54 protein-coding genes (2 of these 54 cut by a window edge) are annotated in these 55,473 nt (G+C 67.8%); 34 read left to right on the forward strand and 20 right to left on the reverse strand.

Going from position 1 to position 55,473, the window contains the following annotated elements; all coding sequences use genetic code 11:
• The 4 genes in view from flhB to ABD104_RS03780 are tightly spaced (at most 42 nt apart) and all read left to right on the forward strand, a layout consistent with a single transcriptional unit that may run on beyond the window.
• On the forward strand, window positions 1–381 hold the 3' portion of the coding sequence (gene flhB / locus ABD104_RS03765) for a flagellar biosynthesis protein FlhB (protein WP_165963217.1). It extends 789 nt beyond the left edge of the window; only the last 381 of its 1,170 coding nucleotides appear in the window; the start codon falls outside the window, past its left edge; the stop codon is at window positions 379–381.
• Window positions 378–2,465 (forward strand): flagellar biosynthesis protein FlhA, encoded by a 2,088-nt coding sequence (flhA, locus tag ABD104_RS03770; RefSeq protein WP_279817378.1) that lies wholly within the window; start codon window positions 378–380, stop codon window positions 2,463–2,465. The genes flhB and flhA overlap by 4 nt, the downstream gene beginning before the upstream one ends.
• A 37-nt stretch (window positions 2,466–2,502) precedes the next feature.
• Window positions 2,503–4,137, forward strand: a complete 1,635-nt coding sequence (gene flhF, locus ABD104_RS03775) for a flagellar biosynthesis GTPase FlhF (RefSeq protein WP_343927180.1) — start codon at window positions 2,503–2,505, stop codon at window positions 4,135–4,137.
• Window positions 4,138–4,179: 42 nt separating this feature from the next.
• Window positions 4,180–4,902, forward strand: coding sequence for an RNA polymerase sigma factor FliA (locus ABD104_RS03780; RefSeq protein ID WP_087841482.1), 723 nt, complete (start codon window positions 4,180–4,182; stop codon window positions 4,900–4,902).
• Window positions 4,903–4,911: 9 nt separating this feature from the next.
• Here ABD104_RS03780 and ABD104_RS03785 read toward each other — a convergent pair whose 3' ends face one another.
• From ABD104_RS03785 to flgA, 3 genes are all read right to left on the reverse strand, one after another.
• Window positions 4,912–5,268: a hypothetical protein gene (locus ABD104_RS03785; RefSeq protein WP_087841481.1), complete on the reverse strand. Its 357-nt coding sequence runs from the start codon at window positions 5,266–5,268 to the stop codon at window positions 4,912–4,914.
• Between the two features lie 2 nt (window positions 5,269–5,270).
• Window positions 5,271–5,555 carry a flagellar biosynthesis anti-sigma factor FlgM gene (gene flgM / locus ABD104_RS03790; protein WP_165963218.1) on the reverse strand — a complete coding sequence of 95 codons (285 nt, stop codon included), beginning with the start codon at window positions 5,553–5,555 and terminating at the stop codon, window positions 5,271–5,273.
• A gap of 178 nt (window positions 5,556–5,733) precedes the next feature.
• Window positions 5,734–6,453 (reverse strand): flagellar basal body P-ring formation chaperone FlgA, encoded by a 720-nt coding sequence (gene flgA, locus ABD104_RS03795; RefSeq protein WP_087841479.1) that lies wholly within the window; start codon window positions 6,451–6,453, stop codon window positions 5,734–5,736.
• 177 nt (window positions 6,454–6,630) lie between these two features.
• On the opposite strand from flgA, the gene flgB reads away from it, so the two are divergent.
• From flgB to ABD104_RS03855, 12 genes are all read left to right on the forward strand, one after another.
• Window positions 6,631–7,050, forward strand: a complete 420-nt coding sequence (gene flgB, locus ABD104_RS03800; protein ID WP_087841478.1) for a flagellar basal body rod protein FlgB — start codon at window positions 6,631–6,633, stop codon at window positions 7,048–7,050.
• Window positions 7,051–7,066: 16 nt separating this feature from the next.
• On the forward strand, window positions 7,067–7,477 hold the full coding sequence (flgC, locus tag ABD104_RS03805) for a flagellar basal body rod protein FlgC (protein ID WP_087841477.1): 411 nt from the start codon (window positions 7,067–7,069) through the stop codon (window positions 7,475–7,477).
• 52 nt (window positions 7,478–7,529) lie between these two features.
• Complete coding sequence (locus ABD104_RS03810) at window positions 7,530–8,189, forward strand: flagellar hook assembly protein FlgD (RefSeq protein ID WP_343927181.1); 660 nt, start codon at window positions 7,530–7,532, stop codon at window positions 8,187–8,189.
• 57 nt (window positions 8,190–8,246) lie between these two features.
• A complete protein-coding gene (flgE, locus tag ABD104_RS03815) occupies window positions 8,247–9,506 on the forward strand; it encodes a flagellar hook protein FlgE (protein ID WP_087841475.1) in 1,260 nt (419 codons plus the stop codon).
• Window positions 9,506–10,249 (forward strand): flagellar basal-body rod protein FlgF, encoded by a 744-nt coding sequence (flgF, locus tag ABD104_RS03820; RefSeq protein WP_087841474.1) that lies wholly within the window; start codon window positions 9,506–9,508, stop codon window positions 10,247–10,249. Before flgE ends, flgF begins: the two co-directional genes overlap by 1 nt.
• Before the next feature lie 71 nt (window positions 10,250–10,320).
• The gene (flgG, locus tag ABD104_RS03825; RefSeq protein WP_087841473.1) at window positions 10,321–11,103 is read left to right on the forward strand and encodes a flagellar basal-body rod protein FlgG; all 783 of its coding nucleotides are present in this window, start codon (window positions 10,321–10,323) and stop codon (window positions 11,101–11,103) included.
• Window positions 11,104–11,113: 10 nt separating this feature from the next.
• On the forward strand, window positions 11,114–11,821 hold the full coding sequence (locus tag ABD104_RS03830) for a flagellar basal body L-ring protein FlgH (protein ID WP_087841472.1): 708 nt from the start codon (window positions 11,114–11,116) through the stop codon (window positions 11,819–11,821).
• Window positions 11,822–11,832: 11 nt separating this feature from the next.
• Window positions 11,833–12,954, forward strand: a complete 1,122-nt coding sequence (locus tag ABD104_RS03835; RefSeq protein WP_087841471.1) for a flagellar basal body P-ring protein FlgI — start codon at window positions 11,833–11,835, stop codon at window positions 12,952–12,954.
• Window positions 12,954–14,036: a flagellar assembly peptidoglycan hydrolase FlgJ gene (flgJ, locus tag ABD104_RS03840; RefSeq protein ID WP_343927182.1), complete on the forward strand. Its 1,083-nt coding sequence runs from the start codon at window positions 12,954–12,956 to the stop codon at window positions 14,034–14,036. Before ABD104_RS03835 ends, flgJ begins: the two co-directional genes overlap by 1 nt.
• Window positions 14,037–14,162: 126 nt before the next feature.
• Complete coding sequence (flgK, locus tag ABD104_RS03845) at window positions 14,163–16,064, forward strand: flagellar hook-associated protein FlgK (protein WP_343927183.1); 1,902 nt, start codon at window positions 14,163–14,165, stop codon at window positions 16,062–16,064.
• 20 nt (window positions 16,065–16,084) lie between these two features.
• Entirely contained in the window at window positions 16,085–17,299 is a 1,215-nt protein-coding gene (gene flgL / locus ABD104_RS03850; RefSeq protein WP_338615699.1) for a flagellar hook-associated protein FlgL, read from the forward strand.
• A 72-nt stretch (window positions 17,300–17,371) separates the two neighbouring features.
• Window positions 17,372–18,271 carry a response regulator gene (locus tag ABD104_RS03855; protein WP_087841532.1) on the forward strand — a complete coding sequence of 300 codons (900 nt, stop codon included), beginning with the start codon at window positions 17,372–17,374 and terminating at the stop codon, window positions 18,269–18,271.
• Between the two features lie 236 nt (window positions 18,272–18,507).
• Here ABD104_RS03855 and ABD104_RS03860 read toward each other — a convergent pair whose 3' ends face one another.
• Together ABD104_RS03860 and ABD104_RS03865 are read right to left on the reverse strand one after the other, a co-directional pair.
• Window positions 18,508–19,140, reverse strand: a complete 633-nt coding sequence (locus tag ABD104_RS03860) for a response regulator (protein ID WP_087841467.1) — start codon at window positions 19,138–19,140, stop codon at window positions 18,508–18,510.
• Window positions 19,137–20,759 (reverse strand): hybrid sensor histidine kinase/response regulator, encoded by a 1,623-nt coding sequence (locus ABD104_RS03865; RefSeq protein WP_087841466.1) that lies wholly within the window; start codon window positions 20,757–20,759, stop codon window positions 19,137–19,139. Before ABD104_RS03865 ends, ABD104_RS03860 begins: the two co-directional genes overlap by 4 nt.
• A gap of 74 nt (window positions 20,760–20,833) precedes the next feature.
• Here ABD104_RS03865 and ABD104_RS03870 point away from each other — a divergent pair, with 74 nt between their 5' ends.
• On the forward strand, window positions 20,834–21,712 hold the full coding sequence (locus ABD104_RS03870; RefSeq protein ID WP_243724575.1) for a CheR family methyltransferase: 879 nt from the start codon (window positions 20,834–20,836) through the stop codon (window positions 21,710–21,712).
• An 8-nt stretch (window positions 21,713–21,720) separates the two neighbouring features.
• Window positions 21,721–22,377 (forward strand): CheB methylesterase domain-containing protein, encoded by a 657-nt coding sequence (locus tag ABD104_RS03875; RefSeq protein ID WP_425543309.1) that lies wholly within the window; start codon window positions 21,721–21,723, stop codon window positions 22,375–22,377.
• A gap of 185 nt (window positions 22,378–22,562) precedes the next feature.
• On the opposite strand, the gene dapB is transcribed toward ABD104_RS03875, so the two are convergent.
• Both dapB and ABD104_RS03885 read right to left on the reverse strand, forming a co-directional pair.
• Window positions 22,563–23,372, reverse strand: a complete 810-nt coding sequence (gene dapB / locus ABD104_RS03880) for a 4-hydroxy-tetrahydrodipicolinate reductase (RefSeq protein WP_279818706.1) — start codon at window positions 23,370–23,372, stop codon at window positions 22,563–22,565.
• A gap of 5 nt (window positions 23,373–23,377) precedes the next feature.
• Window positions 23,378–23,989, reverse strand: coding sequence for an outer membrane protein assembly factor BamE (locus tag ABD104_RS03885; RefSeq protein WP_425543310.1), 612 nt, complete (start codon window positions 23,987–23,989; stop codon window positions 23,378–23,380).
• A 285-nt stretch (window positions 23,990–24,274) separates the two neighbouring features.
• Between ABD104_RS03885 and fur the strand changes: the two genes are divergently transcribed.
• The gene (gene fur / locus ABD104_RS03890) at window positions 24,275–24,694 is read left to right on the forward strand and encodes a ferric iron uptake transcriptional regulator (RefSeq protein ID WP_087841463.1); all 420 of its coding nucleotides are present in this window, start codon (window positions 24,275–24,277) and stop codon (window positions 24,692–24,694) included.
• A gap of 30 nt (window positions 24,695–24,724) precedes the next feature.
• Here fur and recN read toward each other — a convergent pair whose 3' ends face one another.
• Window positions 24,725–26,368, reverse strand: coding sequence for a DNA repair protein RecN (recN, locus tag ABD104_RS03895; RefSeq protein ID WP_087841462.1), 1,644 nt, complete (start codon window positions 26,366–26,368; stop codon window positions 24,725–24,727).
• Between the two features lie 32 nt (window positions 26,369–26,400).
• Complete coding sequence (locus tag ABD104_RS03900) at window positions 26,401–27,297, reverse strand: NAD kinase (protein WP_087841461.1); 897 nt, start codon at window positions 27,295–27,297, stop codon at window positions 26,401–26,403.
• Window positions 27,298–27,527: 230 nt separating this feature from the next.
• Between ABD104_RS03900 and hrcA the strand changes: the two genes are divergently transcribed.
• The 6 genes from hrcA to dnaJ all read left to right on the forward strand — a co-directional run bounded on the left by hrcA (window position 27,528) and on the right by dnaJ (window position 34,389).
• On the forward strand, window positions 27,528–28,532 hold the full coding sequence (hrcA, locus tag ABD104_RS03905; protein ID WP_087841460.1) for a heat-inducible transcriptional repressor HrcA: 1,005 nt from the start codon (window positions 27,528–27,530) through the stop codon (window positions 28,530–28,532).
• Between the two features lie 83 nt (window positions 28,533–28,615).
• A complete protein-coding gene (hemH, locus tag ABD104_RS03910) occupies window positions 28,616–29,725 on the forward strand; it encodes a ferrochelatase (protein ID WP_087841459.1) in 1,110 nt (369 codons plus the stop codon).
• Between the two features lie 4 nt (window positions 29,726–29,729).
• On the forward strand, window positions 29,730–30,110 hold the full coding sequence (locus tag ABD104_RS03915; RefSeq protein ID WP_087841458.1) for an RNA-binding S4 domain-containing protein: 381 nt from the start codon (window positions 29,730–29,732) through the stop codon (window positions 30,108–30,110).
• Between the two features lie 339 nt (window positions 30,111–30,449).
• Window positions 30,450–31,016: a nucleotide exchange factor GrpE gene (gene grpE / locus ABD104_RS03920; RefSeq protein ID WP_087841457.1), complete on the forward strand. Its 567-nt coding sequence runs from the start codon at window positions 30,450–30,452 to the stop codon at window positions 31,014–31,016.
• Between the two features lie 105 nt (window positions 31,017–31,121).
• Window positions 31,122–33,062, forward strand: a complete 1,941-nt coding sequence (gene dnaK / locus ABD104_RS03925) for a molecular chaperone DnaK (RefSeq protein ID WP_087841456.1) — start codon at window positions 31,122–31,124, stop codon at window positions 33,060–33,062.
• A 205-nt stretch (window positions 33,063–33,267) separates the two neighbouring features.
• Entirely contained in the window at window positions 33,268–34,389 is a 1,122-nt protein-coding gene (gene dnaJ, locus ABD104_RS03930) for a molecular chaperone DnaJ (protein WP_279818674.1), read from the forward strand.
• 23 nt (window positions 34,390–34,412) lie between these two features.
• Here the strand turns inward: dnaJ and ABD104_RS03935 are convergent, their stop codons facing one another.
• The 3 genes from ABD104_RS03935 to ABD104_RS03945 form a co-directional block, all read right to left on the reverse strand.
• Complete coding sequence (locus ABD104_RS03935; RefSeq protein WP_338615690.1) at window positions 34,413–35,378, reverse strand: D-2-hydroxyacid dehydrogenase; 966 nt, start codon at window positions 35,376–35,378, stop codon at window positions 34,413–34,415.
• Between the two features lie 4 nt (window positions 35,379–35,382).
• On the reverse strand, window positions 35,383–36,354 hold the full coding sequence (locus ABD104_RS03940) for a Bug family tripartite tricarboxylate transporter substrate binding protein (protein WP_343927184.1): 972 nt from the start codon (window positions 36,352–36,354) through the stop codon (window positions 35,383–35,385).
• Window positions 36,355–36,444: 90 nt separating this feature from the next.
• Complete coding sequence (locus ABD104_RS03945) at window positions 36,445–37,236, reverse strand: class II aldolase/adducin family protein (protein WP_343927185.1); 792 nt, start codon at window positions 37,234–37,236, stop codon at window positions 36,445–36,447.
• A 121-nt stretch (window positions 37,237–37,357) separates the two neighbouring features.
• On the opposite strand from ABD104_RS03945, the gene ABD104_RS03950 reads away from it, so the two are divergent.
• Window positions 37,358–38,278, forward strand: coding sequence for a LysR family transcriptional regulator (locus tag ABD104_RS03950; protein ID WP_087841451.1), 921 nt, complete (start codon window positions 37,358–37,360; stop codon window positions 38,276–38,278).
• 35 nt (window positions 38,279–38,313) lie between these two features.
• Here ABD104_RS03950 and ABD104_RS03955 read toward each other — a convergent pair whose 3' ends face one another.
• On the reverse strand, window positions 38,314–39,192 hold the full coding sequence (locus ABD104_RS03955; RefSeq protein ID WP_087841450.1) for a LysR substrate-binding domain-containing protein: 879 nt from the start codon (window positions 39,190–39,192) through the stop codon (window positions 38,314–38,316).
• Between the two features lie 164 nt (window positions 39,193–39,356).
• On the opposite strand from ABD104_RS03955, the gene ABD104_RS03960 reads away from it, so the two are divergent.
• The 5 genes from ABD104_RS03960 to ABD104_RS03980 all read left to right on the forward strand — a co-directional run bounded on the left by ABD104_RS03960 (window position 39,357) and on the right by ABD104_RS03980 (window position 44,684).
• Window positions 39,357–40,940, forward strand: a complete 1,584-nt coding sequence (locus ABD104_RS03960; RefSeq protein ID WP_132980052.1) for a rhodanese-like domain-containing protein — start codon at window positions 39,357–39,359, stop codon at window positions 40,938–40,940.
• A 17-nt stretch (window positions 40,941–40,957) separates the two neighbouring features.
• Window positions 40,958–41,962, forward strand: a complete 1,005-nt coding sequence (locus tag ABD104_RS03965) for a Bug family tripartite tricarboxylate transporter substrate binding protein (protein WP_087841448.1) — start codon at window positions 40,958–40,960, stop codon at window positions 41,960–41,962.
• Between the two features lie 57 nt (window positions 41,963–42,019).
• Window positions 42,020–42,478: a tripartite tricarboxylate transporter TctB family protein gene (locus ABD104_RS03970; RefSeq protein ID WP_279818661.1), complete on the forward strand. Its 459-nt coding sequence runs from the start codon at window positions 42,020–42,022 to the stop codon at window positions 42,476–42,478.
• 10 nt (window positions 42,479–42,488) lie between these two features.
• Window positions 42,489–44,000 (forward strand): tripartite tricarboxylate transporter permease, encoded by a 1,512-nt coding sequence (locus tag ABD104_RS03975; RefSeq protein WP_087841446.1) that lies wholly within the window; start codon window positions 42,489–42,491, stop codon window positions 43,998–44,000.
• 90 nt (window positions 44,001–44,090) lie between these two features.
• Window positions 44,091–44,684, forward strand: coding sequence for a DUF2889 domain-containing protein (locus ABD104_RS03980; RefSeq protein WP_087841445.1), 594 nt, complete (start codon window positions 44,091–44,093; stop codon window positions 44,682–44,684).
• On the opposite strand, the gene ABD104_RS03985 is transcribed toward ABD104_RS03980, so the two are convergent.
• The 3 genes from ABD104_RS03985 to ABD104_RS03995 all read right to left on the reverse strand — a co-directional run bounded on the left by ABD104_RS03985 (window position 44,674) and on the right by ABD104_RS03995 (window position 49,768).
• Window positions 44,674–47,457, reverse strand: coding sequence for a M16 family metallopeptidase (locus tag ABD104_RS03985; protein WP_087841444.1), 2,784 nt, complete (start codon window positions 47,455–47,457; stop codon window positions 44,674–44,676). The two genes, ABD104_RS03980 and ABD104_RS03985, sit on opposite strands and share 11 nt — an antisense overlap.
• 76 nt (window positions 47,458–47,533) lie before the next feature.
• Window positions 47,534–48,706 (reverse strand): vWA domain-containing protein, encoded by a 1,173-nt coding sequence (locus ABD104_RS03990; RefSeq protein ID WP_087841443.1) that lies wholly within the window; start codon window positions 48,704–48,706, stop codon window positions 47,534–47,536.
• A gap of 186 nt (window positions 48,707–48,892) precedes the next feature.
• A complete protein-coding gene (locus tag ABD104_RS03995; protein ID WP_087841442.1) occupies window positions 48,893–49,768 on the reverse strand; it encodes an AAA family ATPase in 876 nt (291 codons plus the stop codon).
• Window positions 49,769–50,056: 288 nt separating this feature from the next.
• On the opposite strand from ABD104_RS03995, the gene ABD104_RS04000 reads away from it, so the two are divergent.
• Both ABD104_RS04000 and ABD104_RS04005 read left to right on the forward strand, forming a co-directional pair.
• On the forward strand, window positions 50,057–50,416 hold the full coding sequence (locus ABD104_RS04000; RefSeq protein WP_087841441.1) for a c-type cytochrome: 360 nt from the start codon (window positions 50,057–50,059) through the stop codon (window positions 50,414–50,416).
• 20 nt (window positions 50,417–50,436) lie between these two features.
• Window positions 50,437–50,796, forward strand: a complete 360-nt coding sequence (locus ABD104_RS04005) for a c-type cytochrome (protein WP_371695904.1) — start codon at window positions 50,437–50,439, stop codon at window positions 50,794–50,796.
• Window positions 50,797–50,984: 188 nt separating this feature from the next.
• Here the strand turns inward: ABD104_RS04005 and ABD104_RS04010 are convergent, their stop codons facing one another.
• The 4 genes from ABD104_RS04010 to ABD104_RS04025 all read right to left on the reverse strand — a co-directional run bounded on the left by ABD104_RS04010 (window position 50,985) and on the right by ABD104_RS04025 (window position 55,020).
• The gene (locus ABD104_RS04010) at window positions 50,985–51,965 is read right to left on the reverse strand and encodes a Bug family tripartite tricarboxylate transporter substrate binding protein (RefSeq protein ID WP_087841439.1); all 981 of its coding nucleotides are present in this window, start codon (window positions 51,963–51,965) and stop codon (window positions 50,985–50,987) included.
• A gap of 27 nt (window positions 51,966–51,992) precedes the next feature.
• Window positions 51,993–53,549 carry a sulfatase family protein gene (locus ABD104_RS04015; RefSeq protein WP_087841438.1) on the reverse strand — a complete coding sequence of 519 codons (1,557 nt, stop codon included), beginning with the start codon at window positions 53,547–53,549 and terminating at the stop codon, window positions 51,993–51,995.
• Window positions 53,550–53,660: 111 nt separating this feature from the next.
• Complete coding sequence (locus ABD104_RS04020) at window positions 53,661–54,548, reverse strand: LysR family transcriptional regulator (RefSeq protein WP_087841437.1); 888 nt, start codon at window positions 54,546–54,548, stop codon at window positions 53,661–53,663.
• Between the two features lie 46 nt (window positions 54,549–54,594).
• On the reverse strand, window positions 54,595–55,020 hold the full coding sequence (locus ABD104_RS04025) for a DUF1841 family protein (protein ID WP_087841529.1): 426 nt from the start codon (window positions 55,018–55,020) through the stop codon (window positions 54,595–54,597).
• A gap of 137 nt (window positions 55,021–55,157) precedes the next feature.
• Here ABD104_RS04025 and icd point away from each other — a divergent pair, with 137 nt between their 5' ends.
• Window positions 55,158–55,473, forward strand: partial view of an NADP-dependent isocitrate dehydrogenase gene (gene icd / locus ABD104_RS04030; protein WP_087841436.1) — the start only. The gene runs 944 nt beyond the window's last position; 316 of the gene's 1,260 nt are visible here — the first part of the coding sequence; it begins with the start codon at window positions 55,158–55,160; its stop codon lies beyond the right edge, outside the window.

Consider the following 55,473-nt stretch of genomic DNA (forward strand, 5'->3'; position numbering starts at 1 on the left):
GCGGTGCTCACGGCCGACGTGGTGGTGACCAATCCGACCCACTATGCGGTCGCGCTCAAGTACGACGACAAGCGAATGGGGGCGCCGCGCGTGGTGGCCAAGGGGACGGACGGCGTCGCCGCGCGCATCCGCGAGCTGGCCGGGCAGCACAAGGTGGCGGTGCTGGAGAGCCCCAGGCTGGCCCGTGCCCTGTATCGCCACGCCGACATCGACCAGGAAGTCCCGGTGGCGCTGTACCGCGCGGTCGCGCAGGTGCTGGCGCACGTCTACCAATTGCGGGACTACGTGTCCGGACCGCCGCCCGAGCTGCAGCCGGTCGAGATCCCCGCGGGTTGGGATCCGCTGGATGACGCGCCGCTGCGTCGCGGAGGGCGGGCATGAGCGGCCGCAGCCTCAAGCTGGGCGGGTTGGAGTTCAATTCGGCGCAGCTGCGCGAACTGGGCATGCCGGCCTTCATCCTGCTGGTGCTGGGGATGATGCTGCTGCCCCTGCCGCCGCTGATGCTGGACCTGCTGTTCACCTTCAACATCGCGATCTCGCTGCTGGTGCTGATGGTGGCCACCTATACGAAGCGGCCGCTGGATTTCGCGGTATTCCCCAGCGTGATCCTGGTCACCACGCTGCTGCGCCTGTCGCTGAACGTGGCGTCCACGCGCGTGGTGCTGCTGCACGGCCACAGCGGCCCCGATGCCGCGGGCAAGGTGATCGAGGCCTTCGGACAGTTCCTGGTAGGCGGCAACTTCGCCGTGGGCGTGGTCGTGTTCCTGGTGCTGGTCATCATCAACTTCGTCGTGATCACCAAGGGCGCGGGCCGGATCGCCGAGGTGTCGGCGCGGTTCACGCTGGACGCCATGCCGGGCAAGCAGATGGCGATCGACGCCGACCTGAATGCCGGGCTGATCGACGAAGCCACCGCCCGCAAGCGCCGTAGCGACGTGGCCCAGGAAGCCGACTTCTACGGCGCGATGGACGGCGCGTCCAAGTTCGTGCGCGGGGACGCCATCGCCGGCATCCTGATCCTGTTCGTGAACATCATCGGCGGCCTCCTGATCGGCGTGGGCCAGCACGGCCTGAGCTTCGCGGAGGCCGGACGTGCCTACGTGCTGCTGTCCATCGGCGACGGCCTGGTCGCGCAGGTGCCGGCGCTGCTGGTGTCCATTGCCGCCGGCCTGATCGTGTCCCGCGTGGGCGAGGGCGAGGACATCGGCACCGAGGTGGGCAAGCAGTTGCTGGGCACGCCGCAGGCGATCGCCCTGTCGGCCGCGATCATCGGCATGCTGGGCCTGGTGCCGGGCATGCCCAACCTGGCATTCCTGACGCTGGCGGCGGGCCTGGGCGGGCTGTCCTGGCGCATGGCGCGGCTGCGCAGGCGCCAGGCCGAGACGGCGGCCGCGCCGCCCGTGGTCGACGAGCCGGCGGAGGCGCAGGAGGCCAGCTGGGACGACGTCACCCAGGTCGATACGGTGGGGCTGGAGGTCGGCTACCGGTTGATCCCGCTGGTGGACAAGACCGGCGACGGCGACCTGTTGAAACGCATCAAGGCCCTGCGCAAGAAATTCGCCCAGGACGTCGGCTTCCTGCCAGCGGCCGTGCACATCCGCGACAATCTCGAATTGCGCCCTGGCGGCTATCGCATCACGCTCAAGGGCGTGGCGATCGGCGAGGGCGAGGTGCAGACCGGCGGCTTCCTGGCCATCAACCCGGGCCGTGTGACCCGCGAGATCCCGGGTTCTCCCACGCGGGATCCGGCGTTCGGGCTGCCGGCGCTGTGGATCGAGGCCACCGCGCGGGAGGCGGCGCAGGCCGCCGGCTATACCGTGGTCGACATCGGCACCGTCATCGCGACCCACCTGTCCCATCTGCTGCACAACCACGCCGCCGACCTGCTGGGCCGCGCCGAGCTGCAGGCGTTGTGCGACCACTTCACGCGCGGCACGCCCAAGCTGCTGGAAGACCTGGTGCCCAAGCTGATCTCGATGGCTACGCTGCAACGGGTCCTGCAATCGCTGCTGGACGAGGGGGTCCACATCCGCGACTTCGGCACCATCGTCGAGACGCTGTCCGAGCACGCGGTCCATACCCAGGATCCGGTCGAACTGGTCGGGGCGGTGCGAGTCGCGCTGGGGCGGGCCATCACCCAGGGGATTTTCGGCGCCAACGGCGAAGTCGACGTGCTGGCGCTGGACCCCGAGCTGGAGCGCATACTCCAGACCATCAGTTCCAAGGCCGGCGAGATCGGCGCCATCGAGCCCGGCCTGGCCGAACGCCTGTTGAGCGAAGCCGCCGCCGCGGTCGAGAAGATGGATGCCGTGGGCAAACCCGCCGCGCTGCTCGTGCCCGACCGCCTGCGCCTGGCCCTGGCTCGTTTCTTCCGCCGTTCCGTGCCGCGCCTGAAGGTGCTGGCGCATTCCGAGATTCCCGAATCCCGCCTGATCCGCGTCGCATTGACGCTGGGAGGGCGCTGAGCATGTCCATCCTCTCTAGCTTCCAGGTATCCGCTCCATGAAGTTCCGCAAATTCATTGCTGCCTCCACGCGGGATTGCCTGCGCATGATGCGCGAAGCCCTGGGCGCCGATGCCATGATCGTGTCGACCCGGCGTACCACGGCAGGGGTCGAGGTGGTCGGCATCCGCGCGCAGGACATGCCCACGGCAGACGAGGTCGCGGGCGAGGTGGCCCACGTGGCCGTCGCCTCGGCGCCGGCAGTCGATCCTTCCCGGGAGGAACAGGCTGCCCGGCCGGCCCTGTGGGACGACATGGAGGACGAATCGGTGCGCCTGTCGCCGGCGGCCCGGGTGCTGGCGCAGCATGACGAGACGCCCGGGCGCGCGGCACCGGCCACCCAGGCGCAGCCGGACGCCGCCGCGGCCGAGCCGCCGCGCGTCGAATGGCCGCGCCTGCAGGAAGGCCAGATTCCGCACCTGGTACGCGCGGGCGGCGACTATGCCGATCCGGCGCACGCCATGGCGGTGGCCGCCGCCGACGGCGGCGCGGACAAGCCCGTGCTGCGCCTGGGCGTGAGCCGTCCGGCCGCGGACCGGCGCGCGGCGCCCCGCGCCAACGGGACTGCCGATCGTCCGGCGCGGCCCACGGGGCAGGCTGCGCCCGCCAAGCCGGCGGCTCCCGCGACGGTGACCGCCAGGCTGGATGAACAGGATCGCGCCGAACTGGCGAGCCGGGTAGCCGATCCCATCGTCAGCGAGATGCGCTCGATGCGCGGCTGGCTGGCGCACCAGATGGACGCGATGGCCTGGCGCGACAGCACCCAGCGCCACCCGCTGCGCCGCGAGCTGTGGCGGCGCATGGTCGACTGCGGTTTCACGCCGGAGCTGGCACGCAGCGTCGCGTCGCGCCTGCCGGCCTCCCAGGGCGTGGACGACGTCGAGCGCTGGCTGGCCGAAGTGCTGGTCCGCAATCTTGCCTGCGTCGACGCCGAAGCCAGCATCGTCGCCCAGGGCGGGCGCTACGCCATCGTCGGCCCCACGGGGGTGGGCAAGACCACCACCACCGCCAAGATCGCGGCCCACTGCGTGGTCAGGTACGGCGCTGGCGCGCTGGGATTGATCTCGACCGACCAGAACCGGATCGGCGCGGTGGACCAGCTTCACACCTTCGGCCGTATTCTCGGCGTCGAGGTCTATGCGGCCAAGGGCGCCAGCGATCTCGACGTCCTCCTGGCCAGCATGGCGGACCGCAAGCTGGTCCTGATCGACACGGCAGGCATGAGCCAGCGCGATACGCAGATCGCGCGCCACCTGCAGGCCATCTCCGGCGAAGGAGTCAAGCGGCTGCTGGTGATGCCCGGTGGCTCGCATGCCGAGCAGGCGGAGGACATCGTGAACGGCTATTCGGCCGGCGGGCTGGCGGGCATGGTGGTGTCCAAGCTGGACGAAGCCGTGCGCCTGGGCGGCGTGCTGGACGCGGCCATCCGCCATCGCGTGCCGTTGCACTACATGACCAACGGCCAGCGCGTGCCCGAGGACATCCATGTCGCCAACGCGCGGCTGCTGGTGCACCGGGCGCTGCGCGTGCGCAACGCGCCGGTGTTCGCGCTGGAGGCCGAGGAGCTCGACTGGGCGTGCGCGGCCGCGATGCCGCCGGTGGAGTCCGCATCGTCGCAGCCGGCGCAGGCCTGACCATGGGACACCCCCGTCCCGAATTTTCCCCGCGAGAGATGAATGTATACGCGTGAAGGAACCCTGGCGCGCGAGACCAACGTCGAACAGTACGTGCCCATGGTGCGCCGGATGGCCCATCACATGGTGGCACGGTTGCCCGCCAGCGTGCAGATCGAGGACCTGATACAGGCCGGCATGCTGGGCCTGCTGGATGCGCTGGGCCGCTTCGAGGAAGGGCTGGGCGCGCAGTTCGAAACCTACGCGACCCAGCGCATACGCGGAGCCATGCTCGATGAGCTGCGCCGGGGCGACTGGCTGCCGCGCAGCGTCCGGCAGGTCCAGCGCAAGATCGAGGCGGCCATGCATCGCAGCGAGCAGAAGCTCGGCCGCTCGCCCACCGACACCGAGATGGCGGCCGAGCTGGAGGTGGGGCTGGCCGAGTACCAGCAGATGCTGGTCGATGCCCGCGGCGTGCAGTTGTTCCACTACGAGGATCTGGAGAGCGGCGAGGATGCCGACGACTACCTGGATCGGCATATGTCCGCCGACGGTTCGGGCGATCCTCAATCGAGGCTGTCGGACCGCCGTTTCCGCGAGGCGGTGGTGAACGGCATTGAGCGCCTGCCCGAGCGCGAAAAGCTGGTGATGGGTATGTACTACGAGCAGGAAATGAACTTCAAGGAGATCGCCGCGGTGCTGGGCGTGACCGAGTCGCGGATCTGCCAGTTGCATTCGCAGGCGGTTTCGCGTTTGCGCACGCGCCTGAAGGAGTGGGGGCGCTGAGGCCCGTGTTCAGCGCGACAACTGGCCGGAGGCGGAGTAGGACAGCTCGGCCCCGCTGATGCGCGCCAGTGCAGCGTAGCGGGCCGAGGCCGACACGGTATTGAGCGTGGACAGTTCGGCGCCTATTTTCAACGGGAGCGCTGCTTCGGCCAGGCGTTCGCGCCAGGCCTGCCGCACTTGCGGCTCGGCCGCCTGCAGGCCGGGCAGGGCACGCGGGATGGCGCGCTGCACTTCCAGCACGCGCAGGCTGAGGTCCTGGGTGGCGGCGTCGATGCGCTGGGTGTCCGCGCCGGCGACGGCCTGGGCCAGCGACTTGCCGGCGGCGCAGCAGCGTTCGACGATCTGGGAGAATTCGTCGGGGGTCATGATTAGCGCGCCAGGCCGCTTTCGATTTCCAGCAGGCGGTCGGCGACGACCTCGGCGTTCACGGTGAATTCGCCGTTGCGAATGGCCTGCTTGATGCGCTCGACGTTCTCGGCGTTGAAGGGAGCTTCGCCCGCCGGCACCTGGTTGGTGGCCAGCGCCGACAGCTGGACCTGGTCGAGCCCCGATCCGCCGGCGGGCGCCGGGGCGGGCGTCGCGGGACGGGCTTCCGTGCCTGGGGCGGACCGGGAAACCTTGATTGAATCGGGACCCTTTGGGGTGATCTTCACGTTGACTCCATCTTGCTGCCGCTGTGGAGTGGTCGCGCCAACCCCGGCAGATGAGGCAATTATCGGCGCCTGCGTCCCGAACTTTAGCATCGGCGCGCCGGGCGCGGGCGTATTGCGCTACAGGATGTAAGCACTGCGTGGGCGGCTTCAAGAGCCGGCGCCGCCCGGGGAACATGCCCTAGAGATTGACTTCGATTTCCCGGTCCTCGCGCAGGATGCCCGCCACGGTGCGGCCCGAATCGAGCTGGACGCGCGCCGTCTGGCCCGGGCTGGCCGGGTGCAGCATCCGGCCGGTGGCCTTGATGACGAAGCCCGCTCCAGTCAGCACCACCTGCACGGGGTCTCCCGGTCCGAGGTGGGCACGCGACTGCACGGCCGATGGCGGAATGGGTTCGCCCGCCTTCAGCGGACGCGTGACGGTCGAGCCCTCGAGCTGGCGTGGATCGGTGGCTACGCCGCGGGGCCAGGCCGCCACGTTCACCTCGGCCAGCGACCAGTCGCTTTCGCGCAGCACGGTCCCGGCGGGCAGGGGGCGGCTGGGAACGGGCACGGGCACGAGCAGCGCGACCTCGGCCGGGATGCGGATCTGCCAGGGCTGGTGCGCGCAGCGCAGGCCGATCGAGGTCTTGCCGGTGGGCCTGCCGCCGGCGGGCAGGAACACCTGGGGCGCGCAGGGGGCCTGGGCGATGCGTTCAGCGGCCTGCTCCTGGATGTGGATGTCCAGGCGGCCGCCCAGCGTGGCGGCCGCGGCGGCGGCGCGCGCTTCGAGCAACTGGCGGCCGCGCTCGAGCAGGTCGGCGGCGGACGGCGAGGTGCCGGGCGTATCCGCCCAGGCGGGAAGCTGCGCCAGGCAGGCCAGCAGGAGCGCCGCGACGGTCGCGCGGCCGGACCGTTTCATGGAGCGGCTCTCCGGGATTTTCGAGGGACGCGACACTCTATCGCGCCCCGGGCGGCCGGAAGGTGAAAACAAGGATGAAAAAGATGCCTTACTCCGCCTTTGTTCATGGCAGGGAATCCGAATAATGGCGATACCTGCGAAAGGGCCCGGTACCGCACGCAAGGACAAGGAGGTCATGTGATCAGCCGCATAGGCGACGAACTGATGTTCAACGCGCAAGCCCTGGAGCTGCGTGCCCGCCGCCAGGAGGTCCTGGCGGCCAACCTGGCCAATGCCGAGACGCCCAACTACAAGTCGCGGGACTTCGATTTCGGCGCCGCGCTGCGGGCCGCCACGGGCACGCCGGAGCCCGATGCCGCGCAGGCGCCGCTGCGGATGGCCGCCACCGATGCCCGGCACCTGCGGGGCGACGCCGGGGACGGCCTGCCGGTGGCATTGAAGTACCGCACGCCCACGCAGGCCTCGATCGACGGCAATACCGTCGATCCGGACCTGGAGCGCACGCGCTTCGCCGACAACGCGCTGCGCTACGACGCCGCGCTGCGCATGTTGAACGGGCAGGTCCAGACGCTCCAGCGTGCGATCCAGAACAACTGAACGAGGCACTATCCCCATGTCCATGAGCAAGGCATTCGAGATCGCCGGTTCGGCACTGACCGCCAACAGCCAGCGCCTGAACGCGGTGGCCAGCAATCTCGCCAACGCCGAAAGCGTGAGCGGGCCGGACGGCCAGGTCTACCGTGGCCGCAAGGTGGTGTTCGAGTCCTATCTCGTCCCGGGCGCCGTGGCCGGCGGCAACGGCGTGCGCGTAAGAGAAGTGCTGACCGATCCCTCGCCGCCCAAGCGCATCTACGATCCGAAGCATCCCATGGCCGACGCCGAGGGCTATATCAGCATGCCCAACGTCGAGGTCGTCGATGAAATGGTCGACATGATCGCCGCCTCGCGCGCCTACCAGACCAACGTCGAGGTCATGAACACCGCCAAGACCTTGATGCAGAAAACACTGACGCTGGGCACCTAGCCCCAGACGCCGGGCCGCCCGCGGAACGGGCGCCCTTTAGCAAGGAATCCGCATGGCCGTTTCCAACGTCAACAGCAACACCGGGGCCGGAGCCTCGGGCAACTCCCTGGCCGCGTCGTCCGCGGAGGAGCTGTCCAACCGCTTCCTGACCATGCTGACCGCGCAGATGCGCAACCAGGACCCGCTCAACCCGCTCGACAACGCCGAGCTGACGTCGCAGCTGGCCCAGATCAGCACGGTCACCGGCATCAGCCAGCTCAACACGACCATGCAGTGGCTGGGCTACAGCATGGGAAGCCTGCAGGCCACCCAGGCGGCATCGTTGATCGGCCGCAAGGTCATGCTGGCCGGCGACGGCCTGACCCTGGCCGACGGCAAGGCCGAAGGCGGCTATGTGCTCAGCATCCCGGTCGAGAGCGCCGAGCTGGTCGTGAAGAACGCCGACGGCATCGAGGTCGCGCGCAAGAAGCTGGCCGACGTCGATGCCGGCGTGCATGCCTTCACCTGGGACGGCAAGAATGCGAAGGGCGACACGCTGCCCGACGGCGACTACGAGTTCGAAGTGCAGGTCGGAGAAGGCACCAAGGTGGGGGCGGCGCCGCCGCTGAGCGTGACCCAGATCACCTCGGTGCGTCCGTCCTCGGGCTCGACCACGGTGGTCGATGCCAAGGGCAATCTCGTCAACCTGTCCGACGTCTACCAGGTCTGGTAGTACGGCGCGTCCCGCCCCGCTTCCGGATACAAATCAGATAGTGCAAGGAATCCAGCGATGAGCTTCCAACAGGCATTGAGCGGCCTGAACGCCGCCGGCAAGAACCTCGACGTGATCGGCAACAACGTCGCCAACGCCAACACCGTGGGCTTCAAGGCCGCGCGCGCCGAGTTCGCCGACGTCTACGCGTCGACGGTGCTCGGCACCTACTCGAACAACATCGGTATCGGTACGAAGCTCAACTCCGTCACCCAGATGTTCACCCAGGGGGCGATCTCGGTCACGTCCAATCCGTTCGACGTCGCCATCTCGGGAGAAGGCTTCTTCCGCATGGACAACGCCGGGTCCATCGTGTATTCGCGCAACGGCCAGTTCCACCTGGATGCCAACGGCTATGTGGTCAACGCCAACGGCCTGCGCCTGACGGGCTATGTCGCCGACGCCAACGGCAACATCAATGCCGCCCAGCCCCAGCCGTTGCGGCTGACGGTCAGCTCCATCGAGGCACGCGGCACCTCCGAGGTCACGCAAGGCTCGGTGCTCGATTCCCGCGCCGACGCGATCGACCGCATCGTCAAGCCGTTCAATCCCGAGGACTCGACCACCTACACCCATGCCACGTCCATCGCGGTCTATGACTCGCTGGGCAATACGCACACGCTGTCCACGTTCTACGTGAAGCGTGGACCGGGCCAGTGGGAGGTCTATACCGCGTTGAACGGCAAGGTGACCAACACCGACACGGACGGCGACGGATTGCCGAACGGCGCGCCGCTGGTATTCGACGCATCGGGCAAGATCGACCTGGCTGCCTCGAACAACGGCGTGTTCCAGGTCAACGTCGACGCCGCCACGCTGGGCACCGGCGCGACCGGGCTGAGCATCAACTACAACATGGCGTCCACTTCGCAGACCGGCCAGGCCTTCAGCAACGAGCTGCAGCGCCAGGACGGCTACACCTCGGGCCGCCTGACCAGCTTCACGATCGACGAGAACGGCATCCTGAAGGCCAACTACTCCAACCAGCAATCGCGGGCGCAGGGCCAGATCACGCTGGTGTCCTTCGTCAATCCCCAGGGCCTGGTCTCGGCCGGCAGCAATAATTTCCTGGAAACGATCTTGTCCGGCGGCCCGCGCATCGGCGTCCCGGGTTCGAGCAACTTCGGCACCGTGACTTCCGGCGCGCTGGAGGATGCCAACGTCGACCTGACCGGCGAGCTGGTGAACATGATCACCGCCCAGCGGGTCTACCAGGCCAACGCGCAAACGATCAAGACCCAGGATTCGCTGATGCAGACCCTGGTCAACATGCGCTGATGGACAGGGCCCTCTACATTGCCGCGACCGGCGCCCGCGAACTGATGCGGCGCCAGGACGTGCAGACCAACAACCTGTCGAACGCGCTGACGCCGGGGTTCCGCGCCGAGATCGCGGCCCAGCGGACGGCGCCGGTGGTCGGCGGCCCGGGCCTGCGGACGCGGGCCTATGCGGTGGAATCGACACCCGGCGCAGACCTGTCGGCCGGCGCGATGATGGCGACCGGGCGCGAACTGGACGTCGCGATCCAGGGCGACGGCTGGTTCGCCGTGCGCACGGCGGATGGCGGCGAGGCCTATACCCGCGCGGGCGGCTTCCAGACCACCGCGGACGGCATGCTGGTCGACGCGGCCGGGCGCCCGGTGCTGGATCCGAACGGCGAGCCCATCCTGATTCCGCCCGATACCAAGGTGCAGGTCAATACCGACGGCTCGATCTCCTCCGTCCCCGAGGTCGACCGGGTGCAGGCCGCCCAGATCGCCAACCTCAAGCTGGTGAACCCGCCGGGGAATACGCTGGCGCGCGGCGCGGACGGCCTTTTCCGCCTGCGCCAGGGCGGCATCGCGCCGGCGGCCGACGGGGTGCGCGTGGCGGGCGGCATGCTCGAGGGCAGCAACGTCAACGCGGTGGAGACCATGGTGGGCATGATCGCGGCGGCGCGTCACTACGACGTGCAGATACAGCTCATGCAGAACACCGACCAGAACCAGCGCTCGGCCACACAGATATTGAGCATGACCTGACCGCGGGGCCTCCCCGGGCGGTGAAGGAATTTTGCGTAGTGCGGCGCATGCCGCGATAAGGATCGAACATCATGATGCGTTCCCTCTGGATCGCCAAGACCGGCCTGGATGCGCAGCAGACCCAGCTGGACGTCATCTCGAACAACCTCGCCAACGTCAGCACCAATGGCTACAAGCGTTCGCGCGCCGTGTTCGAGGACCTGCTCTACCAGACCATGCGGCCGGCCGGCACGCAGACCACGCAGCAGAACCAGGTGCCCGCGGGGCTGACGCTGGGAACCGGATCGCGGCCCGTGGCCACGGTGCGCAACTATGCGCAGGGTGCCCTGCAGCAGACCAGCAGCAGCTTCGACCTGTCGGTCAACGGCGCCGGCTTCTTCCAGGTGCAACTGCCCGACGGCACGCTGGCCTACACGCGCGACGGCAGCTTCCAGATCGACAGCCAGGGCCAGCTCGTGACCAACAACGGCCTGGTCATCGATCCGGGCATCGTGGTGCCGGAGGGCGTCAAGGAAGTCGCCATCGGCCAGGACGGGGTGGTGACCGCGACGGTGGCGGGCCAGACCCAGCCGGTCCAGCTGGGCCAGCTGCAACTGGCCACCTTCATCAATCCGCCGGGCCTGCAGCCGCTGGGCCAGAATCTTTTCGGCGAGACCGCGGCCTCGGGCGTGCCGGTGGTCAACGTGCCGGGGTTGAACGGGGCGGGCCTGATCAACCAGGGATATGTCGAGGCGTCCAACGTCAACGTGGTCGAGGAACTGGTCGGCATGATCCAGACCCAGCGCGCGTACGAGATCAACTCGCGGGCCATCACCACCGCCGACCAGATGCTCCAGCGCATCTCGCAGCTCTGAGGAAGGCGGGATGAAGCAAGCGTTCAGGCCCCGTCGTGTCCGTGGCGCCAGGGCCCTTGCCGGGATGACGATCCTGGCGGGGCTGGCCGCGTGCGCCACGCCCAAGGTAGACATCGACGGGCCGACCACCGCCCGGCCGCTGGACCCGGTGGCCTACAACGCGAATCGCCGGCCCACCGGCGGCATATTCGGTTCCGCACCCGGCTATCGCCCGCTGTTCGAGGATGTGCGGGCGCGCAACATCGGCGATACGCTGGTCGTGCGGCTGGAAGAGCACATCAATTCGTCCCAGCGCAACAATACCTCGGCGCAGCGCTCGGCTTCGGCATCGGCCGGAATCCCTTCCATCAACAAACTGCCAGGGTCCGGCATCCTGCGCGGCCTGGGCGTGGAAGGCGAGAGCGAGAACCGCTTCAACGCCCGGGGCGAGACCGGCGCGTCCAACATCCTGTCGGGCACGATCACCGTGACCGTGGTCGAGGTGCTGTCCAACGGCAACATGCGCGTCTCGGGCGAAAAGCAGATCGGCACCAATCGCGAGACCGAACGCGTGCGCTTCTCCGGCGTGGTGAATCCGGCCCACATCGTGGGCGGCAATTCGGTCAGTTCGACCCAGGTCGCCGACGCACGCATCGAATACCGAGGGCAGGGCGCGATCGACGAGGCCCAGACGGTGGGCTGGCTGTCGCGTTTCTTCTACTCGTTCCTGCCGTTCTGAGCGCGCGCATCATGAATCGTCATCCGTTCACCGCCGCCTGCCTGCGTCTGGCCGTGGCGCTGCTGTGCGCGTTCCTCGTGCCGGCGGCCCAGGCGGCGCGGGTCAAGGACCTGGCCAATGTCCAGGGAGTACGCAACAACCAGCTGGTGGGATACGGCCTGGTCGTGGGCCTGGATGGCACGGGCGACCAGACCACGCAGACGCCGTTCACCACCCAGTCCCTGATGTCCATGTTGTCCAACCTGGGCATCAACGTTCCTCCCGGCACGCGGCTCCAGCTCAAGAACGTGGCGGCGGTGATGGTGACCGCCATGCTGCCGCCGTTTTCCCAGCCCGGCCAGCAGGTCGACGTGACGGTCAGCTCCATGGGCAACGCCAAGTCCCTGCGCGGCGGCACGCTGCTGCTGACGCCGCTCAAGGGACTGGACGGACAGGTCTATGCCATGGCCCAGGGCAGCGTGTCGGTGGGCGGAGCGGGCGCGTCGGCGGCGGGCAGCCGCGCCCAGATCAATCATTTGAGCGCGGGCCGCATTCCGGCCGGCGCCACGGTGGAGCGCGACGTGCCGACGCCGTTCTCCGACGACGGCGCCCTGCGGCTGGAATTGACCACGGCCGATTTCTCGACGGCACGCGCGATGGTGGAGACCATCAACCGCCGCATCGGTCCGGGCACCGCGACCGCGCTCGACGGCCGGGTCATCGAGTTGCGCGCGCCTTCGTCTCCCGACGCCCGGGTCGCCTTCATGGCGCAGGTCGAGGACCTGGAAGTGGCGGGCAGCCGCGCGCCGGCGCGCGTCGTCATCAATGCGCGTACCGGTTCGGTGGTGATGAACCAGAGCGTGCGCCTGGCGCCGGTGGCCGTCGCGCACGGCAACCTGAGCGTCACGGTCAGCGCGGCGCCGGTGGTCAGCCAGCCAGCGCCTTTCTCGGGCGGACAGACGGTGGTGACCGAGCGTGCCGACATCGAGATCAAGCAGAGCGGCGGCGCCATCGTGCACCTGGATGGCGGCGCCCAGCTGGCGGAGGTGGTCAAGGCGTTGAACCTGCTGGGCGCCACGCCGCAGGACCTGATCTCCATCCTCCAGGCGCTCAAGACCGCGGGTGCGCTGACCGCTGAACTGGAGATCATCTGATGACCAAGATGGACAGCGCGATGCAGCGGGGCGGCATGGCGATCGACGCCCGCTCGCTGGAAAACCTGAAGCTGCAGGCGCGGCGCGACCAGGCGGGTACCGTCAGGCAGGCCGCCCGCCAGTTCGAGGCCCAGTTCGCCCAGATGCTGCTGTCGCAGATGCGCCAGTCGTCGATGGCGGGCGATGGTCCGCTGGCCCAGGCGCTGAACAGTCCCGCCTCGCAGACCTGGCGGGGAATGCTGGACCAGCAGCTGGCGCAGAAGCTGGCCGGCGTGGCCGAGGCGGGCAGCGGTCCCGCGCCGGCGCGCAGCGGCCTGGGGCTGGCCGACATGCTGGAGAAACAACTGACGCGTCCTGTCGTGTCGCCGGAGTCCCTGCGCCGCACCGGACTGCCGCTGTCGATGTCCACCCTGGAGCTGGCGCGGGGCCGCGCCACGGGCACCCCTGCCACGGCGACCAGCGGCATGATAGGCGGGATGGAAGCCGCGGCGCTGGCGGGGGGATCGGCCTCCCCGCGGCGCATAGACGGCCGGTTCGGCACCCAGGCCGTCTATGCGCCGCCCCCGGCGGCGGCCGCCAAGCCAGCGGCCGAAACGCGTGCCGCGCCCGGGTCGGCGGAAGAGGTGCGCGCCGAGTTCCTGGGGAAGTTCCTGCCCGCGGCCAGACGCGCGGAAGCGGCGACGGGGATCCCCGCCGCCTACATCCTGGGCCAGGCCGCCCTGGAATCCGGCTGGGGACGGCGGGAGATCCGTGGCGCCCAGGGAGAGGCCAGCCATAACCTGTTCGGCATCAAGGCCACGGGCTGGGACGGCCGCACCGTGCGCACGCGCACGACCGAATACCGCAACGGCACGCCGGAGCGCGTGACGGCGGAGTTCCGCGCCTACGACTCCTACGAGCAGGCGTTCGAGGACTACGCGCGCCTGCTGGCGTCGAATCCCCGCTACGCCAAGGTGCTGCAATCGGCCGGCAGCGCGGAGCAGTTCGCGCAGGGCCTGCAGCGGGCCGGCTACGCGACCGACCCCAGGTATGCCGAAAAGCTGGGCAGCACCATCCGGCGGGCCATGCAGATCGTCGTCTAGCGGCGGATCCGTTCCCGACCGGGCAGAAGGCCGCCGGCATGCTCAAGCTTGGACGCCGGCGTCCGTTAAGAGAGACATCAGCCGTGCATGGCGCCGCCGCGCACGCCAGGCAGCCCGCATGAAACCATGACCACGAACATCGCCAACATCGCATTGACCGGATTGCGCGCCGCCCAGGCCGGGCTGGCCGTGACCGCCAACAACATCTCCAACCAGGGGACGCCCGGGTACTCGCGCCAGCAGGTGATGCTGCAGTCGGCCATGTCGAACTTCAGCGGCGCCGGCTATTTCGGGCAGGGAGTGGACGTCGTCACGGTCCAGCGCGCCTACAGCGATTTCCTGTCCAGCCAGGCCAGCCAGTCGGCATCGACGCTCAGCTATCTCTCCACCTATTCGGACCAGATGAGCGGCCTGATCAACCGGCTCGGGTCGGTGGACACCGGGATCAACCAGAGCCTGAACGCGCTGTATTCGGCCTTGGGCCGCTTCAGCCAGAATCCCGCCGAGACCGCGTCGCGGCAGGCCGCGCTGGCGGCGGCGCAGTCGACGGCGGCGCGTTTTCGCGCCATCAGCGAGGATCTCTCCACCCTGAGCCAGGGCATCGACAACCAGGCCAGCGCCACGGTGGGACAGATCAACCAGCTGGTGCAGAGCATTGCCGCCTACAACGCCAAGATCGGCGACGCCTATGGCACCGGCCAGGGCCAGGCGCCCAACGGCCTCCTGGACCAGCGCGACGTGCTGGTGCGCGAGCTGGGCAGGCTGACGGGCATCACCACCAGCACCCAGGGCACGAGCATCAACGTCTATCTGACCAACGGCCAGCCGCTGGTCATGGAGCAGGTGGCCGCGCAGTTGCGGATCGACACCCGCGACCCGGCGTCGCCCACGGGTACCAGCCTGTCGCTGACCGTCGGCAGCCACACCATGCAGCTCAAGCAGGACGACATCGACGGCGGCCAATTGGGCGCACTGCTGCAATTCCGCGACAACGAGCTGGCCCAGGCCCAGTCCGAACTGGGGCGCCTGGCCATTGCCATGGCGGCGGCCTACAACCAGCAACAGCAATTCGGCATGGACAGCAACGGCCAGCCGGGCCAGGCCCTGTTCCGCATCGGCAACCCCGTTGCCGTGGGACAGCGCGGCAACACCGGCGATGCGCGGCTGGCGGTGGGCATCGCCGACACGCGCTCGCTGACCGGCAGCGACTATCAGCTGACCCGGGTGGGTAGCGAGTACGTCGTGACCCGGCTCGACGACGGTACCGAACTGGGCCCGTTCTCGTCGCTGCCGCAGAACGTGGACGGCCTGAGCATCGGCTTGGCCGACGGCGACCTGGCCGACGGGGACACCTTCACCATCAAGGTCGCCAGCCAGGCCGCGGCGGGCGTCGAAGTGACCCTGGCCGATCCCGGCAAGCTGGCCGCCGCCGCCCCCATGGGCCTGGTGACGGCGGACACCAATACCGGCACGGCGCAGGCGTCGCGCCTGCGCTCGGTCGAGTCGGGCAGCCCCGACTACGGCACTTCGGTCACCGTCCGCTTCACGTCCGCCACGGGCTACGAGCTGCTGGGCGAGGACGGCAGCGTCCTGTCGACGGGTTCCTTGCAGCCGCCGCAGCAGACCATTTCGTACAACGGCTGGGCCTTCGACGTGTCCGGCATCCCGGCCGCCGGGGACCGGATCACCGTCAAGGCCGACCCGGGGGCCCCCGCGGGCGACAACCGCAACGCGCTGGCCATGGCCGGGCTGGGGACCACCAAGATCGCCGGCGGCAGTACGCTGACCGATTCCTATGCCGGGCTCATCTCCAGCGTCGGCACGCGCGCGGCTTCGCTGAACATCAGCAAGGCCGCGCAGCAGACCGCCTTCGACCAGGCGGTGGCCAGCGAACAGTCGCTGTCGGGCGTGAACCTGGACGAAGAAGGAGCCAACCTGCTGCGCTACCAGCAGGCCTATGCCGCCGCCGGCAAGGTGCTCGGCATGTCTTCCGAGCTCTTCGACCAGTTGCTCGCCGCCATCCATTAACGATACGCCTACGGACCGCCATGAGAGTCAGCACCAACCAGTTCTACGACAACAGCATCCGGGCCATCACCAGCCAGCAGAGCGCACTGCTGCAGGTCTCGCAGCAGCTCTCCGCCCAGCGCAAGCTGCTCAGTCCGTCCGACGATCCGGTCGCGGCCGGCCGCGAAGTGGCGCTGGACGCCACGCTCAAGGCCAACGAACAGATGCTGAAGAACCAGGCGGACGCCAAGGGCCTGCTCGAGGGCACCGAGAACTATCTGGTGGAGGCGGGCGGCACCCTGCAACTGGCGCTGACCCGCGTCGTGCAGGCGGGCGGCGGCGGGCTGAACGAGGAAAACCGGCAATCCATCCTGGCCGATCTCAAAGAATTGCGCGACCAGCTGATGAGCGTGGCCAATACCCAGGACGAGAACGGCAACTACATCTTCGCCGGCTACAAGCGCGACAGCCAGCCTTTCGTGCGCAACGCCTCGGGCGTGGTCTACCAAGGCGATGCCGGCGTGCGCCAGAGCCAGATCGGCCCCAACCGCGTGATCGACGTCAGCTTCAGCGGCAATTACCTGTTCGGCGACATCCCCACCGGCCGCAACGGATTGGATGTCGGCGCCGGCAGCGGCAATACCGGCAGCGCGACGCTGACCGCCAGCACGGTCACCGACCGCCAGGCCTGGTCGGCCGCGGCGGCCTACGGTCCGTACACCATCGAGTTCGGCGCCGACGGCGCCTATACCGTTTCGGACAAGGACGGGGCCGAGGTGGGCACCGGCACCCTGGGCGAGGACGGCCAGGCGATAGATATCGCCGGTGTGCAGATCGGCATCAGCGGCCGGCCGGCCGAAGGCGACACGCTGAGCTTCGGCCCGTCGCGTTCGCAAAGCGTATTCGATACGCTGGACCAGGCCATCGCCGCCCTGAGCCAGCCGGCTTCCGCGACCGAATCCGTCTCGCGGGCCAACGCGCTGTACGAGGTCAACCTGAACCTGAACTCGGCCATGAACCGGCTGCTCGAGGCTCGCTCGTCCATCGGCAGCCGCCTGACCGAGATCGAGGCGGCCACCACCGCGGGCGAAACCCGCGGCGACCAGATCACCGGCGAGATCTCCCGCGTGGTGGGGTCCGACCTGGAGACCATGACGGAACTGACCGGCGAACTGGCCAAACGCACGTACACTGTGCAGGCCGCGCAGCAGACCTATACGCAGATCGCCCGGATGTCCATTTTCAATTTCCTGTAAGCAGGCAGGATCCGGCGGCGGATGGACGCGATGGCGCTGCCGGCGCGTTCACCTGGCCACACCGGATGCTTCATGTCGCAGGAACCGTTCAACATCCTCGTCGTCGACGACGAGCCGCTCAACCTGGAAATCATTTCCGAGCACCTGTCCGATCCTCGCTATCGGCTCCGGTGCGTGCAGGACGGCATCCAGGCCTGGGACGTGCTGCAGGATCCGGGCATCGACCATGACCTGATCGTGCTCGACCGGATGATGCCGGGACTGGACGGCATCGAGCTCCTGACCCGCATACGCGCGGACCGCCGCCTGGCCGATGTCCCGGTCATCATGCAGACCGCGGCCGCGCGCCCCGCCGACGTGCTCGAGGGTATACACCGGGGCGCCTACTACTACCTGACCAAGCCGTACGAGCACGACATGCTGATCGCGGTCGTCAGCGCGGCCATCGAGTTCCGCGCGCGGCAGAAGGGCCTGCGCCGGCGCCTGTCCGACGTGCACGATGTGTTCGCCCACATGCGGCAGGCCAGCTTCGGCTTCGTGTCCCTGGCCGAGGCCCGGCAACTGGCCTTCTTCCTGGCCAAGCTGTGTCCCGCGCCCGAAGTGGCGGTAATAGGCCTGGCCGAACTGATGGTCAATGCGGTCGAACACGGCAACCTGGAAATCGGCTTCGCCGACAAGGGGCGCCTGAGCATGGAAGGCCGCTGGGCGGCGGAGATCCAGCGGCGGCTGTCCCTGGTCCCGTACCGGGACCGCATCGCCAGCGTCAGCTTCGAACGCGAACCCGACCGCATCCGCTTCCGCGTCAGGGACCAGGGCCCCGGCTTCGACTGGCGAACCTACCTGGAAATCTCTCCCGACCGCGCCTTCGACATGCACGGCCGAGGCATCGCCATGGCCCGCGCCCTGACTTTCAAGGACCTGGCCTACACCGACGACGGCCGGGAGGCCATCGGAAGTATAGAAACCCCCTAGGGAAGCCCACCCCCTACCCGCTACGCGGGCCCCCTCAAGGGGGCGATGCGGGTGGACCGGCGGAGCCGGATCCACCGCATCCTGGGTCTAGTGGGGTTGTCTTGGGTTGTTGCACCGGTGCTATCGCTGGCTGCCAGCGATAGCAACTGTGCTTCAGTCCCAGATGGTTTCCCTAGACCCAGGAAACCGCGGATCTGGCTTTGCCAGTCCGCCGGTTTCGCCCCCTGGGGGGGCCTCTACTCCACCAGTTTGTGTTTCAGCGCGTAGTGGGTCAGCTCGGCGTTGTTCTTGAGCTTCATCTTCTCGAGCAGGCGTGCGCGGTAGACCGAGACGGTCTTGGGCGAGAGGGAGATTTCCTCGGCGATCTGGGTCAGGGTGCGGCCCGAGGCGATCATCACCATGGTCTGGTATTCGCGGTCGGACAACAATTCGTGCGGCGGGCGCTCGTCGCCCTGGCTGAGGTGGGTGGCCAGTTGTTCGGCCAGTTCGGGCGTGATGTATTTCTTGCCGCGCGCGACGGTCCGGATGGCCTCGATCACGGTTTCGGGCGGGGAGTTCTTGTGCAGGTAGCCGGCCGCGCCGGCCTTGACGCTGCGTACCGCGTACTGGTCCTCGGGATACATGCTGAGCATGAGCACGGCGATGCGCGGCCAGCGTTCGCGCACCTGCTTGAGCCCTTCGAGCCCGTTCTTGCCGGGCATGGATATGTCCATCAGCACGACGTCGGCCTCGGTCTTGCGCAGCACGTCGAGCAGGTCGCCGCAATCGGCCGCTTCTCCGACCACCGATATGCCTTCCTCGGCCTGCGCGATCTGCCGCAGGCCGGAGCGCACGATGGCGTGGTCGTCGGCGAGCACCAGACGGATCATTCCTGGTCCTCCGGCTCGTGGTGGGGGGATTTTCCGCCAGGCAGGGAGAGCGTAGGGGGATTCAACGGGATCGAAATCATGAGTGTGGTTCCTCGGAAAGGCGGCGTGCCCGTCTGGGGCGCGCCGCCTATGTCCATCCAGCCGCCCAGGCCGTGGACGCGTTCCATCATGCCGCGCAGGCCGAACGACGTTCCCTTGCGCAGCGCGTCGGACGACAGGCCGATGCCGTTGTCGCGGACTTCCAGGCTGAGGGTGCTGTCGTCGGCGAAGAGGTCGACGTCCACGCGCGTGGCCTGCGCATGCTTGAACACGTTGGTCAGGGCTTCCTGGAAGATGCGGAAGACGGCGATGGATTGCTCCAGTTCGAGCGCCAGGTCGTCCTGGTTGGTGTGGACGTTGACGGTGATGCCCGTGTGCTGCGCGAAATCGCGCGCTTGCCACTCGATCGCGGCAACGATGCCGAAGTCGAGCACGGGCGGCCGCATGGCCCGGGCGATACGGGAGATGGCCTCGCCCAGCGAAGCGACCATCTGTTCGGCTTCGTCCAGCAACTGCGCCGTTTCCTTTTCGCGGGAGCGGCGGCGGGCCAGCGCGAGGTCGGCGCGTATCCGGGTGACCAGGGCGCCCAGATCGTCGTGGATCTCGCGCGCGAGTTCGGCCCGTTCGTTCTCCCGCACGCGCTCGGTGTGGCGGGAGAGTTCGCGCAGCTGGCTTTCGGAACGGCTGAGTTCCGCCTGCGCATGGGCCAGGTGAGTGACGTCGGACAGCGCGACCACGCATCCCGAAGGCGGAGAACCGCTGAGCGGACTGGCCGATACCAGCAACTCGCGCTTTTCGCCCCGGGTTTCTATGCTGAACGGCAGGCCGCGTACCTCGGAACCGTCCAGCGCCGGGGCGATCAGGGTCAGCAGCTTCCAGGTGTCGGGCTGCGAGGGCAGGGCGAACGAGCGGGACAGCGTGTCGGCCGAGCCCAGTCCGGTCAGGTCTTCGCAGGCCGGGCTCCACATGGTGACGGTACGCTCGCGCGAGATGGCGAACAGGGCGACCGGCGTGGCCGAGAAGACCGCGTTCAGCTGATCGTGGGCCGAGGCCAGCGCGGTTTCCGCCCGTTGCCGCTGGTCGCGGGTCTGCACTTCGCGCAGGCCGCGTTCCAGCGCGGGAGGGAGCCTGCGCAGGTTGTTCTTCATGACATAGTCGTCGGCGCCGGCCCGCATAGCCTCGACCGCGGTTTCCTCGCCGATGGCGCCGGACACGATGAGGAAGGGGCCGCGGAACCCGACTTCCTTGGCCACCTTCAGCGCGCGCAGGCCGCTGAAGGTCGGCAGGGAATGATCGCTGATGATGGCGTCCCAGGCTCGTTCGGCCAAGGCCTGCCGCATGGTCGTTTCGGTGTCCACGCACTGGGCCGTGACGTTCAGCCCCGCGTCGACCAGCACGGCGCGCATCAGCGTGAAGTCGGCGAGCGAGTCCTCGATGAAGAGGATGGCGAGTTGCGAGGCTTCGCGGGCGTCGGGGCCCAGCGCGGCCGGGGCCTGGCCGGGCGCGGCCGTCATGAAGCGAGGCAGGCCGGCCTGCGGGGGGCTGGCGTTCTGCACGGAGACGGGGCCGCGATTGAACATTGCTTAATGAATCAGTAAGTGTTGCCGATAATCCCGTCAATGATAGCGTGGGGGCTTTTCCTTTAGGGCCAAGCGTGACTTCCAGAACCAGCCTCCTGGCCATGACCGACGCCATGCCGGGCACGGCCGACTCTCTCGTCGGCACCGAATTCGCCTTCAGCGGCCAGGATTTCGACCGGATACGGACCCTGTTGCGGCAGCACACCGGCATTTCGCTGTCGGACGCCAAGCGCAGCATGGTCTACAGCCGGCTGGCCCGGCGGCTGCGCGCGACCGGCCGTCCGTCCTTCAGCGCCTACCTGGAGGGCCTGCGCGCCGGCGCGCCTGAATGGGAATACTTCGTCAACGCGCTGACCACGAATCTCACGTATTTCTACCGCGAGAACCACCATTTCCAGATCCTGGCCGCCTACCTGAAGCGGCTGGCCGCCGAGCGCCCGGGCCAGACCCTGCAACTCTGGTGCGCGGCCGCTTCCACGGGCGAAGAGGCCTGGACCCTGGCCATCACGGCCGCCGAGGTGTTCGGGACCCTGGCGCCGCCGGTGCGCATCCTGGCGACCGACCTGGACACCCATGTGCTGGCCACCGCGCGCCAGGCCGTGTACCGGCGGGATCAACTGGCCAAGGTGCCCGACCAGCAGGCGCGGCGCTACTTCATCGAGGAAGCCGAGGGCTTGTACGCCGTGCGGCCCGAACTGCGCGCGCTGGTGAATTTCCGCCAGTTGAACCTGCTGGATCCCGCCTGGCCGGTGCGCGGGCCGCTCGATGCGGTGTTCTGCCGCAACGTCCTCATCTATTTCGACCGCCCCACGCAATTGCGGGTGGTCGAGCGCATGGCCGGGTTGATGCCGGCCGGAGCCCTGCTGTTCGTCGGGCATTCCGAAAGCTTTTCCCAGGGGCAGCAGCGCTTCGTGCTCCAGGGGCGTACCGTCTACGCCAGGCAGCCGGGCTGAGCGCATCCATGACCGACGAGCACCACCGGCCCGCCGACGGCCGCGCGCCTGCGCCGTCCCGATACGACCGCAGGCTGCTGGTCGCCATCGGCGCCTCGACGGGCGGCACCGAAGCGCTGCGCGACCTGCTGGAAGCGCTGCCCGCCGACCTGCCGCCCATCGTCATCACCCAGCACATGCCGCCCGGGTTCACGCGCAGCTTCGCCGAGCGCCTGGACAAGCACACGCCGCTGCGCGTCAAGGAAGCCGAGCACAACGAACGGCTGCATCCAGGGCACGTCTATGTGGCTCCCGGCCACGCGCACCTGGCGGTGCGGCCGCTGCCGCTGCTGGGCTATCACGCGCAGTTGTCCGAGGGCGAGCCGGTCAATCGCCACCGTCCCTCGGTCGAAGTCCTGTTCCTGTCGGCCGCCCGCGCGGCGGGGGCGTGCACCGTGGCCGTCATGCTGACCGGCATGGGCAAGGACGGCGCGCGGGCCATGCTGACGCTGCGCGAGGCCGGCGCCTACAACCTTGCCCAGGACGAAGCGTCGAGCGTGGTCTTCGGCATGCCCCGCGAAGCCATCGCCCTGGGCGCCGTCCACGAGATCGTCCCGCTGCCCCAGATGGCCCAGCGCCTGGTCATCGCCGTAGAAGCCAAGAACAAGGCCATCAATGGACCCTGAAAAGCAAAACGGCCCCATAAGAGGCCGTTCTAGCCGTTGCCAGGGCACAGCGGATCCGGCTTTGCCGGTCCGCCAGCACCGTTGAGGGGATGCGGCGCTCCGCCCCGAGACGTCCGCACCCAGACCCAGGATGCGGTGGATCCGGCTTTGCCGGTCCACCCGCATCGCCCCCTGCGGGGCGCGCGTTAGCGCGTAGGGGGGGACCTCAGACCCAGGACGTCCTGCATGTCATACAGGCCGGCCGACTTGTCCGCCAGATAGCGGGCGGCGCGCAGGCTGCCTTCGGCGTAGTTGACGCGGCTGCTCGAGCGGTGGGTGATCTCGATGCGTTCGCCCGGGCCACAGAAGAAGACCGTGTGGTCTCCCACCACGTCGCCGCCGCGGGCGGAGGAAAAGCCGATGGTGCCGTGCTTGCGGGCTCCGGTGTCGCCATGGCGGGCCCACTCGGCCACCTCGGACAGCGGCTTGCCCCAGGCCTGCGCCACGGTTTCACCCATTTTCAACGCCGTGCCGGATGGAGCATCCACCTTGTGCTTGTGGTGGACCTCGAACACTTCCACGTCGTAATCGTCCTTCAGGATGCGGGCGGCGATGTCCAGCAGCTTGAGGGTGACGTTCACGCCCACGCTCATGTTGGGCGCGAAGACCACGCCGACCTTGTCGGCGGCCGCCGCGATCGCGGCCTTGCCGGCTTCGTCGAAGCCCGTGGTGCCGATGACCAGCTTGACGCCGTGGCGGCGGCAGGCTTCCAGGTGGGCCAGCGTGGCCTCGGGTCGGGTGAAGTCGATCAGGCAGTCGGCCTGGGCAAGAGCGTCCAGGTCGTCGGTGATGGTGACCTTGCTTTGTTTGCCCAGGAACTCGGCGGCATCGTGGCCGATGGCGGGGCTGCCTGCGCGGTCCAGCGCGACGGCCAGTTCCAGGTCGGGGGCGGCGAGCACGGCTTCGATCAGCATGTGGCCCATGCGGCCGGTAGCCCCGGCAATGGCGATACGCATCGAGGTCATTCCTTGGTATTCGTGGCGGGTTGAGCGGGGGCCGCGTCGCCGGAGGGCGGTGCGGCGGGAGGCGCGATCGGAGCGACCGGCGTGGCGACGGCGGGCGCGGAACCGGGGTCCAGGCTGGGAGAGGCGGCGTTGCCCTCGACTGTCAGGGGCGCCGCGTTCGGGGCCTGCTGGGCCGGCTGCGTGATGGCGCCCAGGGCCTTGCGCGTGTCCTTCTGCTGGAACGGCTGGCGGGCGGGCTGTTCATCGCCGGTCCAGCGCTCGAGCCGGTCGTTGACGAAATAGACGGTGAAGCGCCGTTCCTCGGTCTGCCCGTGGCCCGGCGTGAACAGGTACGGATAGTCCCAACGGTCGGAATGGAAAATGCTGGTCAGGGTAGGGCTGCCCAGGGCGAAACGCACCTGTTCGCGGGTCATGCCGGGGCGCAGCAGCTCCACTTGTTGCTGGGTCAGCCAGTTGCCCTGCTGGACGTCGGCCCGGTAGGGTTTGACGAAGTTCGGGACGTAGTTGTTGACCGAGCTGCATGCCGCCAGGCCCAGCAGCGCGGCCGGGGCCAGCCGCCGCAAGGTGCCGGCTTGGCCGTGGATGAAGGAAATCAGAGCGTTTGGCACAGATCCGCACTCGTCTTGATTGGGGAAACCGTTATCATAAAGCCCTCGGGGATTGCCTGGGCTTTTCCGGGGCTTTCCCGGCACTTCAGGACGGCTGCCGCGGGACGGGTAACAGGGCGCTTCGTGCGCCGAGCCGGGCCGTCCCGCCGCCTTCCATGCCGGAGCGCCGCGCCATGCGCGTGTCGCGCGCCAGATGGCTGACTGGGCTCGAAGACCCAGCACCCACGCCGGTTCCCGCCGTCCAGCGGGGACCGACACACGAAACCGCTTTCAGAAGGGATCATCATGACAGATCAAAGCGAACTCAAAAGTATAGGCCTGAAAGCGACCTTTCCCCGGCTCAAGATCCTGGATGTCTTCCGCAAGGCCGAAGTGCGCCACATGAGCGCCGAAGACGTCTATCGGGCCCTGATCGGCGAAAGCGTCGAGATCGGGCTGGCCACGGTCTATCGCGTGCTGACGCAGTTCGAGCAGGCCGGGCTGCTGGTCCGCAGCCAGTTCGACAGCGGCAAGGCCGTGTTCGAGCTGAACGAGGGCGACCACCATGACCATCTGGTCTGCACCAATTGCGGCAAGGTCGAGGAGTTCTTCGACGCGGAAATCGAAAAACGCCAGCAGAAGATCGCCAAGGATCACAACTTCGTGCTGACCGGGCACGCGCTGTCGCTCTACGGCATCTGCCAGAACTGCGCCAAGAGCCGCTGAAGGCAGGCAAGGGGCGGGCGCTGGCCCGCCTCAGTTGTTGCCTATCATTTCCCGCGCATGCTTGCGCGTCGTGGCGGTGATCTCTATGCCGCCCAGCATCCGGGCGATCTCGTCCACCCGTCCCCCCCTGTCCAGCCGATTGACCGTGGAGATCGCCGCGCCTTTCTCCTGGCGCTTGTCGACCCGCAGGTGCGTATTGCCGCAAGCGGCGACCTGGGGCAGGTGGGTGACGCACAATACTTGATGCAAACTGCCTAGTTCGCGCAGCAGCCTGCCCACCACCTCGGCCACCGCGCCGCCTATGCCCGTGTCGACTTCGTCGAAGATCAGGGTCGGAACCCGCGCTGCGCGGCTGGCGATGACGGACAGGGCCAGCGAGATCCGCGCCAGTTCGCCCCCGGACGCCACCTTGGCCAGCGGACGGGGCGTGGTGCCCGCATGTCCGGCGACGCGGAATTCGATGGCCTCCGATCCGTGGATACCGGGGTCGGCCGGCTCGACCGCGACCTCGAAGCGGCCGCCGGTCATGGCCAGCGTCTGCATGGCCTGGGTCACCGCCTTGGACAACGAGCCGGCCGCCTTCTTGCGGGCCCGGCCGAGCTTGGCGGCGGCGGCGTCGTAGGCGGCCTTGGCGGCTTCGGCCCTGGCGCGCAGCGCCTGGACGTCCTCGGCTTCCTTCAGGGTCTCGAGCTGGGCCAGCAGCGTGGCATGCCGTTCGGGCAATTCCTCCGGTTGCAGGCGGAACTTCCTGGCGGTGTCGAACACCGCCTGCAGGCGCGCCTCGACTTCGCCCAGGCGCTGGGGGTCGAGCTCCAGGCGCCCCAGATAGCTGTTCAGGTCGGAGACGGCTTCCTGCAACGCGATACGGGCCGATTCCAGCGCCTCGGACACCGGTGCCAGCGCGGCGTCGTGCACCGCCAGCTGGCCGATGCGCTGGGCCGCGGCGGCCAGGCGGGCATGGGCGGCGTCATCGTCTTCTTCCAGGGCGGCGATGGTCTGGCTGGCGCCGTCGATCAGCGACTGGGCATGGGCCAGCCTGCCGTGCTCGGCCTGCAGGTGCTCCCATTCGCCGTCCTTCAGCGCCAGCCTGTCGAGCTCGTCGGCCTGCCATTGCAGGCGCTCGCGCTCCTGCTGCAGCGAGGCCGCGTCGCGTTCCACGGCTTCGAGCCTGCGCGCCAGCTCGCGCCAGGCCTTCCAGGCCTGGGCCACCTCGCGCCGCAAGGCGCCGTGGTCCCCGTGGTCGTCCAGCATGTCGCGCTGGGAATCGGTCTTGAGCAGGCTCTGGTGCGCGTGCTGGCCATGGATGTCGACCAGGTGCTCGCCCAATTCGCGCAGCTGGGTCAGGGTGGCGGGTACGCCGTTGATGTAGCCGCGGCTGCGGCCCTGGGCATCGATGACTCGCCGCAGCACCAGGCTGTCGGTGTCCAGCTCGCGTTCGGCCAGCCAGTCCAGCAGGGCCGGCGGAACGTCGAACACCGCGCTGACCTCGGCCCGACTGGCGCCTTCCCGCAGCACCGACGCATCGGCGCGTTCGCCCAGGGCCAGCGCCAGCGCATCGATCAGGATCGACTTGCCGGCGCCCGTTTCGCCGGAGAAAACGGTGAAGCCGGGGCCGAATTCGACCTCGGTCTGGTCGACGATCACGAAATCGTTGATGTGCAGGGCGCGCAGCATGCGAATGGGGCCGGTGGAAGGGGCGGGAAAGACTAGTCGATCGCGGTGCCGGAAATCTGGTTCCAGTGCAGCTTGCGCCGCAGGGTGGAAAAATAACTGTATCCGGCCGGGTGCAGGAAGCGGATGGTATGTTCGGCGCGTTTCACCAGGACGCGGTCGCCTTCCTGCAGCGACGACCAGCTTTGCATGTCGAAGTGCACGCTGGCGCTTTCGTCGCGGCCCCCCGGAGAGCGGGTGAGGGTGATGTCTATCGTGCAGTCGTCCGGGATCGCGATCGGCCGGTTCGACAGCGCCTGCGGCGCCACCGGCACCAGCACCAGCCCGCGCAGCGACGGATGCAGGATGGGGCCGTTGGCCGACAGCGCGTAGGCCGTCGATCCCGTGGGCGTGGCGATGATCAGGCCGTCGGCGCGTTGCTTGGACATGTACAGGCCATCCACCTGCACCGTGACTTCCAGCATGCCGCCCAGGCCGGCCCGGCTCAGCACCACGTCGTTCAAGGCCAGCGCCGAGACCAGCGTGGTTTCGCCCCGGATGACGCTGCAGGCCAGCAGGGTGCGGGTTTCCGACTCGAACTGGCCGTCGAGGATGCCGGCGATGGCGGTGCCGGCATCCTCGATGGGGACGTCGGTGATGAATCCCAGCCGGCCGTGGTTGATTCCCACCACCGGCACGTCCCAGGGCGCCAGCTGCCGCGCCACCCCCAGCATCGTGCCGTCGCCCCCCATGACGATGGCCAGCGACGCGCGCTGCCCGATCTCCTCGACGGTGGCGGAGGGGTAGTCCAGGACGCCGATATTGGTGGCGGTGTCCTTCTCGAACACGACCTCGCGTCCGGCATCGCGCAGCATCTGCGCGACCGCGCGCAACGGCGCGGCGATGCCGGTATCGTGGTATTTGCCGACGAGGGCGACGATGGGAAAATGCATGCAGGCATTATATGAGGGGAGACCCCCCAACGGGGCCCCATGTGGTCCTTTTTGCCATTCCCAATACTCAATCCGTTCACCCACCTTGAACGCCGTTCCTCTAAAGAACCCCGGCCCCCATCAGCCTGGCAGTTGCCAGGGCACTGCGGATCCGGCTCCGCCGGTCCGCCAGTGCCGCCCCCCCCGGGGGGGGGGCGCGCGTAAGCGCGTAGGGGGGGTACAATCCCTTTATGGACGATCGCGCACGTACATTGTTGAAAGCTCTCATCGAGCGTTACATCACCGACGGACAGCCTGTCGGTTCGCGCACGCTCTCCAAGGTCTTCGACCTGTCGCCGGCCACGATCCGCAACGTCATGGCCGACCTCGAGGACCATGGCCTGATCCACAGCCCCCATACTTCCGCCGGGCGCGTCCCCACTCCCCGGGGCTACCGGATGTTCGTCGACTCGCTGTTGACGGTGCAGCCCTACGAAGTCTCCGAGGCCACCCACATCCAGACCCTGCTGCCTTCGGCCGAACCGCAGCGCGTCATCGCGGCCGCGGCTTCGCTGCTGTCCAAGCTGACCCAGTTCGCCGGCGTGGTGATGTCGCCCAAGCGCAGCCAGATGTTCCGCCAGATCGAGTTCATCCGGCTGTCCGACACCAGGGTGCTCCTGATCATCGTGACGCCCGAGGGCGACGTGCAGAACCGCATGCTGATGGTCCAGCGGGATTATTCCTCGACCGAGCTGACCGAGGCGGCCAATTTCTTCAACCAGCATTTCAGCGGCAAGTCGTTCGAGGACGTGCGCCAGATCCTCCAGCGGGAACTGAGCCAGTTGCGCGAGGACATCTCCCGGCTGATGGAGCTGGCGGTGGATGCCAGCGCCGAGGCGGCCACCGAGGACGACAGCGTCGTCATCTCGGGTGAATTGAACCTGTTGGGCGTGTCCGACATCACCGCCGACATGGACAAGCTGCGGAGGATGTTCGAGCTGTTCGAGAAAAAGACCGACCTGATGCAGCTGCTGGACGTCTCGAGCCGGGCGCAGGGCGTCCAGATCTACATCGGCGGCGACTCGCAGCTCGTGCCGATGGAAGAGGTCAGCGTCATCACGGCGCCCTACGGGGTGGACGGCAAGGTCGTGGGGACCCTGGGCGTGATCGGCCCCACCCGGATGTCGTACGAGCGGGTGATTCCCATCGTCGACATCACCGCGCGGCTGTTGTCCAACGCGTTGAGCCATCATTGAGCCGGCGTCCGCCGGCAACGGCCGGGGGCATCTCCGTCCCGCGCCGTTCCTCCCGCCATTCCTGAGACCCGCACACGCCACGCATGCGTTTCCTTCCCGAGCCGCCGCCGTCTTCCCTCCATCCCACCCGCACCGGCCTGCTGCTGGTCAACCTGGGCACGCCCGACGCACCTACTGCCTCCGCGGTCCGCCGCTACCTGGCCGAGTTCCTGTCCGATCCCCGGGTAGTCGAGATTCCGCGCCTGGTCTGGCTGCCCATCCTGTACGGCCTGGTCCTGACCCTGCGGCCGCGCGACGCGGCGGCGCGCTACGCCTCGGTGTGGACGCCCGAGGGTTCCCCGCTCCTGGCCTGGAGCCGCCGCCAGGCCGAGGCGCTGTCGCGCGCGCTGTCCGACCGGGGGCTGGTCGTGGAGGTGGCGCTGGCCATGCGCTACGGCAATCCGTCGCTCGAGGCGGCCATCGCCTCGCTGCGCGAGACCGGCTGCGAGCGCATCCTGGTCCTGCCGCTGTATCCGCAGTACGCGGCCAGCACCACGGCCGCGGTGTCCGACGCCGTGGGCGCGTGCCTGGCCCGGCTGCGCAACGTGCCCGAGGTCCGGTTCGTGCGCGATTTCCACGCCGATCCGGGCTATATCGAGGCGATGGCCATCCGCATCCTGGATTTCTGGCGCAGCAACGGGCGAGGCCAGAAACTGGTGCTGAGTTTCCACGGCCTGCCCAAGCGTTCCATCGCGCTGGGAGACCCCTATCACGAGCAATGCCTGGAGACCGGCCGGCTGCTGGCCGAGCGGCTGGGCCTGTATGCCGAACAGGTCGAGATTACGTTCCAGAGCCGTTTCGGCGCCGCCGAGTGGCTCCAGCCATATACTGAACCCCGGCTGAAGGAACTGGCGAAAAGCGGCGTGTCGGACGTGGACGTGTTCTGCCCGGGCTTCGTCGCCGATTGCATCGAAACCCTGGAAGAGATCGCGATGCAGGGCAAGGAAGCCTTCCTGCTGGCGGGGGGCCGGCAACTACGCTACATCGACGCGTTGAACGACTCGCCGGCGTGGATAGGGGCCTTGGCAGACCTGGCCGGGCGCCACATGCAAGGCTGGACCACCCGCTCCGAGGCCCGCCAGCCCACCGACGCGGCGCATGCAGCCGTCTTGCTGCAGCGCAAGAACGACAAGACGCCGGCGACGGACCGGTAATGTGATGGAAGAACTACGTATCGACAAATGGCTGTGGGCGGCACGGTTCTACAAGACCCGTACGCTGGCCCAGGAAGCGGTCGAGGCAGGGCAGGTGAAGGTGTCCGGCGAACGGGTCAAGCCCTCGCGCGCCGTGCGTCCCGGCGACATCCTGCAAATCCGCGCCGGAGACCAGGATTGGGAGGTCCTGGTCCGAGCCCTCTCCACCCAGCGCGGCCCGGCGGTCTTCGCGCGCACCCTGTACGACGAGACCCAGCAAGGCATGAAACGCCGCCTGGAAGCCATCGAACTGCGCCGCCAGAACGCCGACCCCGCCGCGACCCTGAAAGGCCGCCCCACCAAGCAAGACCGCCGCAAGATCGAGAGGTTTAGAACCCCCAATTGAGGACCCCCCCTACGCGCTGACGCGCGCCCCCCAGGGGGCGATGCGGGTGGACCGGCAAAGCCGGATCCACCGCATCCTGGGTCTAGTGGGACCATCGTGGGTCGTGGCCCGGTTGCTATCGCTGGCTGCCAGCGGTAGCAACCGTGCTTCAGTCCAAGATCGTTTCCCTAGACCCAGGAAACCGCGGATCCGGCTTTGCCGGTCCGCCGGTTTCGCCCCCTGGGGGGCGCGCGTTAGCGCGTAGGGGGGGGATATACTTGAAAGCGCAGATTTCACCCCCATCTCGCGCATAGAGTTCAAGCAAGTCACTGATTTTTCTGGTTTTTCATGGAGGCACCAATGTCGGCTGAGCACAAGCCTGGCGACCAACCCAATTTGGATCCCGAAAACGTGAACCCCGCTCCGGCGGCGGAAACGCCCGAAACCGAGGGCGGCGAGGATCCCATCGTCGCGCTGCAGGCCCAGCTGGCCGCGGCCCAGGCCGAGGCCAAGGACAACTACGATGCCATGCTGCGCGCCCGTGCCGAGGCGGACAATATCCGTCGTCGCGCCCAGGAGGAAGTCTCCAAGGCCCAGAAGTTCGGCATCGAGGCATTCGCGGAAAACCTGTTGCCGGTCAAGGACAGCCTGGAGGCTGCCCTGGCCCAGGAAAACCAGTCCATCGACACCCTGCGCGAGGGCGTGGATGTGACCCTCAAGCAGCTGATCGGCGCCTTCGAGCGCAACAAACTGGTCGAGATCGCCCCGGTGCCCGGGGACAAATTCAATCCGCACCACCATCAGGCCATCGCGTCGGTTCCGTCGGACGAGCCGGCCAACACGGTCCTGCAGACCCTGCAGAAGGGCTACATGATCGTCGATCGAGTACTGCGTCCGGCACTGGTGACGGTCGCGGCCGCCAAATAAGGCCCGCCGCGATCGAAAGAAGCTATCGCAGGCATTGAAATAACGAAATTCCCACCTATTTATTGATCAAGCGAAATTTTCTGATTTCTTTCAGGAACAAGGATTATGGGCAAAATCATAGGCATCGACCTGGGCACCACCAATAGCTGCGTCGCAGTGATGGAAGGCCAGCAGGTCAAGATCATCGAAAACGCCGAAGGCGCCCGCACCACCCCCTCGATCGTCGCCTACATGGAAGACGGCGAGATCCTGGTCGGCGCGCCGGCCAAGCGCCAGGCGGTTACCAACCCCAAGAACACCCTGTACGCCGTCAAGCGCCTGATCGGCCGCAAGTTCGACGAACAGGCGGTGCAGAAGGACATCGACCTGATGCCCTACGCCATCGTCAAGGCCGACAACGGCGACGCCTGGGTGCAGGTGCGCGACAAGAAGCTGGCCCCGCCGCAGGTGTCGGCCGAAGTGCTGCGCAAGATGAAGAAGACCGCCGAGGACTACCTGGGCGAGGAAGTGACCGAGGCCGTGATCACGGTGCCGGCCTACTTCAACGACAGCCAGCGCCAGGCGACCAAGGACGCCGGCCGCATCGCCGGCCTGGACGTCAAGCGCATCATCAACGAGCCCACCGCGGCCGCGCTGGCGTTCGGCCTGGACAAGTCGGAAAAGGGCGACCGCAAGATCGCCGTCTATGACCTGGGCGGCGGCACGTTCGACGTGTCCATCATCGAGATCGCCGACGTCGACGGCGAAAAGCAGTTCGAGGTGCTGTCCACCAACGGCGACACCTTCCTGGGCGGCGAAGACTTCGACCAGGTGCTGATCAACTACATCATCGCCGAGTTCAAGAAGGAACAGGGCGTGGACCTGTCCAAGGACGTCCTGGCCCTGCAGCGCCTGAAGGAAGCCGCTGAAAAGGCCAAGATCGAACTGTCGTCGGCCACGCAGACCGAGATCAACCTGCCGTACATCACGGCCGACGCCTCCGGTCCCAAGCACCTGAACCTGAAGGTCACCCGCGCCAAGCTGGAAGCGCTGGTCGAGGACCTGATCAACCGCACGATCGAGCCCTGCCGCATCGCCATCAAGGATGCCGGCGTCAAGGTCTCGGACATCGACGACGTGATCCTGGTCGGCGGCATGACGCGCATGCCCAAGGTGCAGGAGAAGGTCAAGGAGTTCTTCGGCAAGGATCCGCGCAAGGACGTGAACCCCGACGAGGCCGTCGCCGCCGGCGCCGCGATCCAGGGCTCCGTGCTGTCGGGCGACCGCAAGGACGTGCTGCTGCTGGACGTGACGCCCCTGTCCCTGGGTATCGAGACCCTGGGTGGCGTCATGACCAAGATGATCAAGAAGAACACCACGATTCCGACCAAGTTCTCGCAGGTGTTCTCTACCGCCGACGACAACCAGCCGGCCGTGACCATCAAGGTGTTCCAGGGCGAGCGCGAAATCGCCGCCGGCAACAAGGCGCTGGGCGAATTCAACCTCGAAGGCATCCCGCCCTCGCCGCGCGGCACGCCGCAGATCGAGGTCACCTTCGACATCGACGCCAACGGCATCCTGCACGTGTCGGCCAAGGACAAGGGCACCGGCAAGGAAAACAAGATCACGATCAAGGCCAACTCCGGCCTGACCGAGGATGAAGTCGAACGCATGGTGCGCGACGCCGAGGCGAACGCCGACGAGGACAAGCGCGTGGCCGAGCTGGCGCAGTCGCGCAACCAGGCCGACGCCCTGGTCCACGCCACCCGCAAGTCGCTGGAGGAATACGGCGACAAGCTCGAGGCGTCCGAGAAGGAATCCATCGAGGCCGCCATCAAGGATCTCGAGGACGTCCTGAAGGAAGGCGACAAGGCCACCATCGACGCCAAGGTCGAGGCGCTGTCCAAGGCTTCGCAGAAGCTCGGCGAAAAGATGTACGCCGACATGCAAGCCCAGGCCCAGGCCGCCGGCGCGGGTGCGGCTCCTGGCGGTGACGCCGGCGGAGCGAAGGCCGACGACAACGTGGTCGACGCCGACTTCAAGGAAGTCAAAAGAGACGACAAGTAAGCGGTACCCGCGGAGCGGCCTACAATGTGGGCCGTTCCGCTTTTCGTTTTGACTGCGCTGGTGCAGGCACCGGTGCAGGATTTGGGTAGGCCCCCTGGCTGCCCCGCGACGTCAGGGGGCCTACCCAAATCCGTCAATAGCACGCAACCGCTATTCACCAGAGATATTGCCGGCCTCGTGAAAACGGGCCACCGAAGAAAGAACCATGTCCACCAAACGCGATCTGTATGAAGTCCTCGGCGTTGCCCGCACCGCCACCGAGGAAGAAATCAAGAAGGCCTACCGCAAGCTGGCCATGAAGTACCACCCCGACCGCAACCCCGGCTCCAAGGAAGCGGAAGAGAAGTTCAAAGAGGTCAAGTACGCCTACGAGATCCTCTGCGAAGCCGAGAAGCGCGATGCCTACGACCGCTACGGCCATGCCGGCGTCGATGCGGCGGCCGCGGGCGGCATGGGCGGCGGGGCGGGGGGCTTCGCCGACGCGTTCGGCGACATCTTCGGCGAGATATTCGGCGGCGGCCGCCAGCGCGGCGGCGCCCAGATGTACCGCGGCGCCGACCTGAAATACAGCATGGAAATCACGCTGGAGCAGGCCGCCACCGGCTTCGACACCGAGATCCGCGTCCCCAGCTGGGACAACTGCGACACCTGCCACGGCTCCGGCGCCAAGCCCGGCACCCAGCCCAAGACCTGCCACACCTGCGGCGGTACCGGCGCGGTGCGCATGCAGCAGGGCTTCTTCAGCGTCCAGCAGACCTGCCCGACCTGCCACGGCACGGGCAAGGTCATCCCCGATCCGTGCACGGCCTGCGACGGCGTCGGCAAGGTCCGCCGCAACAAGACCCTGCAGGTCAAGATCCCGGCCGGCATCGACGACGGCATGCGCATCCGCTCCTCCGGCAACGGCGAGCCCGGCGTCAACGGCGGTCCTTCGGGCGACCTCTACGTCGAGATCCACATCAAGCCGCACGGCATCTTCCAGCGCGACGGCGACGACCTGCACTGCGAGCTGACCATTCCGTTCACCACCGCGGCACTGGGCGGGGACCTGGAAGTGCCCACGCTGGGCGGCCGCGGCGAGATCAGCATCCCGGAAGGCACGCAGTCGGGCAAGGTCTTCCGCCTGCGCGGCAAGGGCATACGCGGCGTGCGCTCCAGCTATCCGGGCGACCTCTATTGCCACGTCGTGCTCGAGACCCCGGTGCGCCTGAACGACAGGCAGAAGCAGATGCTGCGCGACTTCGAGGCTTCGCTAAGCGAAGGCGGCGACAAGCATTCTCCGCAGAGCAAGTCGTGGACGGACAGGGTGAAGGAGTTCTTCAGCTGATATCGGACCGGACGACCGGACGTTCAGCGCACCCGGTTGCGCAGGCCGGCCCGGTCGCCGCTGGCCCAGGCACGCGCGTTGTGCGCGATGAGCGGCAGCACCTGGTCGGCATAACGGTCCGACTCGCCGCCGATGTGCGGCGTGATCAACAGCCTGGGTACCGACCACAAGGGATCGTCTTCAGGCAGGGGCTCGCGTTCGAATACGTCCAGCGCGGCGCCTGCCAGCCTGTCGCCGCGAAGTGCGTCCACGAGCGCGGCGGTATCGCATAGCGCCGCGCGCGCCAGGTTGATGAGGAAGGCGCCGGGTTTCATCGCCGCCAGCACGGCGGCGTCCACCAATCCCCGGGTTGCCTGGGTCAGGGGGGCCAGGAGCACCAGGAAGTCCGCTTGCGCAGCCACGTCGCGCAGCGTGCCATGGGCGTGCACCCGGTCGAAGCCCGCCACCTGGCGAGGGCTCGCCGACACCGCCAGCGTATGCATGCCCAGCGCCTGGCACTTGATTGCCAGTTCGCTGGCTATCAAGCCCGTTCCCACTACCGCGAGCGTCTTGCCGTGCAGCAGCGGCTGGCGTCGGCGCTGCCAGCGGCGTGCGCGTTGGTCCGCCAGGATGGACGGGAGATCGCGCGCCAGGGCGAGCATCAGCGTCAAGGCCATTTCCGAGACGGCCGGGCCGTGGATGCCGTGTGCCGACGTCAACGCCACGTCCGGCGGCAGGTCCGGATGGTCCGCGATACCATCCACGCCGGAGGACAAGGCCTGCAGCCACTGCAACCGGGGCAAGGCACGCAGCAAGCCATGGTTCAACGCGCTGGCGAAACACGCCAGTGCCGTGGCCTGCCGAGCCGAATCGGGTATCGGCTGGTTCGGGCCAATCCAGTCGAACGCGAGATCCGGCAGGCGCCGGGTCAGTTCCCGCGCATAGTATTGGCCATCGGCGTTGACGATGAGCAGCCGGAAATCGTCCGTGGATGCAGGGGACGTCCGCATGGCATCAGTCCGTGCTGATCTTCGCCGCCGAGATCAGCGGCCCGTAGGACTGCTGTTCGCTTTCGATGCGGGCCCGTACCGCGCTGGCGGTGGACGGCGCGGCTTCCTGGCCGAGCGCGTTCAGTGCCTGCCGGGCTTCCGGTGTCGCCAGCCACGCCCGGATTTCATCGCCAAGCTTGTCGATGATCGCGCTCGGCGTGCGCGCCGGGGCGTAGAGCGCGAACCACGTTTCCAGCTCATAGCCGGGGAAGCCCAGTTCGGCCAGGGTCGGCACGTCCGGATACATGCTGGAGCGTTGCAGCGACGTGGCAGCCAGAACCTTGATGCGGCCCGACTTGCCGAATCCTCCCAACGCGGCCTGGTCCAGCATGGCCAGCGGCGTGCGTCCCGACACCACGTCGGCGATCGCGGGGGCAAAGCCCTTGTAGGGTACGTGGTTGAGCCGCACGTCGGCCCGCTGGGCAAGCAGTTCCATGCCAAGGTGGGCGGAGCCGCCAATGGCATTGGACGCATACGACAGCGCGCCGGGCTTGGCCCGCGCCATGGCGAGCATCTCGTCCAGCGTATTGGCGCCGAGTTCGGCCGACACGCAAAGAAGGTATGGGCCCTTGGACAGCATGCTGATGGGGGCGAAGTCGGCCCGGACATCGTAGGGTACCTGCTTGCTGGTGAGCGGGATCAGGGACATGGTCGAACCGCCCGTCATCAGCAGCGTGTAGCCATCGGGGGCGGCCCGCGCGACCGCTTGCGCGGCGATCACGGTATTGCCACCGGAGCGCGATTCGACCAGCACGGGCTGGCCCAGGGTTTTTTCCAGGCGCTGGGCAAGCAGGCGGGACAAGCCGTCCGCACCGCCTCCCGGCGCGTACGGAATGATGATGCGTATCGGCCTGTCGGGATAGGCGTGGGCGGGCATGGCCGCCAGGGCCAGCGCGGCGGCCAGGCCGGCGAACAGATAGCGGCAACGATGGAACATGCCTGTCTCCTTGCGCGCGGCTCTTGCCGCGCTGCGTTTTTGTCGTGAGGCCGGCGCGCGCCGGTGGCGGGCCGGATGCGATGGGGTGAATCAAGTGCGATAGGACGGATCCTTGCGGTCCAGCATGCGCAAGAGCGCGGGCCATTCGAGGTTGCCCAGGGGACTGACGGTTCCGTCCGAGCGGACCGTGCCGGGCGGACGGAAGCCGGCCGCGGAGATCTTGTCGGCCAGGGCGGAGTCGGGAAGGGTCAATTCCTGGCCGCTGGCCAGTGCATCGACCTGGGCCTGCATCGCCATTTCCAGGTGCCACATCATCGCGAAGGCCTGGCCGATGCTTGCTCCGGCCACCAGCGTGCCGTGGTTGCGCAGGATCATGACCGGCTTGTCGCCCAGGTCGGCGGTCAGGCGTTCGCGTTCGGCGATCTGGTTGGCCAGTCCTTCGCTGTCATGGTAGGCAACCTTGCCGTGGAACAGCATGGCGTGCTGGGTCAACGGCAGCAGTCCGCACTTCATCGCCGACACGGCCATGCCGGCCCGGGTATGGGCGTGGATGACGCAGCGCGCATCCGGACGCGCGGCATGGACGGCACTGTGGATGACGAATCCGGCACGATGGACGGGATGCTGCGTGGGTTCGACGACGTTGCCGTCGATGTCGATCTTGACGAGGTTCGAGGCGCAGACCTCGTCGAACATCAGCCCGAAGGGGTTGAGCAGGAAGTGTTCCTCGGCACCCGGCACGCGCGCCGAGATGTGCGTATAGATGAGATCGGTCCACCCGTAGTGGGCATGGAGCCGGTAGCAGGCGGCCAGGTCCACGCGCATCTGCCATTCTTCGGCGTGGGGCACGGGGCGGGAGGAGGAGGGGGTATCGGTCCGCATGAATTCCTGAGCGTGTTCAATATGGCGAGGCGCTCCGGCCGCGCTTGGGATAGAGTATTGAATCGCCTGGTCGCGCCAAAGCCAATCAAAACATTTTGTTCGAATCTTGAGAAAAATCTGAATGAGCATCGAGACCCAGTTGAGCCTGCGGCAACTGCGGGCTTTCGTCGCCGTCTACAGGTTCGGCAAGCTCGCGACCGCCGCGAGCCGCCTTTCCGTGACCGAATCGGCGGTCAGCACCATGCTCAGACAGATGGAGTCCACGTTGAACCTGCGGTTGTTCGACCGCACCTCGCGGTCGCTGGTGCCGACCCAGGCCGCCCAGGAGATCATCGCCACCGCCGAACGCATACTGGGCGACGTGGCCTGGCTGGGCACGCGGATGGAAGACCTGGGCGACCGCCGTATCGGCCGCGTCCACGTGGCGGTCACCGCCACCGTGGGCAGCGTCCTGATGCCGGGCGTGGTGCGGCGTTTTCGCGACGCCTATCCCGGCGTGCAACTGGTGCTGGACGATTGCGCGCCGGACCAGTTCCTGGCCAGGGTGCTGTCCGAGCCCGTGGATTTCGGCATCGGCACGCCGGAGCGCGAGGACGCCCTGCTGATATCCCGGGTGCTGCTGCGCGATCACCTGTGCCTGGTATGCGCGACGGACCATCCGTTGGCGGGCCGCCGCCAGGTGCGCTGGCGTGACCTCGCCCGGGAGCCGGTCATAGCCGTGCGGCAGGGGTTGGCCTATGGCATGCGCGGCCGGATGGAGGCGGCCGCGGCCAGTGCCGGCATCGCGCTCAACGTCGTGCACGAGGTCAATTTCCTGTCCTCGGCATTCTGGATGGCGGCCAGCGGGCTGGGCGTGTCGATCTGGGCATCGGCGCTGGCGGGAGGCATGCGCTACGAGAATCTGACGCGCTGCCGGCTGGTGGGCCCGCGGGTACCGATGGATTTTTCGCTGGTGCATAAACGGGGCCGGAGCCTGTCGCCGGCCGCCGAAGCCTTCGTGGAAATCGCGCGCGACGAACTCGCGGGCATGGATACCCTCTAGGGCCTGTGCGAGCCTCCTTTTGGCGTGAACAGGTCCTAGGCAGCGCTTCCGCCGCGCAGGTCCAGCGGCCGCAAGGTGGACTTCAGCCCGTCGTAGACCTGGCGCAGCACCGGGTTCAGCGAGTCCGGGCGCATCCAGAGGTAGTAGCTCACGTCGGGCAGCCGGGGCAGGCCGTCCTTCTCGCCCAGCACCCGCATATCGGGCCCCAGCAGTTCCACCGAGCGGGCGGTCACGCCCAGGCCGGCCCGTATCGCAGCCTTGATGCCTATCATGTGCGGCGCGAGGTAGGCCGTGCGCCATGACATCCTGGCCGCATCGAGCGCAGTCAGCGCGATGCGGCGGTACAGGCTGTGTTCGTCCGCGATGATCAGCGGCACCGGCTTGCCGGGTTCGAAGACGTAGTCCGCCGAGCATAGCCAGACCGTGGGCGAGGTGCGCAGCACCATGCCTTCCAGCGCCGGATCCTCGCGCGTCGAGACCGTCAGGTCCAGTTCGCCCATGCGCAGCGACTCCATCAGGAAAGGGCTGCGGCCCACGTGGATCTCCATCTGCAGCCTGGGGGAGAGCCGCGCGATGTTCGCCAGCAGCGGCGGCAGGATGCTGTCGGCCACATCCTGCGGCGAGCCCACGCGCAGCGAGCCGGTCAGCTCACGGTCTTTCAGGGCTCGCCACGCTTCGTCGTTGATGGCGATCATGTGCTTGGCGTAGTCCAGCAGCCTGCGCCCGTGCGCCGTCAGGCGCTTGTAGCGTCCGGCCTTCTCGAACAGCGGCACGCCCGCCTGCGCTTCCAGGCGCTGCATCTGCTGGGTCAGCGCCGCCTGCGTGCGGTGTGTCTTCTCGGCGGCCGCGAGGTAGGTCTCGTGTTCCGCGATCGCCACCAGGGTGCGCAACTGCGTCAGGTCGAAATTCTTCATATAAGAAATGCTTATATTTTAGGGTCGATTTCTAAATTGTGCTGGGTGTGCTCGCTGCATAGACTGTGGGTCGGTCAAAAGAAATTATAAGTTTCCAAGATAGTTTTATCGAGGTCACCCAGGCCGGATGCGGGATCGACCGGCTTCATCCACAGATATCTCTCATGAGCAAAACCATCACCGCAGGGCAAGCGAAACAATGGCTGGACGAAGGCGGAGAGATCGCCTTCCTGGACGTGCGCGAGCACGGGCAGTACGGCGAAGAGCATCCTTTCTTCGTCGTGTCGGTTCCCTACAGCAGGCTGGAGCTGGACGTCGAGCGCCTGGTGCCGCGCAAGACCGTTCCCGTCGTGCTGCTGGACGACGGCGATGGCGTGGCCGAACGCGCCGCCGCGCGGCTGGAGGCGGTGGGCTATGGCCACATGCACGTGCTGCGCGGCGGCGCGGCCGCCTGGAAGGCCGCCGGCTACGGGATGTTCCAGGGCGTGCACCTGCCGTCCAAGACCTTCGGCGAACTGGTGGAGCATGCCTATCACACGCCCCGGCTCCAGGCCCCGGAACTGGCCGCCATGCAGGCGCGGGGGGAAGCGGTGGTGGTCCTGGACGGCCGTCCCGTGGACGAATTCCGCAAGATGAACATCCCGGGCGCGGTCTGCTGCCCCAACGGCGAACTGGCGCTGCGCATCCACGCGCTGGTGCCGGATGACCGCACGCCCGTGGTGATCAATTGCGCCGGCCGTACGCGCAGCATCATCGGCGCGCAGACCCTGATCAACATCGGCATTCCCAATCCCGTCTATGCCCTGGAGAACGGTACGCAGGGCTGGTATCTGAACGACCTGGCGCTGGAGCACGGCAACGACAGGCGCTATCCGCAGGTGGACGCGGCGGCGCCGGACTTGAAGGCGCGGCGGGACAGGGCCCGGGAGTTGGCCGGCCGGCACGGCGTCGCCGAGGTCGACGCGGCGACGCTGGCCGGCTGGATGCGCCAGGAGGATCGCACCACGTTCCTGCTGGACGTGCGCACCGGCGAGGAGTTCGCCGCCGGTTCGCTGCCTGGCGCCCAGCACGCGCCGGGCGGCCAGCTCCTGCAGGGCACCGATCTGTACGTGGGAGTCAAGGGCGCCCGGCTGGTGGTGACGGACGACGACGGCATCCGCGCGCGGGTGGTGGCGAGCTGGCTGGCCCAGATGGGGCGTGAAATCCATGTGCTGCCCCCCGAAGAATGGACCCGCGCGGGCGCGGCGCTGCCGCCGCCGGCGCCGGCGGTCGCCGTGCAGGGCCTGCCGCTGGTGGGCCCGGCGGAACTGGCCGCCCTGGTGGCCGCGGGCCAGGTGCAGATCCTGGACGTCCGCGCCAGCATGGCCTACCGCCAGGCGCATATCGCGGGGGCGCGCTGGGCCATCCGTCCGCGCATGGCGGGCCTGGCAGGCACGGGGGCGGGCGCGCTGGTGCTGGTGGCGGCCAGCGCCGAGCTGGCCGCGCTGGCCGCGGGCGAGCTGCCCGAAGCGCTCCGCGCCGGGGCGCGCGCGCTGGTCGCGCCGGTTGCGCAGTGGCGGGAGGCGGGGCTGGCGGTCGAGGCCACGCCCGATACGCCGCGCGATGCAGACTGCATCGATTTTCTTTTCTTCGTCCACGACAGGCACGACGGCAACAAGGAGGCCGCCCGGCGCTATCTCGCCTGGGAAACGGGCCTGATCGGACAGCTCGACGCACAAGAGCGGGGCGCATATCGCATCTCGCCATGACACCTGAGGAGGAAAGCATGAAGACCAAGAACACGAAGCGAGGCGGCAGGGCGCCGGCGTCCGGCCTGCTCCTGGTCGCGGCGCTGGCCGTGGCGTGGGCGGGACCGGGGCGGGCGGCCGATCCGGGCGCCTTCCCGGCCAAGACGGTCCGGATGGTGGTGCCGGTATCGGCCGGCGGCAGCACCGACAAGATCGCCCGCCTGCTGGCGGAAAAACTGAATGCCAGGTGGGGCCAGGCGGTGGTGGTGGAGAACGTCACCGGGGCGGGCGGCTCGATCGGGGCGGCGCAGGTGGCCAAGGCGGCGCCCGATGGCTACACCCTGCTGCTGCACAGCGACGCCGTGGTGCTGAACACCGCGCTGCTCAAGAAGCCGCCCTATGCGCTCAAGGATTTCTCGGGGGTGGTGCGGGCCATCGCCAATCCGCAGATCCTGGTGGTCCGGCCCACGCTGGGAGTCAAGACCTTCCAGCAATACCTGGCGCTGGCGAAGAAGTCGCCGGGCCAGGTGACGGTCGGCCTGCCCACCAGCGGTGGAATCGCCCACATCGCTCACGAAATGATCCAGGCGCAGACCGGCATCGACGTCAACTACATCCCGTACCCCGGGGGCGGGCCGGCCGCGGTCGATGTCATGGGCGGGCACATCGACGCCACCATGATCACCATGGCCGCGGTCACCGAATTCATCAAGGCCGGGCGCCTCGTGCCGCTGGCCGTCACGACTTCCTACCGCTCGCCGGCGCTGCCCGACGTGCCGACCGTGGCGGAGTCCGGGGTGCCGGGATTCGACGTCGAGTCCTGGCAGGGCATCCTGGCGCCGGCCAAGACGCCCGCGGCCGTGATCGAGAAGATCAATCGCGACGTGATGGAGATCCTGCGCCAGCCAGACATCAAGGCGCAGGTCGAGAGCATGGGGTATGGCGTCGCGGGCGGCACGCCGGCCGAGTTCGACCAGTCGCTCAGGCAGGACCTGGAGCGCTATTCCAAGGTCATCAAGGCCGCGCGCATTACCTTGCAGTAACCGGGTGCGGGCCATCGCGCCCGCGGCTCCGGCCGACAAGACCAAGAAGAGGGGACCATGTATCCGCGTAGTGAAAAAAGGCTGGCCACGGGCCTGCTGTATCTATTGCTCGGGGCCGGCACGTCGCTGCTCGCCTTGGGCTATCCCATGGGCACGCCCGCGCGCATCGGGCCCGGCTATTTCCCGTTCTGGCTGGGCCTGCTGCTCGCGGCGCTGGGCCTGTCCATCACCGTGCGGGCGTATGTGGCGGGAGCGCCGCGGGAAAAACTGGCGCGCTGGGACTTCCGGTCGCTGTCCTGGATGACCGGATCGGTGGTGCTGTTCGGCGTCATGCTCAAACCCCTCGGGCTGGTGCTCGCGATCGCCACGCTGGTCGTCGTGGCCAGCCGCGCCAGCCACGAATTCACGTGGCGCGGCGCGCTGGCCAACGCGGCCGTCATGGTGGCGCTGATCGTCGGCGCATTCGTCCACGGGTTGGGGCTGCCGTTCAACCTGTGGCCGGCCTTCCTGGACTGAGGAGCCTCGCATGGAATTGCTGGACCATCTGGCGCTGGGCTTCGCCACCGCGCTGTCGTGGCAGAACCTTGCCTATGCCTTCGCCGGCTGCCTGCTGGGCACCCTGATCGGCGTCCTGCCCGGGCTGGGGCCGGTGCCGACCATCGCGATGCTGCTGCCCATCACCTATGCGCTGCCGCCCACGTCGGCGCTCATCATGCTCGCCAGCATCTACTACGGCGCCCAGTACGGCGGGTCGACCACCGCCATCCTGGTGAAGCTGCCGGGCGAGTCCTCGTCGGCAGTCACGCTGATCGATGGACATGCCATGGCCACGCAGGGCAGGGCGGGCCCGGCGCTCGCCACGGCGGCCATCGCCTCCTTCTTCGCCGGCTGCGTCGGCGTGCTGCTGCTGGCGGCGTTCGCCGCGCCGCTGGCCGAGATGGCGTTCAAGTTCGGGCCGGCGGAGTATTTCTCGCTGATGCTGCTGGGGCTGGTCGGCGCCGTGGCGTTGTCTTCCGAGTCGCTGGACGTGTCGCTGGGCATGATCGCCATCGGCATCATCCTCGGCCTGGTCGGGACCGACGTGAACAGCGGCACGGTGCGGCTGGCCTTCGAGATTCCACAGTTGATGGAGGGCATCGAGTTCACCTGCCTGGCCATGGGCCTGTTCGGCGTGGCCGAGATCGTGGCGAACCTGGAAATGCAGAAGGCCTCCGGAACGACAGCCGTGGCGCCCATCGCCAGCCTGATGCCCACCCGGGACGACATCCGGAGGATGGCGCCCTCGATCGTCCGGGGTACCGCGCTCGGGTCGGCCCTCGGCATCCTGCCCGGAGCGGGCGTGACCATTTCCGCCTTCTCGGCCTACACGCTGGAGAAAAAACTGTCGTCCAGGTCGGCGGAAATGGGACATGGCGCCATCGAAGGCGTCGCCGCGCCCGAAGCCGCCAACAACGCCGCCGCGCAGACCAACTTCATCCCGCTGCTGACGCTGGGCGTTCCCGGCAGCGCCGTCATGGCCCTGATGCTGGGCGCGATGACCATCCACAACATCCAGCCGGGACCGCAGGTCATGACCAGCCATCCCGCGCTGTTCTGGGGCCTGATCGCGTCGATGTGGATAGGCAACCTGATCCTGGTGGTCCTGAACCTGCCGCTGATCGGACTGTGGGTGCGGCTGCTCAAGGTGCCGTACCGGCTGCTGTATCCAGCCATCCTGGTGTTCTGCTGCGTCGGGGTCTATTCGATCCAGAATTCGGTGGCGGACGTGTTCCTGGTCGCCTGCTTTGGCGTGGCCGGCTACCTGTTCGGCAAGCTGTCGATATCGCCGGTGCCGTTGCTGCTGGGCTTCGTGCTGGGGCCCATGATGGAGACGAGCTTCCGGCGCACGCTCATGGTGGCGCGCGGCGATTTCTCGGTATTCGTCACGCGGCCCATCTCGCTGGGGCTGCTGATCGCCACGGCGCTGTTGATCGTGCTGGCGCTTGCGCCGGCCATCCGGCGCAAGCGGGCCGTGGTGCTGGCCGAGGCGCAAGCCTAGCGTTGCTGGCATGGAGGCCGGGCCCGCCGATTCGATCGCGCGGGCCGGTGCCTCTACAATGGCTGGGCGCCAGCCAGGAAGCCTGCCATCATGCCTCTACCGGAACCCTCCGCCCGCCGCTCCGTCCATCACCGCGTCATCGACATGCAGACCTACGCCCGCGAAGACGGTCTGTACGACGTGGAAGCCCGGCTGGTCGACCGCAAGCCCTTTCCCTTCCAACTCATGAGTTCGGACGACCCGCTGCCCGCGGGAGAAGCGCTCCACGACCTGTGGATACGCCTGACGGTGGACGACGCGTATGTGATCCGGGACATCGTGGCGGCGTCGGATTCGACGCCCTGGCCGCTATGCAAGGAAGCCACGGACACGCTGCGCGTGCTGGTCGGCGAGCGCATCGCCCGGGGCTGGACGGCCATGGTCAAGGACCGGTTGCGAGGCGCGGCCAGCTGTACCCACTTGATGGAAATGCTGGTGCCGATGGCGACCACGGCCTTGCAAGGCATACGCGGGCTGCAGCGCGACATGCCCCTGCTGATGGGCGAGGAGCGGGCACGGGAGAAGATCGATTCCTGTTTTGCCTTCGGCCGCGACCGGGAAGTGGTGAAGATGCTGTGGCCGCAGCATGCGGCCGGGAGGCCCGACGGCGACGGGCCTCCCGACGGGGGGCGGACTACGGCTTGAAGGTCCCCGCCACCGCGGTGCTGAAGTCTTCGGGCTTGAAGTACTTGCGCAGCGCCGCGTTGACCTGCTCCGCGGTCAGGGCCTTGAGCTTGCGGTCGGATTCCGCCGCGAAGGCGAAGGTGCGGTCCAGGTCCAGGTAGTCCGACCAGGCACCCGCCAGCCGCCGATCCTGCGCGCGGGCCAGGTGGCGCAGGTTCATCAGCGAGTCGATGCCGTCCTTGACCTCTTGCGCGCTGAAGCCTTCGCGCAGGACGCGCTCGGATTCCTCCTTGATGGCCGTCTCCAGCCGCGCCCGGTTGCTGGGCGCGTAGATGGCGTACAGCGTCCACTGGCCCGAGGGTTCGTAGGACGAGGCCGACAGCTGGCTGCGCACGTTGTACGACAGGCCTTCGCGTTCGCGCACCCGCATCCACAGCCGCGAGGTCTCGGAACTGCCCAGCAGGTAGTTCGCCAGCATGGCCGCGGGATAGTCCGGATCGGTGTCCTGCAGCCTGATCGGCATGGTGGACAGGTAGAAGGCGTTGGCCTTGTCGGGCAGCGAGATGTCGAAGCGCTTGGCCGGCACCGCATGGTAGGGATCGTCCACGCGCGTGTAGGCCGGAGCCTTCTTCCATCCTTGCAGGCCCTTGGTCAGCGACTGCTCGACCGCCGCCGGGTCGAAGTCGCCCACGGCGGCCAGCCGCACGCGGCCCGCGCCGTAGAAGCGGTCATGGAACTGCACCAGCGCATCGCGGGTCAGCGCCTTGTAGGCGGCCTCTTGCTCGTCGAAGCTGGGGGTGTAGCGCAGGTCGTCGGCAGGCCATGGGTTGTCGTGCCGCGCCAAGGCCTGTTGCGCGACGGCCGTGGGCTCCTGGCGGGCGCTTTCCACCGAGGCCAGGCCGCGGCGGCGGTACTCGTCCAACTGGTCCTCGGGGAAGTTGGCGTTGCGCAGCACGTCCAGCACCAGTTCCAGCGTGGCGGGCAGGTTGTCGCGGGTGGTCGAGATGTCGACCGCCGCGCTGGTGCCGCCCCCGGCGAAGCCGACGTCCGCCCGCAGCGCGTCGAAACGGTCCTCGATCTGCTGCCGCGTCATCGTGGCCGTGCCGTTGTCGAGCAGGGCGCCCACGGCGCGCGAGATCTCGCGCTGGCCGCGCAGCGTCTCGGCGTCGCCGAACTGCACCACCAGGCGGGCATTGACCAGGTGGCCGCGCGTCGACTTGGGCAGCAGCGCCAGCTTGACCGGCCCGTTGGGCAGGTCCAGCGTCTTGCGCTGGGTGCGGGCGTCGATATTGGCCGGCGTGGCGTCGAAGGCCTCGGCCTGCACGAAGTCGGTGTCGCCCTTGTAGCCTTTCAGCTCGGCCTGCAGGTCCAGGGGCTGCGGCGCGGGAGCGCGCTGGGGACCGTCGGTCGGGATGTAGGTGCCCAGCGTGCGGTTCGATTGCAGCAGGTAGCTTTCCGCCACGCGCTGCACGTCGGCCAGCTTCAGGTCGCGGATACGGTCCCGGGTCACGAAGAACAGTCGCCAGTCGCCCTGGGCGATGCTCTCGGACAGCGACACGCCCACCTTCTGCGGATCGCTGTAGGCCATGTCCCAGTCCTTGAGCCAGCGGGTGCGCGCGCGCTCCAGCTCTTCGCTGGTGATCGGCTGCGCCTTGATGGACTCGATGGTCTCCAGCATCTTGTCGCGCGCGGCATCCAGGCTGGCGCCGGGCTGCAGCTGGGCGCCCATCATGATCATGCCCGGATCGTACATGCCGAAGGTGAAGCCGAAGGTGGAGGCGGCCAGCTTGGTTTCCACCAGCGACTTGTACAACCGGCCCGAGGGCGCGTCGCCCAGGATGCCGGCCAGCATTTCCATGGCCGCGGAATCGGCCGCGCCGCCCTGCGGCGTGTGGTACATGGCCGCGACCATGGGCGAGCCGCCGGCGCGGCGCAGCGTGACGCTACGCTCGCCGTCCTGGACCGGTTCCTCGGTGTACAGGCGCGGCAGGGTGCGCTTGGGCTTGGGTATCTTGCCGAAGGTGCGGGCGATGACGGCCAGCGTCTTGGCCTCGTCGAACTGGCCCGAGACGATCAGCACGGCGTTGTCCGGCTGGTAGTAGGTACGGTAGAAGGCCTGCAGGCGGCCGATGTCGACGTTCTCGACGTCCGAGCGCGCGCCTATCGTGGTCTTGCCGTAGTTGTGCCACTGATAGGCCGCGGCCATCATCTTGCTCATCAGCACACGGAACGGATTGTTCTCGCCGCTTTCCATCTCGTTGCGCACGACGGTCATTTCCGAGTCCAGGTCCTTGCGCGCGATCAGCGAGTTGACCATGGCGTCGGCCTGCCAGCCCAGGTACCAGTCCAGGTTGGCCTCGTTGGCGGCGAAGCTGGCGAAATAGTTCGTGCGGTCGGTCCAGGTGCTGCCGTTGGCCTGCAGGCCGCGGCGCGAAAACTCGGCCAGCGCGTTGCGCATCGTGGGCGTACCCTTGAACAGCATGTGTTCCAGCAGGTGCGCCATGCCGGTTTCGCCGTAGTTTTCCTGGCGGGAACCCACGAGATAGGTCATGTTGACCGTAGTGGTCGGCTTGGACTGGTCGGGTGCCAGCAGGATGCGCAACCCGTTGTTCAGCCGGTATTCGTTGATGCCTTCGACCGAGGTGACCTTCTGTACGCCGGCAGGGACGGCTGCCTGCGTCCGGGCCTGGGCGGCGTGGGTAGCCGGCGGCAGCAGGGCGGCCGCGGACAGGGCCACGCAGGCGAAGGCCCGGCCCAGGAGACCGGAGCGGTTGGCGGTGAGCGATGATGGCATAGGCGGACTCGAACCGTTCAGGAAGTGGATTGGAGTGCCGGGCCGCGACAACGTTCCCGCCGCGCGGCCCGGAATGCTACTTGGACAGCAGCCGCATGGCCTGTTCCAGGCCGCTCAGCGTGACGGGATACATGCGGCCCTGCATCAGTTTCCGGATGATGTCGGTGGATTGGCGGTAGGGCCACAGGCCCTCCGGCTCGGGATTGAGCCAGACGAAACGGGGATAGGCCGCGGCCATGCGCTGCAGCCAGACCGCGCCGGCCTCGGTGTTGTGGTATTCCACCGAACCGCCCGGCTGCAGGATCTCGTACGGGCTCATGGTGGCGTCGCCGACGAAGATCAGGCGCCAGTCCGGGTTGTACTTGCGCAGCACGTCCCAGGTGTGGGCGCGCTCGGCGTGGCGCCGGCGGTTGCTTTGCCAGACCCAGTCGTACAGGCAGTTGTGGAAATAATAGACTTCCAGGTGCTTGAACTCGCTGCGCGCGGCCGAGAACAGTTCCTCGATCCGCTGGATGTGGCTGTCCATCGTGCCGCCCACGTCCAGCATCATCAGCACCTTCACCGTATTGTGCCGCTCGGGCACCATGCGGATGTCCAGGTGCCCGGCATTGCGCGCCGTGCTGCGTATGGTGTCGTCCAGGTCCAGTTCCAGGTCGGCGCCTTCGCGGGCGAAGCGGCGCAGCCGCCGCAGGGCCACCTTGATGTTGCGCGTGCCCAGTTCCACCTGGTCGTCGTAGTCGCGGAAGCTGCGCATGTCCCAGGCCTTGACCGCGCTGTGGTTGCCGGCGCTGTCCTGGCCGATGCGGATGCCCTCGGGGTGGTAGCCGCCGCTGCCGAAGGGCGAAGTGCCGCCGGTACCTATCCACTTGCTGCCGCCCTCGTGGCGTTCCTTCTGCTCCTCCAGCCGCTGGCGGAACAGTTCCATCAGCTTGTCCCAGCCCAGCTTCTCGATCGCGGCCTTGTCCTCGGGCGACAGCTCGCGCATGAAGCGCTGCACCAGCCATTCGGCCGGGATCTCCTTGCCCGGCGGGAAGGCCGCCTCGATGCCCTTGTAGTAGCTGGCGAAGGCCCGGTCATAGCGGTCGAACTGGCTTTCGTCCTTGACCAGCGTCATCCGGGCCAGCAGATAGAACTCGTCCACCGACGGCGCGATCACCCGGCGCGACAGCGCTTCCAGCAGCGTCAGGTACTCGTTGATGGAGACCGGCAACTGGTGCTTGCGCAGATGGTAAAAAAAATCAATGAGCATGAGGCCCCCCCTACGCGCTTCGCGCGCCCCGAACGGTGAGCCCCCCGCCGCTGCGCGGCAGCCCCCCGAGGGAGCCTGGGCCCGCCTTGGGGCGGCCCGGCGCCGGGCCCAGGGGGCGGCGCTGGCGGACCGGCGAAGCCGGATCCGCGGCACCCTGAATGACGCGCGGGGTGGATCGATGCGATTTCATGCCCGTCTGCCGCTTCTAGCCATGAGGATCAGGCGTTCGAACAGGTGGACGTCTTGTTCGTTTTTCAGCAGCGCGCCATGCAGCGGAGGCACGGCGGCTTCGCGGTCGGTGCTTTTCAAGGCTTCAGGCGGGATGTCCTCGGCCAGCAGGACCTTGAGCCAGTCCAGCAGTTCGGACGTGGACGGTTTCTTCTTCAGGCCCGGGGTCTCGCGCAGCTGGAAGAAGCTGTCCAGCGCCGCCGACAACAGTTCCTTCTTCAGGCCGGGGTAGTGGACTTCGACGATGCGTTCCATGGTCTCCTTCTCGGGAAACCGGATGTAGTGGAAGAAGCAGCGCCGCAGGAAGGCGTCCGGCAGGTCCTTCTCGTTGTTGGAGGTGATGATGACCAGCGGCCGGTGCACGGCACGCACGGTTTCACGCGTTTCGTACACGTGGAATTCCATGCGGTCCAGCTCGCGCAGCAGGTCGTTGGGGAATTCGATGTCGGCCTTGTCGATCTCGTCGATCAGCAGCACCACCGGCTCGGGCGAGGCGAAGGCCTGCCACAGCACCCCGCGCACGATGTAGTTCGTGATGTCGCGCACCTTCTCGTCGCCCAACTGCGAATCGCGCAGGCGCGAGACCGCGTCGTATTCGTACAGCCCCTGGTGCGCCTTGGTGGTGGACTTGATGTGCCATTGCAGCAGCGGCCGCCCCAGCGCCCGGGCCACTTCCTCGGCCAGCATGGTCTTGCCAGTGCCGGGTTCGCCCTTGATCAGGAGCGGGCGCTCGAGCGTGAGCGCGGCATTGACGGCCAGCGTCAGGTCGTCGGTGGCGACGTAGGTGTCGGTGCCCTGGAAGCGGGCGGCGGACGGCGAGACGGACTGGGGCATGGTCGGGCTGGCGGTAGGGCCCCGCGGGGGCGAAGCACCCAGTATAAGAAAACTCCGGACGGGCAGGGTGAACCGGCGCCCGTCCCGCAAAAGGGGCGGCGGACGGAGGTTGTTCCTGATGTATCATTAGGGGTTAAATAAAGACGGAAACCGGACCTGAGTACAACAATACGGTTTCTCGATGGAATAAAACGGAGACGCTTCGTTGGCCTGTGGGGGCCGGGCGTTGCCGCTCAGTCGTTTCGCCGCCCGGTATCGGGATTTCCTTGATTCTGATAGAGCGTTCTAATGAAGTTGAGCATAACGAAGCGGGCGCTGCCCGCGTTGGCCGCCCTGGCCGCCTGTGCGGTCGTCGGCTCGGCCGTGGCCCAATCGGCCCCGCCGGCTACCATCACCGGCAACGCCGATGCCGCCCGTGACAAGAATTCCATGTGCATAGGCTGCCATGGCATCCCGGGCTACAAAGCCAGCTTTCCCGAGGTCTATCACGTTCCGATGATTGCTGGGCAGAACGCCAAGTACATCGAGGCGGCGCTGAAGGAGTACGCCAGCGGCGCGCGGACGCATCCTTCCATGGTTGGCATCGCCAAGAGCCTGTCCGAGCAGGACATCGCCGATCTGGCCGCCTATTACTCCAGCCTGAAGTGAGCCGTCCGACCATGAAGACCATCCAGCGCCTTTCCTTCCTCGTCGGCAGCGCCTTGCTCTCGCTGTCGGCCGCCCAGGCCGCCGGCGACATCGCCGCCGGCAAGGCGGTGTTCGATCGCATCAACTGTGCCTCCTGCCACGGTGCCGATGCCAAGACCTCCATCGATCCCAGCTATCCCCAACTGGCGGGCCAGCATCCCGACTACCTCGCGCATGCGCTGAAGGCGTATCGCCGGGGCCAGTCCAATGCCGCGCCGTCGGCCAACATCCGCAAGAACGCCATCATGGGTGCGTTCGCCGTCCAACTGTCCGACAAGGACATCGAGGATGTGGCGGCGTACCTGTCCAGCCTGCCTGGCAACCTGGCCGTACGTAAGTAGTAGGGTCCTCCTACGCGCTGACGCGCGCCCAGAATGGTGGGCCCCAGCCGCTATGCGGCAGCCCCAAGGGGCCGGGACCCGCCTTGGGGCGGCCCGGCGCCGGGTCCCGAGGGGCGATGCGGATGGACCGGCAAAGCCGGATCCACCGCATCCTCAGTCTTCCATTTCGCTCCTGTGTGGAGCCTTGCTTATTCGGGGAGCAGGCCGGTCTGCCGGGTGATGCGTTGCCAGGTGGCGTGTTCCTGTTGCAGGAACCGGCGGTTCTGGTCGGCGGTGGACAGGGCCGGATCGGTGTCCAGGCCCAGGGAGGCCAGGTGTCGGGCGATTTCCGGCTTGGCCAGCAGCGTGTCGAGTTCCCGGTTCAGGCGCGCCACGACGGAAGCGGGCGTGCCGGCGGGGGCCGCGAGCATGTGCCAACCGGCCAGTCCGAAGCCGGGAAAAGTTTCTCCCAGGGCCGGAACGTCCGGCATCGACGGCAGCCGCGATGCGGTGCTGACCGCCAGGGCCTTCAGCCGGCCTTGCCCGACATGATTCATCACCACGATGGCAGGCAGGACGACGAGGTCGGTCCGGCCGGCTATGGTGTCCTGCAGCGCTTCCGAGGACTTCGAATAAGGCACCGTGGTCCAGCGGGCTCCTGACATCGATTCCAATGTGTTGGCCAGTATGCCCGAGAAGGTCTTGGCGCCTTCGGTCGCGACGCGAGGGCCCGTGCCGTCCTTGCCGGGGGCCGACAAGGCCTCCTTCAGCGTGGATGCCTTCAGCCCCGCGGTGGCTGCGATCATGAACGGGCTGTAGCCGATGAACCGGATGGGGACGAAGTCCTTGACGGGATCGTAGGGCAGTCCCTTGATCGTATAAAGATTACTGACCAGGGCGCTGGTGGTGCCGTAGAACAGCGTGTAGCCATCAGGCGAGGCGCGGGTGACGGCCTGGGCGCCGATGATGTTTTGCCCGCCGGGCTTGTTTTCTATCACGATCGGCTGGGCCCAGCCGCGGGCAAGCTGGGTTGCGATGTATCGCGCCACGATGTCGGTGCTCGAGCCGGGCGCGTGCGAGACGACCAGCTTGACCGGCCGCGTCGGCCAGTCGTCGCCCAGGGCGGGTGATTGCCAGGCGAGCGGGGCAAGGCCTGCGCAAAGCAGCCAGGATGTTGCGAAGCGGGGCATGTTGTCTCCTTGTGAGTATCTTTTCCGTCACGCAACGGCCAGCGGCGACAGGGCGGTGTCCGGGTGCGCCATGGCCTGGCGCAGCAACTGCTGGATCAGGGCGTCGCGGATGCCGCGGTGGGCGGCGCTGTCCCAGAGGTTGGCGCACTCGAGCGGATCGTCCAGGCGGTCGTACAGTTCGCCCCATTCCACGCCGTCATACACGCTGAGCCGGTAGCGGGGATGGACCAGGGTTCGCATCCGGACGGGGGCGTCGAAGCCGAAATAGGTCCGTTGGCCTTCCTCTTCGATCAGTACCGCGTCGCGGGCCTGGAACGGCCGCGCCTGGATCGAGGGCAGGAAGGACATGCCTTGCATGCCGTTGCAGGCTTCGACGCCGGCAGCTTCCAGAATCGTGGGCGCGATGTCGATGGTCGAAAGCAGGCCGTTTTCCCGCACGCGCCGGGCGTCCGGCGCGGCCCATATGAGCGGTGTACGTATCAGGCTGCGGTAATGCAGGGAGCCCTTGAACAGCAACTGATGATCGCCGCCGTATTCTCCATGATCGGCCGTGAAGATCACGATCGTGTTGTCGGCCAGCCCGCATTCTTCCAGGGTTTGCAGTACACGGCCGATGTTTGCGTCGATGAAGCTGATGGCCCCGTAGTTGAGCGCGATTGCCTCTCGTACTTCTCGTTCCGTGGCGGCAAAGCAGGCCATGGAGGTCTTGTGGGCGCGCCCCGCGTCGCGCTGGCGGCGCAGCCACGCCAGGTGGGGCGGCGGGGTGTCCGAGCGGTAGGACGCGGGCAGCGCCATGTCCTCCGGACGGTACATGTCCCAGTATCGGCCCGGCGGCGTATAGGGATGGTGCGGGTCCGGAAACGAGGCATACAGGAAGAACGGCGCATCGTTCCGCGCATAGGCGCGCAGACGGTCGCAGGTCCGCTCGGCTACCCACGCGCTGGGGTGCAAGGCTTCGGGTACGCGCGTGCGCCAGGCCTGGCCGACCGCCGCCAGCTCGTAGTCGCTGGGCAGGGCATTGGACCGGCCGATCCATGTTTCCGCGTCGGCGCACTTGCCGCGCAGCCATTGCCGGTAGTGGCCGTTGATGTCGTCGCCATGTTCGATGCCGATCTCCGCATGGCCGAAGCCGTAGTAGGGCAGGCTCATGGGGTATTCGTGGCCGCGCCAGCTGGCGACGCTTTCCTGCAGGTAGTCCCCGGGGTAATGCCGGGCGCCGTCGCGGGCCCGGCGGGGTGTCCTGGGATCGGGAAGCGGCGCATGGTCCGTCATGGTCTGGAGATGCGACTTGCCTATCAGTGCCGTGGCGTAGCCCGCCTCGCGCAGCAGCTCCGGGAAGGTCACGGCTTCCAGCCCCAGCGGCAGGCCGTTGTGGCGGACGCCGTGGGCCGACGGCATGCGGCCGGTCATCAGGCTGGAGCGGTTGGGCATGCAGATCGGCGTGGCGACGTAGGTGTTCGAGCTGGTCCAGCCCCGCTCGGCGAGCCGGTCGATATTCGGGGTCCGCACCGTGGTGTTGCCGTAGCAGCCGAGGTGATCGGCGCACAGCTGGTCGACGATGAACATCAGGAAATTGGGCCGCATGCTTTGCTTCGTGGAAGGAAGGGTCTCGGAGCCGAGATCCTAGCGGCTGGGGCCGGCTGACCGGTAATAGGAAGTTTTGAGAGCGCCATCACCCCGCGTGATGGCGGGCAGTCAAACCTGGCTTGCCAGCGTGGCCTTCATGATGCGCTCGGCCGCGATGACGGCATGGGACTTGGGCAGGTCGGGGCAGGCGCGTACGACCACGCGGCGGGAAAAGGCGGGGTGGGCGATGCGTCGGACGACCAGCGACGTGCCTCGCGTCAGCGTGCCCGCCAGTCCTTCGGGCAGCAGGGTGGAGAATTGGCCAGTCTCGCACAAGAGGAGGAGCGAGGAAATGTCCTCCACGCCGCCCATGATGTTCAGCCGGAGCTTCTGCGCCTGGGCCAGGGCAAGCAGCGACTGGTGCAGGGGCTGTGCCATGGACAGCAGCAGGGGAAAGTCCTGGAGGCTCGGCAGTTCCACCGGCGGCGTTCCGCCGGCATGGCTGGCCGGCGTCACCAGGCAGATGTTTTCCTCGTATAGATGCGCGTCGGATTCCCCCCGCTCGTCACTGGCCAGCACCAGCATGGCCAGGTCCAGTTCGCCGCGGCGCAGCCGCTGCGCCAGGGCGTCGGAATAGCCCACCACCAACTGGGGCTGGATGCCGGGGGCCTCCTGGCGCAGGCGGGTGAACAGCGGGGCGCAGGCGACCGGCGCGGCGCTGTGCAGGATGCCTATGCGCACCGGGCCGCTGGCGGTGTCCAGGGTGGACTGGATGGCGGCCCTGGCCCGGTCGATCTGCCTGAGGATGGCCAGCGCATGGTGCAGCAGTTCCGTCCCCGACGTGGTCGGGACCACGCCCGTGGGGCCGCGGGTGAATAAAGGCGTGCCGAGTTCGGTTTCCAGGGCGGCCAGGGCCTGGCTCAAGGCCGGTTGGACCACGTGCAGGCGCCGCGCCGCCGCGGAAAGGCTGCCCTGCTGGGCAATGGCGACGAAGTATCGGAGCTGCTTGACGTCCATGTCGTGGCCGGCCTGCTGAAGGACCGCGTGGCGGGAATGCGGCGGCCTACGAGCCGGCGCGCTGGCGGATCAGCTCGATATAGGCATCGGTATCGAGCGGGGTGCCCAGGCGCTGGGCTTCCCATACGACGCGGCCCAGGCATTCCATGATTTCGTGCGCCGCTTCGTGGGCGCCCTTGCGCTGGGCCAGCCGCTGGTAGGCGTCGCGGATGCCGGGCGGGTGGTCGATCGAGAGCTGTTCGGCGATCGCCAGGTGCATGGACAGGTGCAGGAAGGGGTTGGTGCGGCCGGCCTCGACGCTGTAGTCGGCCTGGGCGGCCTCGGGGTTCTCGAGGTCGCCGTGGTATTCGGGGTGTTCCAGGATCCAGTCCAGCGCGGTGGCTTCCAGCGGCGTCAGGACTTCGCCGGCGCGATGCTTGCGCCAGGTCTCGGTGAAGAACTGGCGGACCTGGTCTCGGGTAGGATTGAACATCATCCGGGCATTGTACCCGCCGCGCCGGGCCCGCCCCGCCGCCGGCCGCGTGCGCCGCCCGGCCGAATACGGGATAATCCACGGGATGTGACAGGGCCGCGCCGCGGCTTGCTTCAACGATCGTTCGGAAACGCCGCATGTCTTCCTACAAGCATATCCAGGTGCCCGCCCAGGGCAGCCGCATCACCGTCAACGCGGATTTCTCCCTCAACGTGCCCGACCAGCCCATCGTCGCCTACATCGAGGGCGACGGCACCGGGCGCGACATCACGCCGGTGGCGCTGAAGGTGATCGATGCGGCCGTGGCCAGGGCCTATGGCGAGGCCCGCCGCATCCACTGGATGGAAATCTACGCCGGTCGCAAGGCGACCACGCTGTATGGCGAGGGGGGCTGGCTGCCCGACGAGACCGTGGCCGCATTGCGCGAGTTCGTCGTCGCGATCAAGGGCCCGC

The organism is Pigmentiphaga daeguensis (genome assembly GCF_039523035.1).
GTDB lineage: Bacteria > Pseudomonadota > Gammaproteobacteria > Burkholderiales > Burkholderiaceae_B > Pigmentiphaga > Pigmentiphaga daeguensis.

Bases quoted from the DNA above. Each gene is read 5' to 3' on its own strand.
- flhF (WP_343927180.1), top strand. From the start codon at position 2,503: ATGAAGTTCCGCAAATTCATTGCTGCCTCCACGCGGGATTGCCTGCGC.
- ABD104_RS03980 (WP_087841445.1), top strand. From the start codon at position 44,091: ATGCCTCTACCGGAACCCTCCGCCCGCCGCTCCGTCCATCACCGCGTC.
- flgG (WP_087841473.1), top strand. From the start codon at position 10,321: ATGATGCGTTCCCTCTGGATCGCCAAGACCGGCCTGGATGCGCAGCAG.
- ABD104_RS04020 (WP_087841437.1), bottom strand. From the start codon at position 54,548: ATGGACGTCAAGCAGCTCCGATACTTCGTCGCCATTGCCCAGCAGGGC.
- ABD104_RS03990 (WP_087841443.1), bottom strand. From the start codon at position 48,706: ATGCTCATTGATTTTTTTTACCATCTGCGCAAGCACCAGTTGCCGGTC.
- ABD104_RS03855 (WP_087841532.1), top strand. From the start codon at position 17,372: ATGTCGCAGGAACCGTTCAACATCCTCGTCGTCGACGACGAGCCGCTC.
- ABD104_RS03970 (WP_279818661.1), top strand. From the start codon at position 42,020: ATGTATCCGCGTAGTGAAAAAAGGCTGGCCACGGGCCTGCTGTATCTA.
- grpE (WP_087841457.1), top strand. From the start codon at position 30,450: ATGTCGGCTGAGCACAAGCCTGGCGACCAACCCAATTTGGATCCCGAA.
- ABD104_RS03995 (WP_087841442.1), bottom strand. From the start codon at position 49,768: ATGCCCCAGTCCGTCTCGCCGTCCGCCGCCCGCTTCCAGGGCACCGAC.
- ABD104_RS03955 (WP_087841450.1), bottom strand. From the start codon at position 39,192: ATGAAGAATTTCGACCTGACGCAGTTGCGCACCCTGGTGGCGATCGCG.
- ABD104_RS03945 (WP_343927185.1), bottom strand. From the start codon at position 37,236: ATGCGGACCGATACCCCCTCCTCCTCCCGCCCCGTGCCCCACGCCGAA.
- ABD104_RS04010 (WP_087841439.1), bottom strand. From the start codon at position 51,965: ATGCCCCGCTTCGCAACATCCTGGCTGCTTTGCGCAGGCCTTGCCCCG.
- recN (WP_087841462.1), bottom strand. From the start codon at position 26,368: ATGCTGCGCGCCCTGCACATCAACGATTTCGTGATCGTCGACCAGACC.
- dnaK (WP_087841456.1), top strand. From the start codon at position 31,122: ATGGGCAAAATCATAGGCATCGACCTGGGCACCACCAATAGCTGCGTC.
- flgK (WP_343927183.1), top strand. From the start codon at position 14,163: ATGACCACGAACATCGCCAACATCGCATTGACCGGATTGCGCGCCGCC.
- ABD104_RS03860 (WP_087841467.1), bottom strand. From the start codon at position 19,140: ATGATCCGTCTGGTGCTCGCCGACGACCACGCCATCGTGCGCTCCGGC.
- ABD104_RS04015 (WP_087841438.1), bottom strand. From the start codon at position 53,549: ATGCGGCCCAATTTCCTGATGTTCATCGTCGACCAGCTGTGCGCCGAT.
- hrcA (WP_087841460.1), top strand. From the start codon at position 27,528: ATGGACGATCGCGCACGTACATTGTTGAAAGCTCTCATCGAGCGTTAC.
- ABD104_RS03835 (WP_087841471.1), top strand. From the start codon at position 11,833: ATGAATCGTCATCCGTTCACCGCCGCCTGCCTGCGTCTGGCCGTGGCG.
- ABD104_RS03985 (WP_087841444.1), bottom strand. From the start codon at position 47,457: ATGCCATCATCGCTCACCGCCAACCGCTCCGGTCTCCTGGGCCGGGCC.
- flgF (WP_087841474.1), top strand. From the start codon at position 9,506: ATGGACAGGGCCCTCTACATTGCCGCGACCGGCGCCCGCGAACTGATG.
- ABD104_RS03950 (WP_087841451.1), top strand. From the start codon at position 37,358: ATGAGCATCGAGACCCAGTTGAGCCTGCGGCAACTGCGGGCTTTCGTC.
- ABD104_RS03780 (WP_087841482.1), top strand. From the start codon at position 4,180: ATGTATACGCGTGAAGGAACCCTGGCGCGCGAGACCAACGTCGAACAG.
- flgL (WP_338615699.1), top strand. From the start codon at position 16,085: ATGAGAGTCAGCACCAACCAGTTCTACGACAACAGCATCCGGGCCATC.
- ABD104_RS04000 (WP_087841441.1), top strand. From the start codon at position 50,057: ATGAAGTTGAGCATAACGAAGCGGGCGCTGCCCGCGTTGGCCGCCCTG.
- dnaJ (WP_279818674.1), top strand. From the start codon at position 33,268: ATGTCCACCAAACGCGATCTGTATGAAGTCCTCGGCGTTGCCCGCACC.
- flgA (WP_087841479.1), bottom strand. From the start codon at position 6,453: ATGAAACGGTCCGGCCGCGCGACCGTCGCGGCGCTCCTGCTGGCCTGC.
- ABD104_RS03935 (WP_338615690.1), bottom strand. From the start codon at position 35,378: ATGCGGACGTCCCCTGCATCCACGGACGATTTCCGGCTGCTCATCGTC.
- ABD104_RS03940 (WP_343927184.1), bottom strand. From the start codon at position 36,354: ATGTTCCATCGTTGCCGCTATCTGTTCGCCGGCCTGGCCGCCGCGCTG.
- ABD104_RS03960 (WP_132980052.1), top strand. From the start codon at position 39,357: ATGAGCAAAACCATCACCGCAGGGCAAGCGAAACAATGGCTGGACGAA.
- ABD104_RS03865 (WP_087841466.1), bottom strand. From the start codon at position 20,759: ATGTTCAATCGCGGCCCCGTCTCCGTGCAGAACGCCAGCCCCCCGCAG.
- flgC (WP_087841477.1), top strand. From the start codon at position 7,067: ATGTCCATGAGCAAGGCATTCGAGATCGCCGGTTCGGCACTGACCGCC.
- hemH (WP_087841459.1), top strand. From the start codon at position 28,616: ATGCGTTTCCTTCCCGAGCCGCCGCCGTCTTCCCTCCATCCCACCCGC.
- flgJ (WP_343927182.1), top strand. From the start codon at position 12,954: ATGACCAAGATGGACAGCGCGATGCAGCGGGGCGGCATGGCGATCGAC.
- ABD104_RS03975 (WP_087841446.1), top strand. From the start codon at position 42,489: ATGGAATTGCTGGACCATCTGGCGCTGGGCTTCGCCACCGCGCTGTCG.
- ABD104_RS03785 (WP_087841481.1), bottom strand. From the start codon at position 5,268: ATGACCCCCGACGAATTCTCCCAGATCGTCGAACGCTGCTGCGCCGCC.
- ABD104_RS03810 (WP_343927181.1), top strand. From the start codon at position 7,530: ATGGCCGTTTCCAACGTCAACAGCAACACCGGGGCCGGAGCCTCGGGC.
- flgE (WP_087841475.1), top strand. From the start codon at position 8,247: ATGAGCTTCCAACAGGCATTGAGCGGCCTGAACGCCGCCGGCAAGAAC.
- ABD104_RS03900 (WP_087841461.1), bottom strand. From the start codon at position 27,297: ATGCATTTTCCCATCGTCGCCCTCGTCGGCAAATACCACGATACCGGC.
- ABD104_RS03915 (WP_087841458.1), top strand. From the start codon at position 29,730: ATGGAAGAACTACGTATCGACAAATGGCTGTGGGCGGCACGGTTCTAC.
- fur (WP_087841463.1), top strand. From the start codon at position 24,275: ATGACAGATCAAAGCGAACTCAAAAGTATAGGCCTGAAAGCGACCTTT.
- ABD104_RS04025 (WP_087841529.1), bottom strand. From the start codon at position 55,020: ATGTTCAATCCTACCCGAGACCAGGTCCGCCAGTTCTTCACCGAGACC.
- ABD104_RS03830 (WP_087841472.1), top strand. From the start codon at position 11,114: ATGAAGCAAGCGTTCAGGCCCCGTCGTGTCCGTGGCGCCAGGGCCCTT.
- ABD104_RS03965 (WP_087841448.1), top strand. From the start codon at position 40,958: ATGAAGACCAAGAACACGAAGCGAGGCGGCAGGGCGCCGGCGTCCGGC.
- ABD104_RS03875 (WP_425543309.1), top strand. From the start codon at position 21,721: ATGACCGACGAGCACCACCGGCCCGCCGACGGCCGCGCGCCTGCGCCG.
- flhA (WP_279817378.1), top strand. From the start codon at position 378: ATGAGCGGCCGCAGCCTCAAGCTGGGCGGGTTGGAGTTCAATTCGGCG.
- dapB (WP_279818706.1), bottom strand. From the start codon at position 23,372: ATGCGTATCGCCATTGCCGGGGCTACCGGCCGCATGGGCCACATGCTG.